Source organism: Cellulomonas humilata (genome assembly GCF_013359775.1).
GTDB classification, from domain to species: Bacteria; Actinomycetota; Actinomycetes; order Actinomycetales; family Cellulomonadaceae; genus Cellulomonas; species Cellulomonas humilata.
In genome coordinates, this window is sequence record NZ_JABMCI010000063.1 from 171415 (window position 1) to 226881 (window position 55467).

The 55467-nt window shown below is 72.2% G+C and carries 59 protein-coding genes and 1 pseudogene (2 of these 60 cut by a window edge); 35 read left to right on the plus strand and 25 right to left on the minus strand.

Going from position 1 to position 55467, the window contains the following annotated elements:
- The 3 genes and pseudogenes from HP550_RS10755 to HP550_RS22725 form a co-directional block, all read left to right on the plus strand.
- Window positions 1-1700 carry the 3' portion of a glycoside hydrolase family 6 protein gene (locus tag HP550_RS10755; RefSeq protein ID WP_175347672.1) on the plus strand. Its footprint begins 901 nt before the window's first position, so the window shows 1700 of its 2601 coding nt (coding positions 902-2601); the start codon falls outside the window, past its left edge; the stop codon is at window positions 1698-1700.
- Between the two features lie 243 nt (window positions 1701-1943).
- Window positions 1944-3296, plus strand: a pseudogene (locus HP550_RS22720) (cellulase family glycosylhydrolase); the annotation flags it as partial.
- Window positions 3297-3399: 103 nt separating this feature from the next.
- Window positions 3400-3996: a cellulose binding domain-containing protein gene (locus tag HP550_RS22725; RefSeq protein ID WP_175347751.1), complete on the plus strand. Its 597-nt coding sequence runs from the start codon at window positions 3400-3402 to the stop codon at window positions 3994-3996.
- Window positions 3997-4038: 42 nt separating this feature from the next.
- On the opposite strand, the gene HP550_RS10765 is transcribed toward HP550_RS22725, so the two are convergent.
- Window positions 4039-5094 carry a threonine aldolase family protein gene (locus tag HP550_RS10765; protein WP_175347673.1) on the minus strand — a complete coding sequence of 352 codons (1056 nt, stop codon included), beginning with the start codon at window positions 5092-5094 and terminating at the stop codon, window positions 4039-4041.
- A gap of 76 nt (window positions 5095-5170) precedes the next feature.
- Between HP550_RS10765 and HP550_RS10770 the strand changes: the two genes are divergently transcribed.
- Window positions 5171-5659, plus strand: a complete 489-nt coding sequence (locus HP550_RS10770; protein WP_175347674.1) for a DUF6328 family protein — start codon at window positions 5171-5173, stop codon at window positions 5657-5659.
- 7 nt (window positions 5660-5666) lie between these two features.
- Here HP550_RS10770 and HP550_RS10775 read toward each other — a convergent pair whose 3' ends face one another.
- The 4 genes from HP550_RS10775 to ku all read right to left on the minus strand — a co-directional run bounded on the left by HP550_RS10775 (window position 5667) and on the right by ku (window position 8494).
- Window positions 5667-6071, minus strand: a complete 405-nt coding sequence (locus tag HP550_RS10775; protein ID WP_175347675.1) for a Fur family transcriptional regulator — start codon at window positions 6069-6071, stop codon at window positions 5667-5669.
- 93 nt (window positions 6072-6164) lie between these two features.
- Complete coding sequence (locus HP550_RS22305) at window positions 6165-6446, minus strand: HU family DNA-binding protein (RefSeq protein ID WP_175347676.1); 282 nt, start codon at window positions 6444-6446, stop codon at window positions 6165-6167.
- 144 nt (window positions 6447-6590) lie between these two features.
- The gene (locus HP550_RS10785) at window positions 6591-7631 is read right to left on the minus strand and encodes a PHP domain-containing protein (RefSeq protein ID WP_175347677.1); all 1041 of its coding nucleotides are present in this window, start codon (window positions 7629-7631) and stop codon (window positions 6591-6593) included.
- A complete protein-coding gene (gene ku / locus HP550_RS10790; protein ID WP_175347678.1) occupies window positions 7628-8494 on the minus strand; it encodes a non-homologous end joining protein Ku in 867 nt (288 codons plus the stop codon). The genes HP550_RS10785 and ku overlap by 4 nt, the downstream gene beginning before the upstream one ends.
- 90 nt (window positions 8495-8584) lie before the next feature.
- On the opposite strand from ku, the gene HP550_RS10795 reads away from it, so the two are divergent.
- From HP550_RS10795 to HP550_RS23050, 4 genes are all read left to right on the plus strand, one after another.
- Entirely contained in the window at window positions 8585-9505 is a 921-nt protein-coding gene (locus tag HP550_RS10795; RefSeq protein WP_210767975.1) for an ATP-dependent DNA ligase, read from the plus strand.
- Window positions 9502-10380, plus strand: coding sequence for a non-homologous end-joining DNA ligase (ligD, locus tag HP550_RS10800; RefSeq protein WP_175347680.1), 879 nt, complete (start codon window positions 9502-9504; stop codon window positions 10378-10380). Before HP550_RS10795 ends, ligD begins: the two co-directional genes overlap by 4 nt.
- A gap of 88 nt (window positions 10381-10468) precedes the next feature.
- Window positions 10469-11029 carry a Dps family protein gene (locus HP550_RS10805; protein ID WP_175347681.1) on the plus strand — a complete coding sequence of 187 codons (561 nt, stop codon included), beginning with the start codon at window positions 10469-10471 and terminating at the stop codon, window positions 11027-11029.
- On the plus strand, window positions 11026-12213 hold the full coding sequence (locus HP550_RS23050) for an App1 family protein phosphatidate phosphatase (protein ID WP_343048115.1): 1188 nt from the start codon (window positions 11026-11028) through the stop codon (window positions 12211-12213). The genes HP550_RS10805 and HP550_RS23050 overlap by 4 nt, the downstream gene beginning before the upstream one ends.
- Before the next feature lie 32 nt (window positions 12214-12245).
- Here the strand turns inward: HP550_RS23050 and HP550_RS10815 are convergent, their stop codons facing one another.
- A complete protein-coding gene (locus tag HP550_RS10815) occupies window positions 12246-12452 on the minus strand; it encodes a hypothetical protein (protein ID WP_175347682.1) in 207 nt (68 codons plus the stop codon).
- Between the two features lie 209 nt (window positions 12453-12661).
- Here HP550_RS10815 and HP550_RS10820 point away from each other — a divergent pair, with 209 nt between their 5' ends.
- The 3 genes from HP550_RS10820 (at window position 12662) to HP550_RS10830 (ending at window position 17351) form a co-directional block, all read left to right on the plus strand.
- Window positions 12662-15412, plus strand: a complete 2751-nt coding sequence (locus HP550_RS10820) for a cellulose-binding domain-containing protein (protein WP_175347683.1) — start codon at window positions 12662-12664, stop codon at window positions 15410-15412.
- A gap of 158 nt (window positions 15413-15570) precedes the next feature.
- Complete coding sequence (mqo, locus tag HP550_RS10825) at window positions 15571-17064, plus strand: malate dehydrogenase (quinone) (protein ID WP_425484444.1); 1494 nt, start codon at window positions 15571-15573, stop codon at window positions 17062-17064.
- A 56-nt stretch (window positions 17065-17120) separates the two neighbouring features.
- Window positions 17121-17351, plus strand: coding sequence for a hypothetical protein (locus tag HP550_RS10830; RefSeq protein ID WP_235522455.1), 231 nt, complete (start codon window positions 17121-17123; stop codon window positions 17349-17351).
- On the opposite strand, the gene HP550_RS10835 is transcribed toward HP550_RS10830, so the two are convergent.
- The 3 genes from HP550_RS10835 to HP550_RS10845 are packed head-to-tail and all read right to left on the minus strand — an operon-like array spanning window position 17348 to window position 18794.
- Window positions 17348-17704: a DUF2277 domain-containing protein gene (locus tag HP550_RS10835; protein WP_175347685.1), complete on the minus strand. Its 357-nt coding sequence runs from the start codon at window positions 17702-17704 to the stop codon at window positions 17348-17350. The two genes, HP550_RS10830 and HP550_RS10835, sit on opposite strands and share 4 nt — an antisense overlap.
- Window positions 17705-17715: 11 nt before the next feature.
- A complete protein-coding gene (locus tag HP550_RS10840) occupies window positions 17716-18321 on the minus strand; it encodes a methylated-DNA--[protein]-cysteine S-methyltransferase (RefSeq protein ID WP_175347686.1) in 606 nt (201 codons plus the stop codon).
- On the minus strand, window positions 18318-18794 hold the full coding sequence (locus HP550_RS10845; RefSeq protein ID WP_343048116.1) for an RNA polymerase sigma factor: 477 nt from the start codon (window positions 18792-18794) through the stop codon (window positions 18318-18320). Before HP550_RS10845 ends, HP550_RS10840 begins: the two co-directional genes overlap by 4 nt.
- A gap of 62 nt (window positions 18795-18856) precedes the next feature.
- On the opposite strand from HP550_RS10845, the gene HP550_RS10850 reads away from it, so the two are divergent.
- The 7 genes from HP550_RS10850 to HP550_RS10880 all read left to right on the plus strand — a co-directional run bounded on the left by HP550_RS10850 (window position 18857) and on the right by HP550_RS10880 (window position 26941).
- A complete protein-coding gene (locus tag HP550_RS10850; RefSeq protein ID WP_175347688.1) occupies window positions 18857-19837 on the plus strand; it encodes a pirin family protein in 981 nt (326 codons plus the stop codon).
- Window positions 19834-20319 (plus strand): YbaK/EbsC family protein, encoded by a 486-nt coding sequence (locus tag HP550_RS10855; protein ID WP_425484440.1) that lies wholly within the window; start codon window positions 19834-19836, stop codon window positions 20317-20319. The genes HP550_RS10850 and HP550_RS10855 overlap by 4 nt, the downstream gene beginning before the upstream one ends.
- Before the next feature lie 46 nt (window positions 20320-20365).
- Window positions 20366-22039, plus strand: a complete 1674-nt coding sequence (locus HP550_RS10860; protein WP_175347689.1) for an FAD-dependent oxidoreductase — start codon at window positions 20366-20368, stop codon at window positions 22037-22039.
- On the plus strand, window positions 22036-23535 hold the full coding sequence (locus HP550_RS10865) for an ATP-binding protein (RefSeq protein WP_343048117.1): 1500 nt from the start codon (window positions 22036-22038) through the stop codon (window positions 23533-23535). The genes HP550_RS10860 and HP550_RS10865 overlap by 4 nt, the downstream gene beginning before the upstream one ends.
- Window positions 23532-23876 carry a UBP-type zinc finger domain-containing protein gene (locus HP550_RS10870; protein ID WP_175347690.1) on the plus strand — a complete coding sequence of 115 codons (345 nt, stop codon included), beginning with the start codon at window positions 23532-23534 and terminating at the stop codon, window positions 23874-23876. Before HP550_RS10865 ends, HP550_RS10870 begins: the two co-directional genes overlap by 4 nt.
- A gap of 143 nt (window positions 23877-24019) precedes the next feature.
- The gene (locus HP550_RS10875; protein WP_175347691.1) at window positions 24020-25030 is read left to right on the plus strand and encodes an ANTAR domain-containing protein; all 1011 of its coding nucleotides are present in this window, start codon (window positions 24020-24022) and stop codon (window positions 25028-25030) included.
- Window positions 25031-25042: 12 nt separating this feature from the next.
- Window positions 25043-26941, plus strand: a complete 1899-nt coding sequence (locus HP550_RS10880; protein ID WP_175347692.1) for a SpoIIE family protein phosphatase — start codon at window positions 25043-25045, stop codon at window positions 26939-26941.
- A 9-nt stretch (window positions 26942-26950) separates the two neighbouring features.
- Here HP550_RS10880 and HP550_RS10885 read toward each other — a convergent pair whose 3' ends face one another.
- Together HP550_RS10885 and HP550_RS10890 are read right to left on the minus strand one after the other, a co-directional pair.
- Entirely contained in the window at window positions 26951-27691 is a 741-nt protein-coding gene (locus HP550_RS10885) for an anti-sigma factor family protein (protein ID WP_175347693.1), read from the minus strand.
- Window positions 27688-28194: a sigma-70 family RNA polymerase sigma factor gene (locus HP550_RS10890; protein WP_343048118.1), complete on the minus strand. Its 507-nt coding sequence runs from the start codon at window positions 28192-28194 to the stop codon at window positions 27688-27690. The genes HP550_RS10885 and HP550_RS10890 overlap by 4 nt, the downstream gene beginning before the upstream one ends.
- A gap of 153 nt (window positions 28195-28347) precedes the next feature.
- Here HP550_RS10890 and HP550_RS10895 point away from each other — a divergent pair, with 153 nt between their 5' ends.
- Window positions 28348-28857, plus strand: coding sequence for a COG4315 family predicted lipoprotein (locus HP550_RS10895; RefSeq protein WP_343048119.1), 510 nt, complete (start codon window positions 28348-28350; stop codon window positions 28855-28857).
- 91 nt (window positions 28858-28948) lie between these two features.
- Here the strand turns inward: HP550_RS10895 and HP550_RS10900 are convergent, their stop codons facing one another.
- Complete coding sequence (locus HP550_RS10900) at window positions 28949-29347, minus strand: VOC family protein (RefSeq protein ID WP_175347694.1); 399 nt, start codon at window positions 29345-29347, stop codon at window positions 28949-28951.
- Between the two features lie 168 nt (window positions 29348-29515).
- Between HP550_RS10900 and HP550_RS10905 the strand changes: the two genes are divergently transcribed.
- Window positions 29516-30082 (plus strand): DUF6529 family protein, encoded by a 567-nt coding sequence (locus HP550_RS10905; protein WP_343048120.1) that lies wholly within the window; start codon window positions 29516-29518, stop codon window positions 30080-30082.
- Window position 30083: 1 nt separating this feature from the next.
- Complete coding sequence (locus HP550_RS10910) at window positions 30084-30539, plus strand: Rieske (2Fe-2S) protein (protein ID WP_175347695.1); 456 nt, start codon at window positions 30084-30086, stop codon at window positions 30537-30539.
- A 114-nt stretch (window positions 30540-30653) separates the two neighbouring features.
- On the opposite strand, the gene HP550_RS10915 is transcribed toward HP550_RS10910, so the two are convergent.
- Both HP550_RS10915 and HP550_RS10920 read right to left on the minus strand, forming a co-directional pair.
- Window positions 30654-30863, minus strand: a complete 210-nt coding sequence (locus HP550_RS10915; protein ID WP_175347696.1) for a dodecin family protein — start codon at window positions 30861-30863, stop codon at window positions 30654-30656.
- Window positions 30864-30964: 101 nt separating this feature from the next.
- On the minus strand, window positions 30965-31948 hold the full coding sequence (locus tag HP550_RS10920; protein WP_175347697.1) for an endonuclease/exonuclease/phosphatase family protein: 984 nt from the start codon (window positions 31946-31948) through the stop codon (window positions 30965-30967).
- A 128-nt stretch (window positions 31949-32076) separates the two neighbouring features.
- On the opposite strand from HP550_RS10920, the gene HP550_RS10925 reads away from it, so the two are divergent.
- Window positions 32077-32553, plus strand: a complete 477-nt coding sequence (locus HP550_RS10925) for a PPOX class F420-dependent oxidoreductase (protein WP_175347698.1) — start codon at window positions 32077-32079, stop codon at window positions 32551-32553.
- A gap of 7 nt (window positions 32554-32560) precedes the next feature.
- Here HP550_RS10925 and HP550_RS10930 read toward each other — a convergent pair whose 3' ends face one another.
- From HP550_RS10930 to HP550_RS10960, 7 genes are all read right to left on the minus strand, one after another.
- The gene (locus HP550_RS10930; RefSeq protein WP_175347699.1) at window positions 32561-33301 is read right to left on the minus strand and encodes a glycosyltransferase; all 741 of its coding nucleotides are present in this window, start codon (window positions 33299-33301) and stop codon (window positions 32561-32563) included.
- Complete coding sequence (locus tag HP550_RS10935; RefSeq protein WP_343048121.1) at window positions 33298-33807, minus strand: DUF2238 domain-containing protein; 510 nt, start codon at window positions 33805-33807, stop codon at window positions 33298-33300. Before HP550_RS10935 ends, HP550_RS10930 begins: the two co-directional genes overlap by 4 nt.
- Window positions 33808-33884: 77 nt before the next feature.
- Entirely contained in the window at window positions 33885-35081 is a 1197-nt protein-coding gene (locus HP550_RS10940; protein WP_175347701.1) for a zinc-dependent alcohol dehydrogenase, read from the minus strand.
- Between the two features lie 37 nt (window positions 35082-35118).
- Complete coding sequence (locus HP550_RS10945) at window positions 35119-35346, minus strand: CDGSH iron-sulfur domain-containing protein (protein ID WP_175347702.1); 228 nt, start codon at window positions 35344-35346, stop codon at window positions 35119-35121.
- On the minus strand, window positions 35343-36314 hold the full coding sequence (locus HP550_RS10950) for an iron-containing redox enzyme family protein (RefSeq protein ID WP_343048122.1): 972 nt from the start codon (window positions 36312-36314) through the stop codon (window positions 35343-35345). Before HP550_RS10950 ends, HP550_RS10945 begins: the two co-directional genes overlap by 4 nt.
- 237 nt (window positions 36315-36551) lie before the next feature.
- Entirely contained in the window at window positions 36552-36992 is a 441-nt protein-coding gene (locus tag HP550_RS10955) for an Hsp20/alpha crystallin family protein (RefSeq protein WP_175347704.1), read from the minus strand.
- Between the two features lie 157 nt (window positions 36993-37149).
- On the minus strand, window positions 37150-37671 hold the full coding sequence (locus HP550_RS10960; RefSeq protein ID WP_175347705.1) for a hypothetical protein: 522 nt from the start codon (window positions 37669-37671) through the stop codon (window positions 37150-37152).
- Between the two features lie 374 nt (window positions 37672-38045).
- Here HP550_RS10960 and HP550_RS10965 point away from each other — a divergent pair, with 374 nt between their 5' ends.
- From HP550_RS10965 to HP550_RS10985, 5 genes are all read left to right on the plus strand, one after another.
- Window positions 38046-38696 carry a hypothetical protein gene (locus HP550_RS10965; RefSeq protein ID WP_175347706.1) on the plus strand — a complete coding sequence of 217 codons (651 nt, stop codon included), beginning with the start codon at window positions 38046-38048 and terminating at the stop codon, window positions 38694-38696.
- Entirely contained in the window at window positions 38693-39103 is a 411-nt protein-coding gene (locus HP550_RS10970; protein WP_175347707.1) for a phage holin family protein, read from the plus strand. The genes HP550_RS10965 and HP550_RS10970 overlap by 4 nt, the downstream gene beginning before the upstream one ends.
- On the plus strand, window positions 39100-39705 hold the full coding sequence (locus HP550_RS10975) for a DUF3618 domain-containing protein (protein WP_175347708.1): 606 nt from the start codon (window positions 39100-39102) through the stop codon (window positions 39703-39705). The genes HP550_RS10970 and HP550_RS10975 overlap by 4 nt, the downstream gene beginning before the upstream one ends.
- Window positions 39706-39782: 77 nt before the next feature.
- Window positions 39783-40865, plus strand: a complete 1083-nt coding sequence (locus tag HP550_RS10980) for a YihY/virulence factor BrkB family protein (RefSeq protein ID WP_175347709.1) — start codon at window positions 39783-39785, stop codon at window positions 40863-40865.
- Window positions 40866-40878: 13 nt separating this feature from the next.
- Window positions 40879-41859, plus strand: coding sequence for a manganese catalase family protein (locus HP550_RS10985; protein WP_175347710.1), 981 nt, complete (start codon window positions 40879-40881; stop codon window positions 41857-41859).
- Window positions 41860-41926: 67 nt separating this feature from the next.
- Here HP550_RS10985 and HP550_RS10990 read toward each other — a convergent pair whose 3' ends face one another.
- Complete coding sequence (locus HP550_RS10990) at window positions 41927-42424, minus strand: flavodoxin domain-containing protein (RefSeq protein ID WP_175347711.1); 498 nt, start codon at window positions 42422-42424, stop codon at window positions 41927-41929.
- Between the two features lie 236 nt (window positions 42425-42660).
- Between HP550_RS10990 and HP550_RS10995 the strand changes: the two genes are divergently transcribed.
- A complete protein-coding gene (locus HP550_RS10995) occupies window positions 42661-43170 on the plus strand; it encodes a pyridoxamine 5'-phosphate oxidase family protein (protein WP_175347712.1) in 510 nt (169 codons plus the stop codon).
- Between the two features lie 42 nt (window positions 43171-43212).
- Here HP550_RS10995 and HP550_RS11000 read toward each other — a convergent pair whose 3' ends face one another.
- Both HP550_RS11000 and HP550_RS11005 read right to left on the minus strand, forming a co-directional pair.
- Complete coding sequence (locus HP550_RS11000) at window positions 43213-44613, minus strand: hypothetical protein (RefSeq protein WP_175347713.1); 1401 nt, start codon at window positions 44611-44613, stop codon at window positions 43213-43215.
- 191 nt (window positions 44614-44804) lie between these two features.
- Entirely contained in the window at window positions 44805-45314 is a 510-nt protein-coding gene (locus HP550_RS11005; protein ID WP_175347714.1) for a hypothetical protein, read from the minus strand.
- A gap of 130 nt (window positions 45315-45444) precedes the next feature.
- Here HP550_RS11005 and HP550_RS11010 point away from each other — a divergent pair, with 130 nt between their 5' ends.
- From HP550_RS11010 to HP550_RS11035, 6 genes are all read left to right on the plus strand, one after another.
- Window positions 45445-45873: a MarR family transcriptional regulator gene (locus HP550_RS11010; RefSeq protein WP_175347715.1), complete on the plus strand. Its 429-nt coding sequence runs from the start codon at window positions 45445-45447 to the stop codon at window positions 45871-45873.
- Window positions 45870-46856, plus strand: a complete 987-nt coding sequence (locus tag HP550_RS11015) for a zinc-binding dehydrogenase (RefSeq protein WP_343048126.1) — start codon at window positions 45870-45872, stop codon at window positions 46854-46856. The genes HP550_RS11010 and HP550_RS11015 overlap by 4 nt, the downstream gene beginning before the upstream one ends.
- 184 nt (window positions 46857-47040) lie before the next feature.
- The gene (locus HP550_RS11020) at window positions 47041-50226 is read left to right on the plus strand and encodes an NAD(P)-binding protein (RefSeq protein WP_175347716.1); all 3186 of its coding nucleotides are present in this window, start codon (window positions 47041-47043) and stop codon (window positions 50224-50226) included.
- 5 nt (window positions 50227-50231) lie between these two features.
- Entirely contained in the window at window positions 50232-51260 is a 1029-nt protein-coding gene (locus HP550_RS11025) for an ABC transporter substrate-binding protein (protein WP_175347717.1), read from the plus strand.
- On the plus strand, window positions 51238-52017 hold the full coding sequence (locus HP550_RS11030; RefSeq protein ID WP_175347718.1) for an ABC transporter permease: 780 nt from the start codon (window positions 51238-51240) through the stop codon (window positions 52015-52017). The genes HP550_RS11025 and HP550_RS11030 overlap by 23 nt, the downstream gene beginning before the upstream one ends.
- Complete coding sequence (locus HP550_RS11035) at window positions 52014-52595, plus strand: ATP-binding cassette domain-containing protein (protein WP_175347719.1); 582 nt, start codon at window positions 52014-52016, stop codon at window positions 52593-52595. The genes HP550_RS11030 and HP550_RS11035 overlap by 4 nt, the downstream gene beginning before the upstream one ends.
- 12 nt (window positions 52596-52607) lie before the next feature.
- On the opposite strand, the gene HP550_RS11040 is transcribed toward HP550_RS11035, so the two are convergent.
- Window positions 52608-53036 carry an SRPBCC family protein gene (locus tag HP550_RS11040; RefSeq protein WP_175347720.1) on the minus strand — a complete coding sequence of 143 codons (429 nt, stop codon included), beginning with the start codon at window positions 53034-53036 and terminating at the stop codon, window positions 52608-52610.
- Window positions 53037-53150: 114 nt separating this feature from the next.
- Here HP550_RS11040 and HP550_RS11045 point away from each other — a divergent pair, with 114 nt between their 5' ends.
- A protein-coding gene (locus HP550_RS11045; RefSeq protein WP_175347721.1) for a hypothetical protein crosses the window boundary here: on the plus strand, window positions 53151-55467 show its 5' portion. Its footprint extends 23 nt past the window's final position; only the first 2317 of its 2340 coding nucleotides appear in the window; its start codon is at window positions 53151-53153; its stop codon lies beyond the right edge, outside the window.

Consider the following 55467-nt stretch of genomic DNA (forward strand, 5'->3'; position numbering starts at 1 on the left):
ACTTCGACGAGGCCGACTTCACGGCGCACATGCACCGCCTGCTCGTCGCGGCCGGCTTCCCGTCGTCGCTCGGCATGCTCGTCGACACGTCCCGCAACGGCTGGGGCGGCCCGGCCCGTCCGACCGCGGTGTCGACCAGCACGAACCACAACACCTACGTCAACGAGTCGCGCGTGGACAAGCGCGTCCACCGTGGCGCCTGGTGCAACCCGCTCGGTGCGGGCATCGGCGAGCTGCCGCAGGCCACGCCGTCCGGCTACACCAGCTCCCACCTCGACGCCTTCGTGTGGATCAAGCCCCCGGGTGAGTCCGACGGCGCGTCGTCCGACATCCCGAACGACCAGGGCAAGCGGTTCGACCGCATGTGCGACCCGACCTTCGTGTCGCCCAAGCTGTCCAACCAGCTGACCGGCGCCACGCCGAACGCGCCGCTGGCCGGCCAGTGGTTCGAGGACCAGTTCAAGACCCTCGTCGCCAACGCCTACCCGGTCCTCGCGGGGGGCACGACTCCCCCGGTCGACACGACGGCGCCCTCGGTGCCCGCCGGTCTGACCGCGGGCACCCCGACGTCCACGACGGTCCCGCTGTCCTGGACCGCGTCGACCGACAACGTGGCCGTCACCGGCTACAACGTGTACCGCGGCACCACGCTGGTGGGCACCTCCACCTCGACGAGCTACACCGTGACCGGCCTGACGGCTGCCACCGCGTACTCGTTCACGGTCCGCGCCAAGGACGCCGCCGGGAACCTGTCGGCAGCCTCCACGGCCGTCACCGTCACCACGGCGACCGGCACGGTCACCGACACGACGGCGCCCTCGGTGCCGACGGGTCTGACCGCCGGGACGACGACGACCACGACGGTCCCGCTGTCCTGGAACGCGTCGACGGACAACACCGGCGGCACCGGCGTCGCCGGCTACGAGGTCTACCGCGGCACCACGCTCGTGGCGACCACCACCTCGACGAGCTACACCGTGACCGGCCTCTCGCCCGCCACCGCGTACTCGTTCACGGTCAGGGCCAAGGACCTGGCGGGCAACGTCTCGGTCGCCTCCTCGGCCGTCTCGGCGACCACCCAGACCGGCACGGTCACGGACACGACGGCGCCCTCGGTGCCGACGGGCCTGACGGCCGGCACGACCACCACGACGTCGGTCCCGCTGTCCTGGACCGCGTCCACCGACAACGTGGCCGTCACCGGCTACGACGTCTACCGCGGCACCACGCTGGTGACCACGACCACCTCGACGAGCTACACCGTGACCGGCCTCTCGCCCGCCACCGCGTACTCGTTCACGGTCCGCGCCAAGGACGCCGCCGGCAACATCTCGACAGCCTCCGCGGCGGTCACGGCCACCACGCAGTCGGGGACGTCCACCGGTGCGTGCTCGGTCAAGTACACGGCCAGCAGCTGGAACACGGGCTTCACCGCCTCGGTGAAGGTCACCAACACCGGCACCGCGGCCCTGTCCAGCTGGACCCTCGGCTTCTCGTTCGCCAACGGCCAGACGGTCACCCAGGGCTGGAGTGCCGACTGGTCGCAGTCCGGCACGGCCGTCTCCGCGAAGAACGCCGCGTGGAACGGCACCCTGGCCGCCGGTCAGAGCGTGGACATCGGGTTCAACGGCTCGCACACGGGCACGAACAACGCGCCCACCGCCTTCACGATCAACGGTGCTGCCTGCACCAACGCGTGACCTAGCGGAACGACGAGCGGGGGTCCTCCAGCCGGAGGGCCCCCGCTCGCCCGTTCCGGACCCACCACCTCGAGGAGAACCGTGTCTTCCACCCACCGTCTGCGCGTGCTCGCGACGAGCGTCGCCGCCACGGCCGCCCTGACCGCCCCGCTCGTCCTCGGAGCCGTTCCCGCCCAGGCAGCCGCCGGCGACGACTGGCTGCACGTGTCGGGCAACAAGATCGTCGACGAGGCCGGCAAGGAGGTGTGGCTGACGGGCACCAACTGGTTCGGGTTCAACGCGAGCGAGCGCGTCTTCCACGGCCTCTGGTCCGCGAACATCACCACGCTCACCAAGGGCATGGCCGACCGCGGCATCAACACGGTCCGCGTCCCCATCTCCACGCAGCTGCTGCTGGAGTGGAGGGCGGGGACGTTCCTGAAGCCGAACGTGAACACCTACGCCAACCCGGAGCTCGAGGGCCTGAACAGCCTCCAGATCTTCGACTACTGGCTGACCCTGTGCGAGAGGTACGGCATCAAGGTCTTCCTCGACGTGCACAGCGCCGAGGCGGACAACGCGGGCCACGTCTACCCGGTGTGGTGGAAGGGGGCGATCACCACCGACGACGTGTACGCCGGGTGGGAGTGGGTGGCCGAGCGGTACAAGAACAACGACACGATCATCGGCGCGGACGTGAAGAACGAGCCGCACGGTGCCCAGGGCGCCACCGAGCGCGCCAAGTGGGACGGCTCGACCGACAAGGACAACTTCAAGCACTTCGCGCAGACCGCGGGGCGCAAGATCCTGGCGATCAACCCGCACTGGCTGATCTTCGTCGAGGGCATCGAGGTGTACCCGAAGCCGGGCGTGCCGTGGACCTCGACCGGGCTCACGGACTACTACGGCACGTGGTGGGGCGGGAACCTGCGTGGCGTCAAGGACTTCCCGATCGACCTGGGCGCGAACCAGGACCAGCTCGTGTACTCGCCGCACGACTACGGACCGCTCGTGTTCGACCAGCCGTGGTTCCAGGGCACGTGGGACCGGACCACCCTCGAGCGCGACGTGTGGGACCCGAACTGGCTCTACCTGCACAAGCAGAACGTCTCCCCCCTGCTCATCGGCGAGTGGGGCGGGTTCCTGGACGGCGGTCGGAACGAGAAGTGGATGAACGCCATCCGCGACCTCATCGTCGACCGCCGGCTGAGCCACACGTTCTGGGTGCTCAACCCGAACTCCGGGGACACGGGCGGGCTGCTGAACTACGACTGGACCACCTGGGACGAGGCCAAGTACGCGCTGCTCAAGCCCTCGCTGTGGCAGGACGGCGGCAAGTTCGTCAGCCTCGACCACACCGTCAGGCTGGGCGGGGCGGGCAGCACGACGGGCAAGTCGCTCTCCGAGGTCGGCGGGCAGCCCGGTGACACGACGGCCCCGACGGTGCCGACGAACCTCGCTGCCGGGACGCCCTCGACCACGACCGTACCCTTGACCTGGTCGCCCTCGACCGACGCCGGCTCCGGGGTTGCCGGGTACGAGGTGTACCGCGGCACCACCCTCGTGGGGACCCCCACGACGAGCGCCCTCACGGTGACCGGGCTGGCGGCGGACACGCCGTACTCGTTCACCGTGCGGGCCAAGGACGTGGCCGGGAACGTGTCGGCCTCGTCGGTCGCCGTGACGGCGCGGACGGCCGTGGGCGGCAGCCACCGACACGGTGGCACCCACCGCCCCGACGGGCCTCGAAGCCGGCACCGGCACCACCACCACGATCCCGCTGCGCTGGACGGCCTCCACCGACAACGTGGCGGTGACCGGCTACGACGTCTACCGGGCGGGCACGCTGGTGGGCAGCAGCACGACCCCGAGCTGGACCGCGACCGGCCTGTCCCCCGCGACCTCCTACGTGTTCACGGTCGTGGCGAAGGACGCGGCCGGCAACCGTTCGGTGGCGTCCACCGCGCTGACGGCGTACACCGCGCCCGACGTGGCCACCGGCTCGTGCGCCGTCACCTACGCGGCGAACAGCTGGAGCTCCGGGTTCACCGGCTCGATCCGGATCACGAACACCGGGACGACCGCCCTGTCGGGGTGGACGCTCGGGTTCGCGTTCGCCGGCGGCCAGACCGTGACGCAGGGCTGGAGCGCGACGTTCAGCCAGACCGGGCCGACGGTCACGGCGACGGGGCTGGCGTGGAACTCGACGCTCGCGCCCGGGGCGAGCACCGAGATCGGGTTCAACGGCTCGCACACCGGCACCAACACCGCTCCGACCGCGTTCACCGTGAACGGCGCGGCCTGCGCGGTGCGATGACGTCGTGAGGCGCGGGGGTCCTGGCGTGCGGACCCCCGCGTCTCAGGAGACGGCGTCCTTGACCGCGGTGACCAGCTCGTCCACGTCGGCCTCGGTGGTGTCGAACGCGCACATCAGCCGGACCTCGCCGGTCTCGACGATCCAGTCGTAGAACCGCCACCGGCGGCGCAGCACGTCGGCGACCCCGGCGGGGAAGATCACGAAGATGCCGTTCGCCTGCGTGGGCCGGGTCACCTGCACCCCCGGGAGGTGCTCGATGCCCGCGCGCAGCCGGGTCGCCATGGCGTTCGCGTGCCGCGCCGAGCGCAGCCACAGGTCGCCCTCGAACAGGGCCACCAGCTGCGCGGAGGCGAACCGCATCTTGGACGCCAGCTGCATGTCCATCTTGCGCAGGTAGGTGAGCCCGCCGTCCGCAGCGGGGTCGAGCACGACGACGGCCTCGCCGAAGAGCAGCCCGTTCTTGGTGCCACCGAGCGACAGGATGTCCACCCCGGCGTCGGTGGTGAACGCGCGGAGCGGGACGTCGAGGGTGGCGGCGGCGTTGGAGATCCGGGCCCCGTCGAGGTGCAGCCGCATGCCGTGCTCGTGGGCCTGGTCCGCCAGCGCGCGCACCTCGTCGGGCGTGTAGACGGTGCCCAGCTCGGTGGCCTGCGTGATCGACACGACACCCGGCTGGGCGCGGTGCTCGTCGCCGAACCCCCACGCCTGCGTCGCCACGAGCTCCGGCGTCAGCTTCCCGTCCGGGGTGGGCACCGTGAGCAGCTTGATCCCGCCCATCCGCTCGGGAGCCCCGTTCTCGTCTGTGTGGATGTGCGCGGTCTCGGCGCACACCACGGCACCCCAGCGCGGGAGCACCGACTGGAGCGACAGGACGTTGGCGCCCGTGCCGTTGAACACCGGGAACGCGGTCGCCTGGTCGCCGAAGTGCTGGGCGACGACCTCCTGGAGCCGGGACGTGTACACGTCCTCGCCGTACGCGGTCTGGTGGCCACCGTTGGCCGCCGCGATCGCGGCGAGCACCTTCGGGTGCACCCCCGCGTAGTTGTCGGAGGCGAAGTCGCGGCGGTCGGCGTCATGCAGTCGGGTCACGAGGTCCATCTTCCCCGACGTGGGGCCTGCACCTGCGCACGGCGGGCCGGTACGGGATGATCCGACCAGACCACGAGGAGGACAGGTGCACGAGGACGACGCAGTCCCGGACGACGGCCGCCGGGAGACCCACAACGAGCGCGCGGACCGCAACTGGGACGAGCTCATGCAGGAGCTCCGGGTCACGCAGACGGGCACGCAGATCCTCACGGGCTTCCTGCTGACGATCCCGTTCCAGCAGAGGTTCGCGGACCTGGACGCCTACCAGGAGGACCTGTACCTGGTGCTCGTCGCGATGGCCGTCCTGGCGACCACCCTCATCACGGCCCCGGCGAGCCTGCACCGGGTGCTGTTCCGTCAGCGCCTCAAGCCGGAGCTCGTCTCGGCGGGGAACCGGCTCGCGCGGGCGGGGCTCGTGGTCCTGGCCCTCGTCATGGCGGGCAGCGCGATGCTGGTGTTCGACGTCGTGCTCACCAGGGCCGCCGGTCTGACGGTCGGGATTGTGTCGATCGCCGTCATCACGGCCGTGTGGTGGGTGTTCCCGAAGCTGCTCGCCCGGGGCACCCAGGAATGACCACGGTTCAGGCCGTCGCGGCTGCCCGGCAGCTCGCGCACGTACCGACGAGCTCGATGATGTGGTCCACGTCGTCGAAGCCGTGCGCCGCACCCACCTGGGCCGCCCAGGCCTCGGCCTGACCGGCGTCGATCTCGACGGTGCGGCCGCACGAGCGGCACACCAGGTGGTGGTGGTGGCTGCGCTGCGCGCACCGGCGGTAGACGGACTCCCCGTCCTCGGTGCGCAGCACGTCGACGTCGCCGTGCTCGGACAGGCTCTGCACCGCCCGGTACACGGTGGCCAGGCCGACGCTCGATCCCCGGGCCCGGAGCATCTCGTGCAGCTGCTGGGCGCTGCGGAACTCGTCGAGGTCCTCCAGGAGGTCGAGGATCTCGGCGCGCTGGCGCGTCTGCCGCGGCACGACCACCATCAGGACGACCCCCTCTTGCTGAGACTGGTTCCCACCATAACGCGACCGGGCCCCCGATCCCGAAGGATCGAGGGCCCGGTCGAGGTGCTGGGGTCAGCCCTGGACGGCGCGCTTGAGGGCGCTGCCGGCCGTGAGCTTCACGCGGTAGCCCGCGGGGATCTCGAGCTTCTCACCCGTCTGGGGGTTGATGCCGGTGCGGGCACCGCGCTCGGCGCGGGCGACGGCCAGGAAGCCGGGGATCGTGACGGCCTCGCCGTTGCTGAGGTTCTCCACGAGAACCTCCTGGAAGGCCTTGAGGGCCTTGTCCGCGTCGGTGTTGGACAGGCCGGTCTTGGCCGCGACGGCCTGGACGAGCTCGGTGCGGTTCACGCTCACTGGATGTGCTCCTCTGTGTTCACTCGGACATGCAGGCCCACTTCCGGGCCATCCCCCGGGCGCACGGCAAGACCGCGGCAACCGGGGACGATCGGCTGACACTAACCCGGGACAGGCATGTTTCCGTGCATCGGGCGTGTCGTGTCACCTGTGGGTACGCGCCAGGAGCCCCTCGACCGGCAGCGTCGTGATCACCCGGGCGGGGTCCAGGTCGTGCTCGGCGGCGCGCGCGCAGCCCGCCATGAGCCAGTCCAGCTGGCCGGGTGCGTGGGCGTCCGTGTCGATGGAGAAGTCGCAGCCGGCGTCGATCGCTATCGCGAGGAGCTCGTGCGGAGGGTCGAGCCGGTCGGGCCGGCAGTTGATCTCGACCGCCACCCCGTGCTCCGCGCAGGCGTCGAACACGGCTCGCGCGTCGAACTCGCTCTGCGGTCGGCTCTTGCCCTTGATCTGGCGGCCCGTGCAGTGGCCGAGGACGTCGGTGCGCGGGTTGCTCACGGCCGCGACCATCCGCCGCGTCATGGGTCCGGACTCCATCCGGAGCTTCGAGTGCACCGACGCGACGACGACGTCGAGCTGGTCCAGCAGGTCCGGGTCCTGGTCGAGGCCGCCGTCGTCGAGGATGTCGACCTCGATCCCGGTCAGGACGCGGAACGGGCCCACCGCGCGGTTCAGCGCGGCCACCTGGTCGAGCTGCGCGCGCAGCCGTGACGCAGACAGCCCGTTGGCCACCGTGAGCCGGGGCGAGTGGTCGGTGATGGCGAGGTACTCGTGGCCCAGCTCGAGGGCGGCCAGGACCATCTCCTGGATCGGCGTCGCCCCGTCCGACGCCTCGGTGTGCGCGTGCAGGTCTCCGCGCAGCGCCTCCCGCAGCGCGAGCGCGCTCGGGTCGGCGTCGGCCGCGCGGGCCGCCGCGTACTCGGCCTCGAGAGTGTCCAGGTACTCCACCCGCTGATCGCGCAGCACGTGCGCGACGACGTCGGCCGTCCGGGCGCCGACCGACGGCAGGTCCGCCAGCGAGCCCGACGCACCGAGCGCTGCCAGGCGGTCGGGCGCCTGCCTCTCGACGCTGACGGCTGCCTTGCGGAAGGCCTCGCTCCGGTACGGGCTCGCCTGGGCGCGCTCCAGCAGGAACGCGATCCGTCTCAGCGCGGCGACGGCATCGGCCTGCCGGTCCGCCGCGCTCACGACGCCTTGGCCTTGGCCTTCTTCGCCTTGGCCTTCGGCTTCTCGTCGTCCTTCGCCGGCTCCTCACCCCGGGCGCCGCGCGCCTTCTCGACGCTGCGCTGGAGCGCCGCCAGCAGGTCGACGACGTCGCCGCCGCCGTCGGCAGCGGCCTCCTCACCGGCCGGGAGCGGCACCGCGCGGGTGCTGCCCGACGACACCTTGGCCTCGATCAGCTGCTCGAGCGCACCCGCGTAGCGGTCCTCGTACTGCGACGGGTCGAAGTCCGCCGCGAGCGACTCGACCAGCGACGCGGCCATGGCCAGCTCCTGCGGCCGCACAGACACGTCGTCCTCGAGGATCGGGAAGTCGGCCGCACGGACCTCGTCGGGCCACAGGAGCGTCTGCATGACGATCACGTTGTCGCGCACGCGCAGGATCGCCATCGACTCGCGCTGGCGCAGCGCCACCTTCACCACCGCGACCCGGTCGGCCTGCTCGAGCGCGCCTCGCAGCAACGCGTACGGCTTGGCTGCGGTCTTCTCCGGCTCCAGGTAGTACGTCTTCTGGAGCAGGATCGGGTCCACCTGGTCCACCGGCACGAACTCCAGCACCTCGATCTCGCGCTCGGTGGACAGCGGCAGGGACTTGAAGTCCTCGTCGGTCAGGACGACCAGCTCGCCGTCGTCGGTCTCGTAGCCCTTGGCGATGTCCGACATCTCCACGGGCTCGTTGTCGATGCTGCAGAACTTGCGGTACCGGATCCGGCCGCCGTCCTCCTTGTGCACCTGGTGCAGCGTCACCTCGTGCTCGCCCGTCGCCGAGTACAGACGCACCGGGACGTTGACCAGCCCGAACGCGACGGCACCCTTCCAGATCGCTCGCATGGCCGTGTCCTCCGTCGATGGCAGCAGGGCGTGTGGATGTCGACCGCGCCTCGCGCGACCTCCTATGGGCAGGATGGACCCGTGGAGCCCATGCTCGCCACCCCTGCGACCGGTCCGGCGGAGCTTCCGCGCGGGCCGGAGTGGGCGTTCGAGGTGAAGTGGGACGGCGTGCGCGCGCTGGCGGACACGACCTCCGGCCGGCTGCGGATGTGGAGCCGCAACGAGCGGGAGATCACCCCGGCCTATCCCGAGCTGGCGGGGCTCGGCGCGGTGCCGGACGCGATCCTCGACGGCGAGATCGTCCTGATGGCCGACGGGATCCCCTCGTTCACCGCCCTCGCGGAGCGGATGCACGTCCGAGAGCCTCGCCGCGCGGAGGCGCTCGCGGCCCAGCGGCCGGTGACGTTCCTGGTGTTCGACGTGCTGCGGCTGGACGGCGTCGACCTCACCGGCCGGACCTACGACGACCGCCGGGAGGCGCTGGCCGGGCTCGCGCTCCCCCACCAGGTCCAGCTCTCCCCCGTGTACCCCGACGGCGACGAGCTCTGGGAGGTCACCAAGGGGCTCGGCCTGGAGGGCGTCGTCGCCAAGCGCCGGTCGTCCACCTACGTGCCCGGCCGGCGCTCCCACGACTGGGTGAAGGCCCCGCACCGACGCACCCGCGCGGCCCTGGTCGGCGGCTGGCGCGAGGAGACCAACGGTTCCGGCCGGATGGGTGCGGTCCTGTTCGGCGCGCGCGACACCGACGGCGCCCTGCGGTACCTCGGCCGGGCGGGCAGCGGACTGACGGGCAAGCGGGCGACGGAGCTGCAGAAGCTCCTGGTGCCGCGAGCCGACTCACCCTTCGACGACGAGGTGCCTCCGATCGACGCGCGCGGCACCCGGTGGTGCGAGCCGACGGTGGTCGTCGACACCCTGTACCTCGCGCGGAACCCCACCGGTCGGCTGCGGCAGCCGGTCGTGCGGGCCGTGCGGACCGACACCGACGCCGACCCGTGGGAGCAGCCATGACACCCGAACGGCAGATGGTCGACGTCGAGGGCCGCCAGGTGCGCGTCAGCCACCTGGAGAAGGTCATGTACCCGTCCACGGGGATGACCAAGGCCGAGGTGATGAACTACCTGGTCCAGGTGGCGCCGGCGATCCTGCCGCAGCTGAAGGACCGACCGGTGACCCGGATCCGCTGGCCCGGGGGTGTCGGAGGCGAGAAGTTCTTCGAGAAGAACACCCCGCGCGGCGCGCCCGACTGGGTCCGCCGGCAGACGCTGCGCGCTGCGCCCGGCGCCGAGGACGAGGGGGCGGAGCTGGAGCTGCCGTTCCTCGACGACCTGGCCGGGCTCGTGTGGGCGGCCAACCAGGGCGCGCTCGAGCTGCACACGCCGCAGTGGCGCGTGGGCCCGCGCGGGAAGATCCACAAGCCCGACCGTCTCGTGGTGGACCTCGACCCCGGCGCTCCCGCGGGGCTGGCGGAGTGCGCCGTCGTGGCCCACCTCGTGGCGGACCGGCTGCGCGAGGACGGGCTCGGGACCACGGTGCCCGTGACCTCCGGCAGCAAGGGCATGCAGCTGTACGCGCCGCTGCCCGGCACGCAGACCGTGCTCGAGGTCCGGCAGTACGCGCGCGACATCGCCTACGAGATCGCGGCGGCGCACTCCGACCTGGTCGTGGCGGTCATGAAGAAGGACATCCGCGGCGGCAAGGTGCTCATCGACTGGTCGCAGAACCACCCCGCGAAGACCACGATCACCCCGTACTCGCTGCGCGGTCGCAACGTCCCGCACGTCGCGGCACCCCGGTGGTGGGACGAGATCGGTCCGGGGCTCCAGCAGCTCACGCCGGACGAGGTCGCCGGACGGCTGGCCGACCTCGGTGACCCCTTCGCCTGACCGGTTCGGATGGCGGCACCCGCCCACCTTTGACACGGTGGAGGCAGTCGGGCAGAAACCCCGCGCCATCGAACGAAGGAAGGCCCCCATGGTCCTGCCGAAGTACACCGTCCCGTCCCTGACGCTCCAGGAAGGTGCCGACGTCGCTGCGGTCCTCCAGACGCGTCTGGACGCACTGAACGACCTGGCGCTGACGCTCAAGCACATCCACTGGAACGTCGTCGGGCCCCACTTCATCGCGGTGCACGAGATGCTCGACCCTCAGGTCGACGCCGTGCGGCTGATGGTCGACGCCATCGCCGAGCGGATCGCCACCCTCGGGGTCGCGCCGGTGGGCACGCCGGGCGAGCTGGTGAAGAACCGGACGTGGGAGGACTACTCGATCGGGCGCGACAGCGCGATCGCCCACCTCGGCGCCCTGGACGTCGTGTACGTCGGGGTCATCGAGGACCACCGGAAGGCCGCCAAGGACGTCGAGGAGATCGACGACGTCACCAACGACCTGCTCGTCGGTCACCTGCACGAGCTGGAGCTCTTCCACTGGTTCGTCCGGGCGCACCTCGAGTCCGCGGGCGGGGTCCTGACGACCGGCAACGCGCAGAGCGAGAAGACCGCCGCACGGAAGGCGTCCGCCAAGGACACCGCGTGAGCGCATCCCCCAGCGCCCGGCCCGTCGCCGAGTCCGGCGGCGGGCCGGTGCTTCGTACCGCCCGGCCCGGCGGCCCTTCCGGCGCGTCGACCAACCCGGCGTCGTCCGTACCGCGCACACACCTCGCCGCACGGCTCGAGAACGGGTTCGACCGGGCCGTGGCACACCAGCTGCGCGGGCGGGGATGGACCGTCCGGATCGAGCCCTACGCCGGCTACGGCGCCACCGGATGGGTCCGCGTCCTGTCCCGGACGCTCCTGGCCGCCCCCCACGTCCGCGACGAGGACCTGCCCGGCGCGGGCGGGAGCGCGCAGGCGGGCACCCGGTCGGCCACGGCGCTGCGGGGCTGGCGCAGCTTCGCCACGGCCCAGGTCTCCGGTGCCGAGCTCGAGGTGCAGGTGGGCGACCGTACGCACCGGGTGGTCACCGACCGCGGCGGGTACGTCGACACCATCCTGGAGTCCGACCTGGCGCCCGGCTGGCACGACATCCGTCTCACGACCAGCGACGGGACCACCGCGACCGCCCCCGTGCACGTGATCGGGCCGGACGTGCGGGTGGGGATCGTCAGCGACATCGACGACACCGTGATGGTGACGCGTCTGCCGCGTCCGTTCGTCGCCGCCTGGAACGTGTTCATGCGGCACGAGAACGCCCGCGAGGCCGTCCCGGGGATGGCGCGGCTGTACGCGGAGCTGCAGTCGGGCCACGGCGAGACCCCGGTGGTCTACCTCTCCACCGGCGCGTGGAACGCCGCACCGACCCTCGCCCGCTTCCTGCGGCGGCACCGCTACCCGGCGGGCCCGCTCCTGCTCACCGACTGGGGCCCCACCAACAGCGGCTGGTTCCGCAGCGGTCCCGCGCACAAGGTCGCCCAGCTGCGGCGGCTCTTCGACGAGCTGCCGGACGTCCAGTGGGTGCTGGTGGGCGACGACGGCCAGCGGGACCCGCAGATCTACGCCGGGGCCGCCCAGCACTTCCCGGAGCGGGTCCGGGCGATCCTCATCCGGCAGCTGACGTTCGGGGAGCACGTCCTCGCGCACGGGGTGCCGGTGCCGACGACGGATCAGGTCAAGGCCGAGCAGGACGCCGCCCGGCGCCCCGACGGCATCCCGGTGATCCAGGGCGAGGACGGCAGGGCGCTGCTGCGCGGCGTCCGCGAACGCGGGGTCGACCTCTCGTAGTCGATCTCTCGTAGTCGACCGCTCGTAGAGGCCTAGAGACGCTCGGGGTCGTCCCACTCGTCGCTGCTGGCGATGGCCTCGTCGTCCGCCTCGAGCTCGACCGCGTGCAGCGACCGCGGGGCGTTGTCGGGGTTGCCGCCGGAGCGTGCATCGGCGGCGTCGAGCTCGGCCTGAGCACGTGCGGGGTCGGCGAGGTGCTCGGCGGACGGGTCGGACGTCAGGTCGCGGTCGCGGCTCATGGTCTGGTTCTACCGCTCGGCGTCCGCCGCCGCACCCGCGGACCAGCCCGTGGTCGACACCGTCCCGCGGGCGGACTAAACGATTCACGCTCTGCTGCACGCTCGAAGCGCTTCGATACGGTCGCGGCGATCGTCGCTCGGCGTCGATCGCAGGGACCCCGGCACCGCCGCCGGGCGTGCCTCACCGCCATCACGAAGGAGTGCAGCGGATGTCCGCCCCCTCGCTCGTCGCCCGCACACCAGCCCGGCTGGCCGCCCTCGCCGCCGCCGGCGCCCTGGTCGCCAGCGCGCTCGTCGCCGTCTCCACCCAGGAGACCGCCCACGCCGCCGTCTCCCCCTACACCTGGGGGAACGTCGAGATCGTCGGTGGGGGCTTCGTGCCCGGCATCATCTACAACCAGTCCGAGAAGGGCCTCGTCTACGCGCGGACCGACATCGGCGGCGCGTACCGCCTCGACCAGACCACCAAGCGGTGGATCCCCCTGCTCGACCACGTGGGCTGGGACGACTGGAGCCACAACGGCGTCCTGTCGCTGGCCACGGACCCGGTGAACCCGAACAAGGTGTTCGCCGCGGTCGGCACGTACACGAACAGCTGGGACCCCAACAACGGCGCCATCCTGCGGTCGTCGGACCGTGGCGTCACCTGGGCCAAGACGACCCTGCCGTTCAAGGTCGGCGGCAACATGCCCGGCCGCGGCATGGGCGAGCGGCTCCAGGTGGACCCCAACGACGACCGCGTCCTGTACTTCGGCACCGAGGGCGGCAACGGCCTGTGGCGGAGCACCGACTCGGGCGTGACCTGGGGCAAGGTCTCCAGCTTCACCAACGTGGGCAACTACGCGCAGGACCCCAGCGACCCCAACGGGTACCTGACCACCAACCAGGGCGTCGTGTGGGTGACCTTCGACCCCACGAGCGGGACCAAGGGCTCGCCCACCAGGACGATCTACGTCGGCGTGGCCGACAAGGAGAACACCGTCTACAGGTCCACGGACGCCGGCGCCACGTGGTCGCGGATCGCCGGGCAGCCCACGGGCTACATCGCGCACAAGGGGGTGTTCGACTCCGTCGGCAAGCAGCTCTACATCGCGACGAGCGACGCCGGCGGCCCCTACGACGGCGGCCACGGCGACCTCTGGCGGCTCGACGCGGCCACCGGTGTGTGGACCCAGATCAGCCCCGTGCCGTCCTCGAGCACGGACAACTACTTCGGGTACTCGGGTCTGACGATCGACCGGAAGGACCCGGACACGATCATGGCGGTCACGCAGATCTCGTGGTTCCCGGACATCCAGGTGTTCAGGTCCACCGACCGCGGCGCCACCTGGTCCCGGATCTGGGACTGGAACGGCTACCCCGACCGCACCCTGCGGTACACCCTCGACATCTCCGGGGCCGGATGGCTCACATTCGGCAAGCAGGCCGCGCCGCCGGAGCCGAGCCCGAAGCTCGGCTGGATGACCGAGTCGTTCGAGATCGACCCCTTCGACTCCAACTCGTTCCTCTACGGCACGGGCGCCACCATCTACGGCGGCTCCAACCTGACCGCGTGGGACACCGGCGGCAAGGTGGCCGTCTCCGTCAAGGCGCAGGGCCTCGAGGAGACCGCCGTGCTCGACCTGGCGGCCCCTCCGGGAGCGACGCAGCTGGTCTCCGGCCTCGGGGACATCGGCGGCTTCGTGCACACCGACATCACCAAGGTGCCGTCCGCCTACTCCGCCACCGCCCCCTTCATGGGCTCGGTCAACGGCACCGACTTCGCCGAGAAGACGCCGGCCACCATGGTCCGCGTCGGCTCCGGCGACGCCGGCAGCTCCCACATCAGCGTGTCCACCTCTGGCGGCAGCTCCTGGTGGGCGGGTCAGGAGCCCGGCGGTGTGACGGGTGGCGGCAACGTCGCCATGGGCGCCGACGGCAGCCGGATCGTCTGGAGCGCCGACGGCGCCGGCGTGCACACGTCGTCGACGCTCGGCTCGAGCTGGACGAAGTCGACGGGCCCCGCCACCGGCGCCCGCGTCGAGTCCGACCGGGTCAACCCGTCGAAGTTCTACGCGTTCTCCGGCGGGACGTTCTGGACCTCCACCGACGGCGGCGTCACGTTCACCGCCTCCGCGGCGACGGGGCTACCGACCGCGGGGAACGTGCGGTTCGCCGCGGTCCCCGGACGCGAGGGTGACGTCTGGCTCACCGGAGGGACGACGACGGGCACCTACGGGATGTGGCACTCGACCAACTCGGGCGCGACGTTCACCAAGATCGCCGCGGTCGACCAGGGCGACGCCATCGGGTTCGGCAAGGCCGCTCCCGGAGCCTCCTACCCGGCCATCTACACGTCGTCCAAGATCAGCGGGGTCCGCGGGATCTTCCGCTCGATCGACGCCGGCGCCACCTGGGTCCGGATCAACGACGACCAGCACCAGTGGGGCTGGACGGGCTCGGTCGTGATCGGTGACCCGGACGTCTACGGGCGGGTCTATGTGGGCACCAACGGCCGCGGCATCATCGTCGGCAGCCTGACGGGCACGGACCCGACCACCACCCCGACCCCGACGCCCACGCCCACGGCGACCTCCACACCCACACCCACACCGACGCCCACCCCGACCCCGACGGCAACGCCGACGCCGACCGTCCAGCCCGGTGTGTGCACGGTGAGGTACACGACCAACGACTGGAACACCGGCTTCACCGCGTCGGTGAGGATCACCAACGGCAGCAGCGCGGCGATCACCGGCTGGATGCTCGCGTTCACGTTCCCCGCGGGTCAGCAGATCACCAACCTCTGGTCGGGCGCCTACACGCAGACCGGGTCGACCGTGACGGTGACCAACGCCCCCTGGAACGGGTCGATCCCGGCCGGTGGCAGCGTGGAGCTGGGGTTCAACGGGTCCCACACCGGGACCAACACCAAGCCGGCTGCGTTCGCGGTGAACGGCACCACCTGCGCGAACGGATGAGCTGCGGGGTGGGGCGGCGCGTGACACGGACCCGCCGCCCCACCCCGCACCCTGGCCTGGCCCGCCGCACCGACCCCGCGGCGGGCCAGGCCTTCGGTCCCTTGACGTAAGCAAGATCACACGTTGCCGGACGGAAGGTATCTCGACGTCAACATACGATCGCAGATGTGCCAGAACGCGAAGAGACCATCGACGTCGTCCTCGTCGGGGGCGGGATCATGAGCGCCACGCTCGCCGCCCTGATCACCACCCTCGAGCCCACGTGGACCGTCGAGATCCACGAGCGTCGGGCGGGTCTCGCCGAGGAGAGCTCGAACGCCTGGAACAACGCAGGCACGGGTCACGCCGCACTCTGCGAGCTCAACTACACGCCCGAGCGCGCCGACGGCACGGTCGACATCAGCAAGGCCGTGACCATCAACGAGCAGTTCGAGCTGTCCCGCGAGCTGTGGCACCACCTGGCCACCCACGACCGCCTGCCCGGCGGCGAGGGCTTCCTGTCCAGCACCCCCCACATGACGTTCGTGCGCGGTGCCGACAACGCCGACTACCTGCGACGCCGCTACGAGACGCTGCGGCAGCACCCCCTCTTCTCCGACCTCGAGTTCAGCACCGACCCGGCTCAGATCGCCCGGTGGGCCCCGCTGCTCGTGGACGACCGCGACCCCGCCGAGCCCGTCGCGGCCACCCGCGCCGCGGCCGGAACGGACGTCGACTTCGGACGACTGACCCGCGCCATGATCGGCGACGCGATCTCCCGCGGCGCGCAGGTGCACCTCGAGAGCGAGATCACCCGGCTCCGCCGGAGGCGCGACGGGCGCTGGTCGCTGCGCGTGGCCGACCGCCGCTGGAACGGGCACGTCCGCAGCCGCAAGGTCAGCGCGCGCTTCGTCTTCATCGGCGCCGGTGGCGGTGCCCTGGGCCTGCTCCAGAGCTCGGGAATCCCGGAGGCCAAGGGCTTCGGCGGCTTCCCGATCAGCGGCCAGTTCCTCAAGACCACCAACCCCGAGATCGTCGCCCGGCACCAGGCCAAGGTCTACGGGAAGGCGGAGATCGGCGCTCCCCCGATGTCCGTCCCGCACCTCGACACCCGCGTCGTCGACGGCGGCACCGCGCTGCTGTTCGGGCCGTACGCCGGCTGGAGCATGAAGTTCCTCAAGGGCGGCTCGTGGACGGACCTGATCCGGTCGATCCGGCCGGGGAACCTGATCCCCATGCTCTCCGTGGGCCTGCGGAACCTCGACCTGCTCAAGTACCTCATCGGTGAGGTCACCGCCACGGACACCAGCCGCCTGCGCACGCTGCGCGCGTTCATGCCGTCCGCGCACCCACGCGACTGGGAGCTCGTCACCGCGGGGCAGCGCGTCCAGGTGATCAAGAAGGACAAGGCCAAGGGCGGGGTGCTCGAGTTCGGCACCGAGCTGGTCACGTCCGCGGACGGCTCGATCGCGGGCCTGCTGGGTGCATCGCCCGGTGCGTCCACGGCGGTCGCGACGATGCTCGACCTGCTGGAGCGGTGCTTCCCGGAGCGCATCGACGCGTGGCAGCCGACGCTGCGCGCGATGATGCCGAGCCTGGGCGGAGCCGAGTGGGACGAGTCGTTCGAGCTGGAGCACCTCGCGGACGACGAGCAGGTGGGGTCCGAGCGCTGACCGTGATGCGCGAGGATGGGGCTGTGACCGACCCCGTCGAAGCCGTCAGCGCGGAGATGCGCCACGCCAAGGTCCGCGCCGCCACCGACCACACCACGGTCGGGCAGGTGATCACCACGGACGACGGGCGCGTCACCATCGCGTGCGCGTGCGGCATGGAGCTGACCAACGGCCCCACGTGGTCGCTCGACGAGCACATCCGCCTGCACCGCGCCGAGGCCCGCTTCCTGGCGCTCGCCGCGGTCGCCCCGCAGGGCATCCCGCGACTGGTGCGCTGGCCGCTCTAGACCCTCGCGTGGACGTGCTCGTCCGCGTCGTCGTCCTCGTGCTCGTGCTCGTGGGGCAGCCCGAGCTCGTGCGCCCGCTCGTGGGCCTCCCGCGCGGCGATCCGCGCCTGCACGTCGGCCCGGCGCAGCGGCGGGACGGTGGTCGGCGGCTGGCGGCGCTGCGGCAGCTCGGCGAGCAGGCGGGCGGTGATCGCGGCGACCTCCCGGACGGCGGCCTCGAACGGCTCGCGCGTGGCGTCGCTGAGCGACTGGACCCCCGTCACCTTGCGGACGTACTGCCGCGCGGCGGCCTCGATCTCCTCCGAGGTGGCGGGTGGCTCGAGCCCTCGGAGCGTGGTGATGTTCCGGCACATGCTGATCGAGATTACGCCGCCACCCCGACACGCGTCTCGAGGTCGAGGAGCGTCAGCTTGGCCGCCGCACCGCCCGCGTACTGCCCGGGCGAGCCGTCGGAGCGCACCACGCGGTGGCACGGGAGCACCACGGGCAGCGGGTTGAGGGCGCACGCGGTGCCGACCGCCCGCACCGCCCGCGGGCTCCCCGCCAGGCCGGCCATCTCCGCGTAGCTCGCGGTGTGCCCGTACGCGATGTCGGGCAGGTGCAGGACGACGTCACGCCGGAAGCCACGCGGCAGCTGCAGGTCCAGCGGCAGGTCGAAGGTCGTGCGCCGACCGGCGAAGTACTCGTCGAGCTGCCGTGCCACGTCGTCCAGCTGCCTCGGCGCCTCGAGCACGCGGGGGCTCACCGCGGAGGCGAGCGCGGCGAGCACCGCGTCGTGGTCCTGGACCGCGAACGCCACGCGCACGAGCCCAGCCGGCGTCCGCGCCAGGAGCAGCCGGCCGACCGGGGTCTCGACGGTGCGGTAGGCGACGTCCAGCAGGCCGTCCGCGGCGGCGCGCGCCGCGAGCTCCCCGTGCAGACGTGTCAGGGTGTCCGCGTCCACGGACGGGAACAGGTCGTCGTCGGTCATCGCTCCTCCTGGTCGATCGCGGGGTAGGTGCGTCGCAGGGTCGCGACGCCGTCGGCGGCGGCTCGCCGGGCGGCCGCGGCGGTCCCCCCGACGAGTGCCGCGACGTCGTCGTAGGGCAGGCCGCCGAGGTGGTGGTAAGCCAGGACGGTCCGCTGCTTCGTCGGCAGGGCAGCCACGGCCGACCAGAGGTCGAGGTCCCGGCCGGCCACCTCGACCGGCCGGTCGGGTACCTCGGCCACCGGAAGCGCGTGCCGCGATGCCCGGCGCACCACGTCGATCGCCTTGCGGTGCGCGATCGTGACGAGCCACGCCTCGACGTTGGCGTCGGCAGGCAGGTCGGGATAGGCCCGCAGTGCGGCGAGGAAGGTCTCCGACCAGGCGTCGTCGGCGTCGACGGGACCGACCACCGCGCGGCACACGCGCAGGACGGTGGCACCGTGCACGCTCACCACGCGGTCGAAAGGTTCCTTCACGCTCACAGTGTGCAGACGTGCCAGGACCCCCGCGTGTGAGGTTCGACTTTTACAGTGGGCCCATGACGAACCTCGAGGTGCGGCCGGTGCCCGAGCTTTGCGACCTGGTGCCGTCCCACGGGCCGGTGGTCGAGCTCCTCGAGGCGCGGGACGTCCCCCTCGGCGGAGTCCGGGCCATGCGCGTCCGGCGGACGCTCCCCCAGCGGGCGCTCCCCATGGTCGGGGCCTGGTGCTTCCTCGACGAGTTCGGGCCGCAGAACGTCGACATGAGGGTGCTCCCGCACCCGCACACCGGCCTCCAGACCGTCACCTGGCCGGTGGCGGGCCAGATCCTGCACCGGGACAGCGTGGGCTCGGAGGTCGTCGTCCGGCCCGGGCAGCTCAACCTGATGACGGCCGGGCGGGGCGTCTCACACTCCGAGTTCTCGCTGGGCGAGCAGCCGCTGCTGCACGCGGTCCAGCTGTGGGTGGCGCTGCCCGACGGGCTCGCCGACGGCGCGGCCGGGTTCGAGCAGGTCAGCGACCTTCCCGTCTGGGAGGTCCCCCGGGCGCGGGCGACGGTGTTCGTCGGCCAGCTCGACGGCACGCGGTCGTCGGCTCACGTCCACACGCCGCTGCTCGGGGCCGAGCTCGCGCTGGATCCTGGCGCCGACGTCGAGGTGCCCCTGGTCCCCGGGTTCGAGCACGCCGTGCTCCTGCTCGACGGCACCGTTGAGGTGGCCGGGACGCCGCACACCAGCAGCGGCCTGCTCTACCTCGGCGACGGACGGGAGTCCGTGCGGGTCCGATCCCACGACGGCGCACGTCTCCTGCTGCTGGGCGGCGCACCCTTCGCGCACGACCTCGTGATGTGGTGGAACTTCGTCGGCCGCACGCACGCGGACATCGCCCAGGCGCGCGCCGACTGGGAGTCCGCCGACCGCGGCGCGCGCTTCGGGGTGGTCGCCGGTCACGACGGTGCGCGCATCCCCGCGCCCGAGCTGCCCAACATTCGTCTTCAGCCCCGCCGCCGTCTCCCCCGCACCCCGAAGGAGCACCCGTGACCGACCTGTCCCACCTGCCGACCCGGTCCCGCCTGGTGGCCAACGCGCTCGCCGACGCCGGGGTGGTCGGCAGCGTCGTCGCGCTGCCCGACTCCGCCCGCACCGCCGCCGAGGCCGCGGCAGCGCTGGGGATCGAGGTCGGTGCGATCGCCAACAGCCTGGTCTTCTGGGCCGACGAGCGACCGCTGCTGGTGCTGACCAGCGGGCGGCACCGCGTGGACACCGCAGCGCTGGCCCGGCAGCTGAACCGCTCGCACGTCGGCCGCGCGACGCCCGAGCAGGTGCGGGCGGCCACCGGCCAGGCGATCGGCGGCGTCGCGCCGCTCGGTCACCCGCAGCGGATCGAGACGGTCGTGGACGTGGCGCTGGCGGAGTATCCCCAGGTCTGGGCGGCCGGCGGGACGCCGCACACGGTGTTCCCCACGACGTTCGACGAGCTGGTCCGGATCACCGGCGGCGCCGCACTGGTGGTGGGCGACTGACCGGCCGACCGCACCGCAGCACACTGGGCACGACGAAGGGAACCGCGTGGAAGCCACCTCGACCCGCAAGCCGGCGCTCCTGACCGTGGACGACGACCCGGCGGTCAGCCGCTCCGTGGCTCGTGACCTGCGGCGGCGCTACGGCGACGCGTACCGCGTGGTGCGCGCCGACTCCGGCCCGCTCGCGCTGGACGCCCTGCGCGATCTCAAGCTCCGCGGAGACCAGGTGGCCGTGCTGCTCGCCGACCACCGGATGCCGGAGATGACGGGCATCGAGTTCCTCGAGCAGGCGATGGACATCTACCCCCAGGCGCGCCGCGTGCTGCTGACCGCCTACGCGGACACCGACGTCGCGATCGACGCCGTCAACGTGGTGGACCTGGACCACTACCTCCTCAAGCCCTGGGACCCGCCGGAGGAGAAGTTCTACCCGGTGATCGACGCGCAGCTCGAGGCGTGGAACGCGAACCCGCCGAGGAGCGTCGCCGAGACGAAGGTGGTCGGGCACCGCTGGTCGGCGCGCTCGTCGGAGGTCCGCGAGTTCCTCGCCCGCAACCAGGTGCCCTACCGCTGGTACTCCTCGGACTCCCCTGAGGGGAAGCGGCTGCTGGACGTGGCGGGCGCCGACGAGAGTGCGCTGCCGGTCCTGGTGACCACGGAGGGCACGGTCCTGGTCTGTCCGACCGACGGCGAGATCGCGGCGCAGGTCGGCCTCGCGGTGAGCCCCGCGGAACGCTTCTACGACCTCGTCGTCATCGGCGGCGGCCCCGCCGGCCTCAGCGCGGCGCTGTACGGGGCGTCGGAAGGACTGCGGACCGCGCTCGTCGAGCGGAGCGCGACCGGCGGCCAGGCCGGCCAGAGCTCGCGCATCGAGAACTACCTCGGGTTCCCCGACGGCGTGTCCGGGGCGCAGCTGACGGACCGCGCACGCCGGCAGGCGCTGAAGTTCGGCGCGGAGATCGTGATGACCCGGGACGCGATCGGGCTCGAGGTCAAGGGCGCGGCCCGGTCGGTGCGGTTCGACGACGGCACCTCGGTGGAGGCCCACACGGTGATCGTGGCGAGCGGGGTGGCCTACCGCGAGCTCGACGGACCCGGCATCGGCGCCCTGACCGGCCGAGGCGTCTACTACGGGTCCGCCCTCACCGAGGCGACGGCCTGCGAGAACCAGGACATCTACGTGGTCGGCGGCGCCAACTCGGCGGGTCAGGCGGCCATGTACCTGTCCCGGCACGCCCGCTCGGTGACGCTCGTCGTCCGGTCGGCGTCGCTCTCGCTGTCCATGTCCTCCTACCTGGTCGAGCAGGTCGAGGCGAACGAGCGGATCCGGGTGCGGACGCAGAGCGAGGTCGTCGAGGCCGTCGGGGACGACCACCTCGAGCAGATCGTGCTCCGGGACACGGTGACCGGGCACAAGGAATCTGTGCACACCGGTTGGTTGTTCGTGTTCATCGGGGCCGCTCCCCTGACCACGTGGCTCGACGGCACCGTCACCCGGGACGAGCACGGCTTCGTGTGCGCAGGCCACGATCTGCTGGTCGAGGGCAAGGTGCCGTCCTCGTGGCCGCTGGACCGACCCCCGTACCACCTGGAGACCAGCGTCCCCGGGGTCTTCGCGGCCGGCGACGTGCGCGCCGAGTCCGCCAAGCGTGTGGCGTCCGCCGTGGGCGAGGGCGCCATGGCCGTGATGCTCGTCCACCGTTACCTGGAGCAGCTGTGACCACCACGCAACCGACCACTGCACCGATCGCCCCGATCACTCGCACGCAGCTGGCGTGCGACATCGACGAGCTGCGCACCCTCTTCCTGTTCGAGCACCTCAGCGACGAGCAGCTGCTGTGGCTGTGCTCGCACGGGCACGTGGAGCTCATCGACCCGGGCGTGCTGTACCGCGAGGGCGATCCGGCGACGGACTTCTACGTGCTGCTCGAGGGCTCGCTGGCCATGTACCGCCGCGTGGGGGTCGACGACGTCGAGATCGCCCGGACGAGCCAGGTGGGCGTCTACGCGGGCGCGTGGGCGGCATACCTGGGTGAGCGGGTGCCCCAGACCTACTCGCAGACGCTCCGTGTGCTCGAGCCGTCCCGATACTACGTGCTCGCCGCCGCCGACTTCGCCTCGTTCATGGACGACTGGTTCCCCATGGCGGTCCACCTGCTCGAGGGCCTCTTCTTCGGCCAGCAGAGCTCTCAGGCGGCCACCGGCCAGCGCGAGCGGCTGCTGGCGCTGGGCTCGTTGTCGGCAGGTCTCACGCACGAGCTGAACAACCCCGCGGCCGCTGCGACGCGGGCGACGGCGACCCTGCGCGAGCGCGTCGCGGGGATGCGGCACAAGCTCGCGATGCTCGCGTCCGGGATCTACGACCGGGAGCAGCTCGAGCAGATCATCCACCTCCAGGAGAAGGCCGTGAAGGCGCTGGCCCGCCAGCGCGCGTCGGAGGTCGTCCCGACGGCCCTGGAGGTGTCCGACCTCGAGGACGCCCTGGGCGAGTGGTTCGACGACCACGACATCGCCGGGGGCTGGGACCTCGCCCCGAACTTCGTGGCGGCGGGGCTGGGCACCGAGTGGCTCGACGGCGTCGCCTCCTGGGTGGGTCCCGAGGTGCTCGAGGGTGCCGTGCGGTGGCTCTCGTACACGCTCGAGACCGAGTCGCTGATGAACGAGGTCGAGGACGCCACCGGGCGGATCTCCGCGCTCGTCGGCGCGGCGAAGCAGTACTCCCAGATCGGTCGGGCGCCCGACCAGACGGCGGACGTGCACGAGCTGCTGGACAGCACGGTGATCATGCTCGAGCGGCAGCTGGGCGACGGCATCACCGTCGTCAAGGACTACGACCGCACCCTGCCGCCCATCCACGTGTTCGCGGCCGAGCTCAACCAGGTGTGGACGAACCTCATCGACAACGCCGCGCAAGCGATGGACGGTCCGACGGGCAGGAAGGGCACGCTGACCCTGACCACGCGCCGCGTCGACGACTGGCTCGAGGTGGAGGTCGCGGACACCGGACCGGGCATCCCCGACGGCGTCGTCGACCGGATCTTCGAGCCCTTCTTCACCACCAAGCCGGTGGGCTCCGGGACGGGTCTCGGGCTCGACATCTCCTGGCGGATCGTGGTGGGCAAGCACCACGGCGACCTGTCGGTCACCTCCGAGCCGGGCGACACCCGCTTCCGCGTGCGGCTCCCCTACACCTCGACGGAAGGACCCACCCCGTGACCGAGACGACGATCGACCCGACCGTCCCCCCGAGCGGGACCGGCTGCGTCGAGTGCGACGCCACCGACGGCTGGTGGTTCCACCTGCGCCGCTGCGCCACGTGCGGTCACGTGGGCTGCTGCGACACCTCGCCGTCCCAGCACGCGACGGCGCACTTCCGGGAGACGGGTCATCCCGTGATGCGCACCTTCGAGCCCGGCGAGGACTGGTTCTGGTCCTACCCGACGGACGACTACACGGACGGCCCCGCGCTCGCCGCGCCCGAGCACCGTCCGCTGGAGCAGACCGTGCCGGGCCCGGCGGGCCGCGTCCCCGACGACTGGCGGCGGCGCCTGCACTGACCTGCTCGACGGGCTGCGTCGCGGATCCTGGCATACGCTGCGGGACGCTGGCGGACCTCCGTGTCCGGCCCGCGCAGCGGGTTCAGCAAGGAGCCCACGTCCACAGCTCCCGCCCCGACCGCCGGGGCTCTGCGGAGGACCTCGTGCCCACTACCCACACCACCCCAGCGCAGGTCGGTCGGTTCAGCTACACAGCGCCCACCGGGCGGTGGACGTGGTCCGACGGGATGTTCCGCATCCACGGGATGTCCCCGGGTGACGTGGTGCCGACGCTCGCGCTCATGTCGCGGCACATCCACCAGGAAGACCGCGGTCGCGTTCTGGACGCCCTCGGCCAGTGTGGCGTCGACGGTGCACCGTTCGGCTGCCAGTACCGCCTGCTCGACCTCGGCGGTGCCGAGCGGTCCGTCACCCTGACCGGGGCCGGCGACACGGGCGAGGGCGACCTGCGGACCGTCACGGGCTTCCTGGTGGACGTCACCGCGTCCCAGCGGGACGTGGTGGCGCACCGCGTGAACGAGGAGCTCACGCAGGCGCTGCGTTCGCACGCGGTGATCGACCAGGCCAAGGGTGCCTTCATGCTCGGCTACGGCATCGACGGGGACGCGGCGTTCGAGCTGCTGCGCTGGGGCTCGCAGCAACGCAACGTCCGTCTGCTCACCCTGGCGGAGCGCATCGTCGCGGCGGTCGAGGTGGGCGGTGGGCTCGGCTCGGACACCCGACAGCGGCTCGACGACTTCTTCTTCGCCAGCCTCGCCGAGAGCGCGCCCGAACCCGCGCAGCTGCGTCCGAGCCCGAGCCTCGAGGTCACGTTCGACACCGCCGGGGACGTCCCCCGGGTCGTCGTCGGGGGCCCGGTCGACCTGGCGACTGCCCACCAGCTGACCGCTGCGGTCACGCAGCTGATGATCGCGGCCCGGGGGGCCGGCGCCATGGTCGTCGACCTGCGGGCCGTGACGCACCTCGGGTCCATCGGTGTCTCGGCTCTGACCGCCGCCCACCGGCGAAGTGCGTCCGCAGGTGTGAGGATGCGTATCGTGCTCTCCCCCGGGACCAGCCTCGGTCTGGCCGGAGCGCACGGTCTGGACGTGATCAGCGCACCCGCCGAGGACGGCGCTGCGCCGGAGCACCGCCGGGTGACCGCGACGAGCTGAGGAGAAGAGCCGATGGCGCCCGACGGATACGTCGACAAGGACGCCGTGCTCTCCTCCTTCGACGCCTCGCCCGGCGTCCAGCTGGTGGTCCGCGCCCCGGACCTGCGCATCGTCGCGGCGAACCGGGGGGCCCGCGAGGCGTTCCAGCGCGGCTCCCTGCTCGACGTCAGCCTGCGCGACCTGCGCGACCCGGGACTCCAGGCGGTCGTCGCGGCGCTCATCGAGGCGGTGCACGACGGGGAGCCGTTCCGCGACGAGCAGGTCCCGGTGGTGGCCGACTGGTCCGACCCGGCGTCGGGAATCTGGCTCGACCTGACGGTGACGCCCTGGCGTGACGAGCACGGCACCGTGCAGGGCGCCGTCGCCGCGGGGATCGACATCACCACGGCCGTCCGCGCCGCGACCCTCGAGAGCACGGGCGCAGCGACCGCCGACCGTCGCCTTGCGCGGGCCCGCGAGGTCGTGCTGCGGCTCCAGGGCGCGTTGCTGCCCTCCACGGTCCCCCTCCTCCCCCGGGTCGACGTCGCGGCGTCGTACCTGGTGGCTGGGCTGGAGCAGGCGGCCGGCGGCGACTGGTTCGACTCGGCGACGCTCCCCGACGGGCGGGTGTCCCTGACGGTCGGTGACGTGGTGGGGCACGGCGTCGAGGCGTCCGCGATCATGAGCCAGCTCCGGGCGGTGCTCGCCGCACGGCTGCTCGAGGGTGCCGGGATCCTGAGCGCTCTGCAGGCCGTCGAGGCGTACGCGGGTCGCGTCTCGGGTGCCTTCGCGGCCACCCTGTGCGTCGCGCTGCTGGACCCGCACACCGGCGACCTCGAGTACTCCACCCGCGGCCACCCCGCGCCCCTGGTGGTCGGTCCCGAGGGCGCGCGCCTGCTGCCGACCACCGGGGACGGTCCGCTCGGGTCGCGCACCGAGGGCCGGGTCGCCACCGCGAACCTGCGGGACGGCGAAGCGATCATCCTGTTCACCGACGGGCTCGTCGAGAACACCCACAGACCGCTGCTCGACGGGCTCACCGTGCTCGAGCGCACTGCGTTCGACGCCTACCTCGACCCCGCGGGCGGTGACTCGGTGGCCAGTCGCATCTGCCAGGTGGTGCCCCGGGTCCTGACCGACGACGGCTTCACCGACGACGTCACCGTGCTCGCCGCGCACCGCCGGCGGGCCCCGGAGCCGCTCGACCTGAGCATGGAGGCAGATCCCCGCCGGCTGGCGCAGGTGCGTGCCGCGGTCGACGCCTGGGGCCTCGGCGTAGGACTCGGGTCGCGCGACCGCGCCGGTCTGGTGCTGGGCGTGAGCGAGGTGATGGCCAACGCCGTCGAGCACGCCTACCGAGGCTCGTCGTCGACGGGCACGGTGGAGCTGCACGCGACCATCCGGGACGACGCGGTGATCGAGGTCGTCGTGCGGGACCACGGGGTGTGGCGGGAGCCCGACCGTGACCCGGGCGAGCGCGGGCGCGGGTTCAGCATGATGGCGTCCGCCGGTCTCCAGGTGGACGTCGTTACCGGTGACGACGGCACCACGGTGACCCTCGAGCTCCCGGCTCGTCGGCCGGCGCCCGTGGACCAGGCCGACGCCGTCGCGGACACGGCCCGGCTGTCTGCCGAACCCCTCGTGATCGACTCCGACCCGCACGTGGCGCACGTCGTGCACGTCCGTGGGGCGGTCGACCACCGGGCGGCAGCGGCGCAGGTCGAGGCCGAGATCCTGCGGCGGTCGCGCAACGGACTCGTGCCGGTGACCGTCGACCTGGGGGGCGTCGTCCACCTGGGCAGTGCCGGGGTGCGTGTCCTCGAGTCGCTGCTCCAGACGACCGACCACCTCCAGGTGGTCGCACCACCGGGGACGCCGGCGGCGCAGACGCTCGACGTGGCGGGCACGCCGTTCCGCCCGACCCTGCCCTGACGCCCCGCGTCAGGTCTGCGCGGCCGCCACGGGCGCGTCGGTGCCCTGCACGCGGATCTCGACGCGCTCGATCGTGCCCGTGGGGATGCTCGACGACGCCCCGAGCCCGCGCGCTCCGGTGCTCCGCGCCCGCCAGGTAGCCACCACGGTGCGCGCGCCGTCCTCGTCCACGAGCACCAGCTCGTAGGTCACGTCCGAGCCGTACGGCCCGGGGTCGGCGGGGTACCGGCACTCCCAGTCGATGCGGGTGCCCCAGCCCTTCTCCTGGAGCGTGAGGTCCGCGGACACGGCCACGGTCCCGACGGGCTCCAGCTCCAGGGCGGTGACCTGGCCGGACGACGTCGGTGACGGCGACGACGACGCGACCGGTGCCCCGGTGCCCACCGGCCGGCCGAGCAGCACGCCGGCGATCCCGCCGAGCAGCAGCAGCGCGGCCGCGGCACCGACCAGCGCGGCGGTGCGGCGCCGACGGCCGCGGTGCGCCGCCCGCGCGAGCGTGGCCAGCTCGACGACGTCGGCATCCGGGGGGACGCCCAGGGCGGCGGCCTCGTCGGCCGGGACCATCCGGAGCAGCCCCGGGAGGCCCGCCAGGTCGGCGACCGCCGACCGGCACGCGTCGCAGGTGCGCAGGTGGTCCTCGAAGACGCGCCGGTCCTCCGGGTCGAGGGACCCGAGGACGTACGCGGCGTCCCAGTCGCGGAACGGGTCCTCGCCCGGGCCGTACCGCTCGTCGGCGTCCCGGCCGGTCATGCGGTCACTCCCCTCTCCTGGAGCGCGAGCCGGAGCGCGCGCAGCGCGTAGTGCAGCCGGGACTTGACCGTGCCCTCGGGGATCTCGTGCTCGGTCGCCAGCTCCGCCACGGAACGACCCCGGTAGTACGCGCCGACGACGACAGCACGGTGCTCGGGCGTCAGCTGCTCCAGCGCGTCCGCCACCAGCCAGCTGTCGAGCACGGCCTGCGACCCGTCGGGCTGGATCGAGTCCGGCGTCTGGTCGGTCGTGCGCTCCCGCACGTGCCGCGCGCTCCGGCGGTCGTCGATGACGAGGTTGCGCACCACCGTGTAGAGCCACGCGCGCGTCGCGTCCTGCTCGCGGGCCAGCACCTCGGGGTGCTTCCACGCCCGCACCATCGCCTCCTGGACGACGTCCTGCGCGAGCGCGTGGTCGCCGGTGAGCCGCACGACGTAGTGCTGGAGGGGGCGTGCGTAGGCCTCGTGGAGCGCGCGCATGAGCGCGTCGGGTTCCTCGGCCACCACGCCTCCCTCCCCGCCGTCGTTGCGTCCTACCCCGACAACGATGCACCCGGTCCCGAGGTTCACCGAGCGGTGAACCTGCGCGCGGTCGGTCTCGTGGTCCCAGGTAGCAGGTCCCGGGGGCGGGGCCGGCACCGACCAGAGGAGATCACCGTGCGAAGGACGATCCTGTTCTCGATCACCGCGCTCGTGGCTGCGGCCACCCTGACCGCCTGCGGAGGCTCCGACGACGACACGCCGGCGGCCGCGGACGACACCCCCAGCGCCGAGGAGACCATGGCCGAGGAGACCCCCGCCGCTGACGCGGGATCGACCGACCTCGCGACGGCCGAGACGTCGCTGGGCACCGTCGTCGTCGACGGCGACGGCATGACCGCGTACTACTTCCTCAAGGACACCAAGGACTCCGGGGCCAGCGCGTGCTCGGGCGACTGCGCGACCGCGTGGCCCGCCATCACCACGGAGTCCGACACCCCGACGGTCACGGGCGTGACCGGTGAGGTCGGCACGATCACCGGGACCGACGGCGCCAAGCAGATCACCATCGACGGTCGGCCCATCTACACGTTCGCGCAGGACACCGCGCCGGGCGACGTCCTGGGTCAGGGTGTCAACGAGGTCTGGTACGTGATCGCGCCGGACGGCTCCGAGATCGACGACTGACGAGGGCCGGCGAGGGCTCCGAGGGCTGGCGACGACACAGACAGCGGGCGGCGGTCGTCGCGGCCGCCGCCCGGTGCCCCGCCGCGGCCCCTCAGCCCGCGGCGCTCCGCGGGTCCGTCTCGACGTTGAGGACGTTCCCGTCGGGGTCGGCGAACCAGGCGGCCCGCATGGTGCCGTCCGACAGCACCCCGTCGGTCCACGTGGCCTCGCCCGGCAGGTCGAAGGTCTGGAACTCCACCCCGGCGGCACGCAGCGAGGCCACCTCGGCGTCGAACGCGTCGCCCGAGAGCTGGAACGAGATCGCGGTGGCCTTGTTCGTCCTGGCGTACGCGGACGTGTACACCAGGAACCCGCCGTTGGACGTGCGGTAGACGACGCCGTCCGGCACGTCTCCCTCGCTGGTGAAGCCCAGCGTGCCCTCGTAGAACGCGCGGGCCCGGTCCATGTCGGTGACGGCGAGCACGGGTATGGCGGCGTGGTCGGCGAGCATTGGTCCTCCCGTGCGGGCCCACCGTCCGTCGGCGGGCCGACACCCCGACGCTAGGACCGTGGCGGACATGCGTCCAGGGGGCCTGCACATCCGTGCAGAACCTCACCCGCTCGGTCGGGCCGGCCCGGGGGCTACCGCTCGGCACCCTCAGGGCACCACCATCGACAGGTGAGCACCGAGGCGTCCGCCGGCGGCCTGCCGGCGCAGTGGGGTCTGGCCGCGCTGGGCGCGGTCGGGCTGGCCGTCGCCGCCGCGCTCGCCGGCTACGCCCAGGTGCATCCCGGTGACGGCGCCGCCCTCACCACGCTCGGGTTCAGCGGCATGCTCCAGATGAAGTCGTGGCTCACCACGGCGGCCACGGTGCTGGTCGTGGTGCAGCTCGTGTCCGCCCTGGCGATGTGGGGCCGCCTGCCCGGCGTGCGCGACGCTCCCCGCTGGGTGACTCCGCTGCACCGCTGGTCGGGCACCGTCGCGTTCCTGCTCACCCTGCCCGTGGTCTTCCACTGCGTGTGGTCGCTCGGGTTCGAGGACGAGCCCGCACGGGTGCTCGTGCACTCGCTGGCGGGATGCGCGTTCTACGGCGTGTTCGCCGCCAAGATGCTCGCGCTGCGGCTGCGTCGCCTGCCCTCGGCCACCGTCCCGGTCCTGGGCGGCCTGCTGGCCGTCGTCCTCGTCGTCGTCTGGTTCAGCTCGGCGCTCTGGTTCTTCGGCCAGTCCGGGTACGCGAGCTACTGACATGGGCGCACCGGAGGTCGGTCGGCGGGCGGTGCTCGAGGGCACGGGTGTCGCTCTCGCGGCCGGCGTCGTGGGCTACGTGGGGTTCGCGACGCTGGGCCCGGCTCCTGGCGCCGACGACGACGCGGGGTACGAACCCGACGACGGGACCTCGCAGGACGACGGTGACTCGCACCGCCTGGCGGCGCTCGACGACATCCCGGACGGCGGCGGCATCGTGATCGCCGACGAGAAGCTCGTCCTGACGCGCGACGGCGACACGGTCCGGTGCTTCTCGGCCGTGTGCACCCACCAGGGCTGCCTCGTCGGCGGGGTGCGGGACGGCGAGATCCGGTGCCCGTGCCACGGCAGCGCCTTCGACGCCGCGACGGGCGCGGTGGTGCAGGGACCGGCCACCGAACCGCTCGAGGCCGAGGAGATCGAGGTCACCGACCAGGGCGAGGTGCTGCGCGCATGAGGTCGTTCTGGGCGCGCCTGCCCACGCTCGTGTGGATCGCGGGCGCTGCGCTCACCGTGGGCGCACTGCTCGCCGCCCTGCGGGGCTGACCTCCGTCGGTGCCCCGGGATCCCCTCAGTCGTCCAGGACGAACGTGACCTCGAGGACCACCTGGTAGGCGGTGATCTTCCCGTCCGAGACCTCGACCTTCTGGTCCTTGACCCAGGCGCCCTGCACGTTGCGCAGCGTGGTCGACGCCCGCTCGATGCCACCGCGGACGGCGTCCTCGAAGCTCGTGTCGGAACGGGCACTGATGTGCGTGATGCTGGCGACGGTCGTGGACATGGGGTCTCCTCGTCGAGTCCGTGTGCGGACTCCCAGCCTTCACCCGCCCGACCAGCACCGCAACGGCAGCGCGGTGCCGGCCGAGCCGACGGGCGTGGCGCCTAGACGAACTGGAACGTGCCGACCACCGGCGCGTGGTCAGACTCGGGGAACTTGAGGTCGACCGCGAACGCCGCCGACTCGTCGTGCAGGAGCTCGTTGTGGATCTCCGAGCCGCGGTAGTGCGCCAGCAGGTTCCGGGTGATCAGCATGTGGTCGAGCATCTCGCCGTGCCCCTGGTGGTACAGGGTGAAGCGTGCGGACTCGGGCACGGTCTGCTCGATCGGGACCAGCACGCGCGAGACGAGGGCGGGGTTGCCGGTGTTCTCCACGTCGCCCCGGACGGCCGTGACGGAGACCTCGTCGGGCGCGGCGTTGAAGTCGCCGGCGACGACGATCTGGGCGTCCGGGTCGTCGTCGAGGATCCGGTCGATCAGGCGGCGGGTCTCGAGGGCCTGGGCCATCCGCTTCATCGAGGACAGGAAGCTGCCCTCCGCCCACCCGTCGGCGGTGCGCCAGGTGAAGGCGTTGACGCGCTGCCCGGGGATGTCCGTGGGGATCTTGGACTTCCAGTGCACGTTGATGACGTGCAGGGTCGAGCCGTCGGGCAGGGTGATCTCCACGTGCAGGATCGGCCGCTCGATGCCGATCTCCACCGCCGCGGCATCGGGCGGGATCGCGCTGAGCCGCCGGTACTCCACGGGGGCGACGAGGTCGTTGCGCAGCTGCTCCACGCGCGTGACGGGCAGGTGCGTGACGACGACCAGGTTGCGTTGGTCGTAGACGGGGCCCCCCTGCACCCGCGTGCTCGTCATGGGCGCCCCCTGCAACGGTGTCTCCCGGAGCAGCTCGGCCAGCGCCAGCAGCGCGCGCGGCTGGCCGGGACGCTCTTGCCCGTGGACCTCCTGGAAGCACGCCACGTCGGCGCGCAGCCGCAGGATCTGGGGACGCATCAGGGCGATCCGCTCAGGCAGCGTCGGGAGCTCACCTGGCGCGGTCTCGTCCAGGTTCTCCAGGTTGAACGTCGCGATCCGCAGCTCGACCATCGCAGCCCCCCGGCGAGTGCGCAGCGCAGCCGGTGCCACGCCGCACCACTGCCAGGATGCTCTCGTCTCGGCCGCAGCGGAAGCCCTTCCACGGGCGACGGTCCGCCGGGGCTCCTAGCGTGGGGGGCATGCCCCGGACCGTCGCCACCACCCGCACCGTCGACCTGACCCAGCTCCTCGACTTCGTCCGCGACCGGCACAGCTTCGTGCTCGTCACCACGCGCGCCGACGGACGACCCCAGGTCTCCCCGGTCACCGGTGGCGTCGACGACCGGGGCCGCCTCGTGATCTCCACGTATCCCGGCAGGGCGAAGGCCGTCAACGCCGAGCGGGAGCCGGCGGTGAGCGTCTGCGTCCTGTCCGACGACTTCGGCGGCGCCTGGGTGCAGGTGGACGGCGACGCCGAGGTGCTGCACATGCCGGAGGCCGAGGACGCGCTCGTCGACTACTACCGGTGCATCGCCGGCGAGCATCCCGACTGGGGCGAGTACCGCGCCGCGATGCGTGTGCAGGGCAAGTCCCTGATCCGGATCACTCCCACCCGCTGGGGGCCGGTCGCCACGGGCGGCTTCCCTGCGGACGTCGCCGCCCGACTGGACGGGTGAGCGCGGATCACCGCGCGAGGCGGGTCCGCCAGCGGTACCAGGGGGGCGCCACCTGCCAGTTGAGCCGCAGCGTCCGCCAGGCCCGGTCGAACCGCCGCACCCGCTGCGCGTGGCCCCGCAACGATCGGGCGGACACGCCCACCCGCAGCGCGGGGTCGAAGCGGATCCGTCGTCCGGGTCCGAGCGCGAAGGCGAGGTCGAGGTCGTCGTGCACCTCCGGGTCGTCCCGGCTGACCAGCGTGCGGACCGCGAGCCAGGTCGACCGGCGGATCGCCATCGACGACCCCCACAGCGTGGTGTGGCCGAGCGCGAGGTGCGCCAGCAGGTAGTAGGAGCCGAGGTAGGCACCGCTGACCGGTCGGCGCACCCAGGACGGCAGGTCGAAGAACTCGCCCGAGCCGGTCACGGCGTCCAGGTCCGGGTGCTCCGCCATGCACGTCGCGATCCGCTCGACCCAGTCCGGGTCGGGACGCGAGTCGGCGTCGAGCCGAGCGATCACGTCGCCGTCGACGTCGTCGTACCCGGTGGCCGCTGCCGAGGGGATGCCGATCCGGAGCTCCGAGACGACGCGAGCCCCCCACGCCACCGCCACCGCGGCGGTCTCGTCCGTCGAGCCGTTGTCCACCACGAGGACCTCCCGGGGCGCGACCGTCTGGCGGGCCAGGAGCGCGAGGCACTCAGCCAGGGCGATCGCGTCGTCGCGCGCGGGGATGACCACGGAGACCGTCGGGAGCACACGTCGGGTCACGACCGCCTCGCCAGCACGACGGCCGCGACGACGCTGCCCACGAGCCCGGCGGCGAGGTCGCCGATCGTGTCCGCATAGCCGACGTAGATGCGCGGGTCCAGGAACGTGTGCCCCGCCCACTCGCCAACTTCCCACAGCACTGCCGCCGTGGCACCGAGCCCGGTCACCAGGACGATCCGGTCCGGCGCAGCCGCGGGTTCGGCGACCACCCGCCAGCGCACCAGCGCGAGAAGTGCCATCACCGCGACGAGGCCCGTGGCGACCGCGTGGACCGCGAGGTCGAGCCAGTCCACCGCGGCGTACCACTCCAGCTGCGCGGACCACGCGGCGAACAGGAGCGTCGAGCAGTACGCGACGTCCAGCCCGGCCGGCGCGCCGATCGCACGTGGGACCAGCGTCCCCCCGAGGACGAGGAGGAACAGCGCGCACGCGACGAGCCCTGCGCGCCAGGTGCCGACGACGACGCTCGCCACCGCCAGCGCCCGGACCACGTCACCGGCGACCACCAGCGATGCTGCTCGTCCTGCGCGCGCCCCGGACACGGGATGCCGTCGTCCACCGTCCGCGATCCCCACGTGAGCGCTCAGGCCGCGGTCGGGTCGAGCACGACCTTGATGCACCCGTCGGCCTTCTTCTGGAACATCTCGTAGGCCTCCGGGGCCGTCTCGAGCGACACCCGGTGGGTCCGCAGATCGAGGACGCCCAGGGGGTCCGCGGCGTCCGACACGAGGGGCAGCAGGTCGTCGATCCAGCGCTTGACGTTCGCCTGCCCCATCCGCAGCGTGAGTCCCTTGTCGAACAGCTGCATCATCGAGATCGGGTCCGCCGCTCCGCCGTAGACGCCGACGATCGAGACCGTGCCGCCGCGCCGGACCACGTCGAACGCGGTCTGCAGGGCGGCCAGCCGGTCGACGCCGGCCTTCTCGATCATGGTTGCCGCCAACCGGTCCGGCAGGATCCCGGCCAGACGCTGCGCCCCCGCGGCGACCGGCGACCCGTGCGCCTCCATGCCGACGGCGTCGATCGCGGAGTCGACCCCCCGTCCGCCGGTCAGCGCACGGACCGCGTCGGTGACGTCGTCGACCTCGCTGACGTCCAGGACGTCGATCCCGTGCCGCTTGGCCATCTGCAGCCGCTCGGGGACGAGGTCGAGGCCGATCACGCGGGTGGCCCCGCGGTGAGCCGCGATGCGTGCAGCCATCTGCCCGATCGGACCGAGCCCCACGACGGCGACCGTGCCTCCGGCGGGGACGGCGGCGTACTCGACCGCCTGCCATGCCGTGGGCAGCACGTCCGACAAGAACAGGTACCTCTCGTCGGGACTGCCGTCGTCGGGGACCACGACGGGCCCGAACTGCGCCTGCGGCACCCGCAGGTACTCCGCCTGCCCGCCCGGGACCTGCCCGTAGAGCTTGCTGAACCCGAACAGCGACGCGCCCGTTCCCTGCGAGCGGACCTGCGTGGTCTCGCACTGCGCGAACAGCCCCCGGGAACACATCCAGCACGTGCCGCAGGAGATGTTGAACGGGACCACCACCCGGTCCCCCGGTCGGAGCGGGCCGGCGCCCGAGCCGACCTCCTCCACCACGCCCATCGCCTCGTGGCCGAGCACGTCGCCGGCGTCGAGGTACATGCCGAGGACGGCGTACAGGTGCAGGTCGGAACCGCAGATCGCGGTCGACGTGACACGGACGATCGCGTCGGTGGGCTCGATGATGCGGGGGTCCGGCACGGTCTCCACGCTCACCTTCTCGCGGCCTTGCCAGGTCAGTGCGCGCATGTCAGTTCCTCGGTCTTCTGCTGAGGGATGGTGTCGGTCAGGGTGCGGTGAAACCGATGGCCTTGTGCGTGCCGTCGCAGTAGGGCTTGATCGCGGACGCGCCGCAGCGGCAGAGCGCGACGGTCGAGCGTCGGCGAGGGATCGCCCGGCCGCTGTCGTCCACGAGGGTCACGTCGCCCCGGACGAGGATCGGTCCGTCCGGGCACGCCACGATCGACGGCGTCCGGACGGGCCGGCGGTCGCTCGGGCGGTCGTCGGTGGTCATGCGGTCCGCAGCGAGGAGACGCCGGCGCCCCAGGCGGACAGCAGGTGCTCGCCCACGACCTCGTCCAGGTAGAGGCAGGTCGCCGCACCGAACAGGACGTCGTGCAGCAGCTCCGGCTCCTGCTGGACCAGCGCCCCTGCCAGGTCGCGCCCGGCGATCTGCTCGTGCACGGCGTCCGCCTCGACGTGCTCGTCGAAGTACTCGGTCGTGTCCTGGCCGAACCCGTGGCGGCGGAACCCGTCGCCGTAGAGCCGGTTGGGCAGGGAGGACGTCATCTCGAAGGCGGCGAGGTGCCCCGCGGTCGCTCCGCGCCAGCGGCGGTGCAGCCCGAACAGGGACATCACGTTCACGCCGGCCAGGGTGACCGCGGGGATCTGCTCGATGTAGGCGCCGTACTCCGCGTCCAGGGCCGCGCCCCGCATGGTCCGCGCGAACAGCTCGCAGTGCATCCGCTCGGGGTCGCCGCCGCCGTACTCGTCGGCCTGGATCTCCACCAGCGCGGCCTTCGGGCGTCCGACGAGTCGCGGGATCGCCCACGTGTGGGGGTCCGCCTCCTTCAGCTGGTAGACCGACCGCTGCACCAGGAGCTCGCGGACCTGCTCCAGGGTCGCGCGCTTGGCCACGTACCGCGCCACGCTGGGCCCGGGGGTCGGCGCGGTCAGCGCGAACAGCGCTTCGGCGACCGCCGCGCGCGCGGGTGCGACGCCCTCGGGGACCGCCACGCGGTCGGACAGGTGCTGCTCGAGCGCGAGCTCGATGAGGCGCCGCGCAGCCAGGAGGTCCGGCGACCACTCCCAGTCGTCGTCGACGCCCTCGAAGCCCCGGTAGAAGAGCTCGTACATGACGTAGAGCGTCAGCTGGACGTCGTCGTCGGCCAGGAGGTCGACGGAGTGCTCCAGCGCACGCCTGGTCAGCGGCGCCAGGTCGCCGACCTCGCCGCCGACGGGTGAGCTCAGGACCTCGGTCACGGCACGACTGAGCGGCCCCCGCGGGCTGGGTAGTTTCACGAGTGGTCCTTGTCGACGCGAGCGTCCCTCCACCCGGACCCTGGAGCGGAAGACGCCTACGACCAGCCTCACACGTGCTGCCGCTGCCGCAACCGGACGCAGCGGCTGGCGGCGGGGGCGCGGGGCCCGGCTCGCCCGCACAGGGCGTGCCACCTCCCGTCGGTGCTCTCGCGGCCGCAGCGCCCCCGCCGCGACCCGTCAGGCTCCCGCGTCGCTCCCCGACGTGATCCGGGCGGCATCGCCGGCGTGCTGCACCTCGATGCGCCGCGGCTTGGCCTCCTCCGCCACGGGGATGCTCAGGGTGAGCACGCCGTCCGAGTACGTGGCCGAGATCGCGTCGAGCGAGAGGCCGCGTCCCACGGTGAGCTGCCGCGCGTAGGTGCCGACCGGGCGTTCCTTGGCCAGCCACTGCACGTCCTGCTCCGCCCGCGCCGTGCGCTGGGCGCGGATCGTCAGCGTGCGGTCCTCGACGTTCACGTCGATGGTGCCGGGGTCGGCCCCGGGCAGGTCCACGTGCAGCACGTAGTGGTCGCCCGACCGGTACAGGTCCATGGGCATCGTCGCCGACGCCCGCTCCGCCGTCAGGGCCTGGGCGAACAACCGGTCGAACTCCTGGAACGGGTCGAATCGCGTAGCCATGACCCCACCTCCTCTGCGTCGAGGGCGCCGGACCGTCCGGGCCCAGGGTGTCGTCCGACCCCGTGGCCGGACTGGCTACAGCAGAAGGAATAGCACTCGCACCCCGAGAGTGCCAGCGAGGGGACAGTGGTGTTCGCGCGCGGCGAACGGACTCTCGTCAGGCGTCGCGCACGTCGTGCACGCCGGCCGCGACACGGTCGCGCGCCACCGTGGCGAGCCGCTCCAGCAGCTCGATCTGCACGAGCCCACGGCGGTCCAGCTCCTCGAACCGTCCGCGCTCCAGGCCCAGCGCGTCGCTCCAGGACGCGAGCGAGTCCCAGAGGCCCCGCTTGGCGTTGACGCCGCCTCGGAGCAGCTCGAGCTCGAGCAGGGCAGACAGCGGCGAGGCCGAGGTGAGCCGCCCGTTGGTCTTCAGTCGTCCGACGCGCTCGCCTGCGGCCGCGCCCACGGACTTCCACCGGCTCAGCCGCACCCCGAGACCCTCCGCAAGATCGAGCAGCACCGTGCGCTCCCGCTCCAGCTCCTCGGCGAACCCGCCGATCGGACCGCCGAGCGGTGTCTCGCCGTACGTCCGGGCCATCCGTCGTGACCTCGCGATCGCACCCGTCGCGCCGGCGACGTGGTCGCTGAGGTAGATCCTCAGCAGCCTGTGGTCGATGTCGACGCGTGGCGGTGCCATCGGTCCTCCTCGGGGTAGCGCCCTGGGCGGCGATGGACGTCGACGGTATCGGCCGGAGCGTGACGCGCAACCGGGAGCCGAGACGGATGACTCGGGTGGCGAGCGCGGCACGGCGGGCTTAGCGTCCGAGGAGCCGGATCGACATCGGCACCCCGTCACCCGGGACAAGCAGCGTCTCCGGGGCATGGCACGGGCCGTGGGCACAGGAGCGCAGGCCCGCGCACACGCTGCATCGCGGTCTGCCGCGATCGGCCTGACCCATGCAGACGGTCGCGCGGCAGAAATCTGCGCCCCCTCACCCCCGCTCGGATCGGTTGCGCCCGGCCACGTCGCCGGGCACGCCGCCGTCCGACGACTCGAGACGAGACCGCACCATGACTGACGACTACACCAGCAGCTATCCCCTCCCCGAGAACGGGAGCACCGCGGACACCGCCAAGGAGCAGGCCAGCACGCTCAAGGCGAAGGCCGCCGACGCCGGCGGGCACCTGCTCGACGACGCGAAGGGTGAGGCCGCGGCCGTCACCCAAGAGGCCCGGCGCCAGCTGGGCGACCTGTGGTCCCAGGCGCGCACCGAGGTGACCGGACAGGCCTCCACCCAGCAGTCCCGCCTCGCCGGAGGACTGACGTCGGTCGGCGGGCAGCTGTCGCAGATGGCGTCCGCCCCGGCCGAGCAGAACCTGGCCACCGACCTGGTGCGCGAGGTGGGCGACAAGGTGGACTCGCTCGGGCGCTGGCTCGAGAGCCACGGCCCCGACGAGGTGCTGGATGAGGTCCGCAGCTTCGCCCGTCGCCGTCCAGGCACGTTCCTGCTCGTCGCCGCCGGCGCGGGCGTCGTCCTGGGCCGACTCACCCGCGGACTCAAGGATGCCCCGCCCGCCGCACCGACCCCGGCGCCGGTGCGCACGTCCGTGACCGAGCCCCTGCCCGTCACGGCGTACTCGGACCCCGTCGAGGAGCGTCCCCGCTTCACCGACGAGCTCGCGACGCCCGTGCCGAGCACGACCGCGTGGGACCAGCGATGACCGACCCGATCGGCGCTCCCCCGCGCCAGTCCGTCGGCGACCTGCTCGGCGACGTCACGCGCGACCTCTCGACCCTCCTGCACCAGGAGGTCGAGCTGGCCAAGGCGGAGATCCGCCAGTCCGCGAAGGCGGCGACCAAGGGCGGCTCGATGTTCGCGGGCGCCGCTGTGGCCGGCCACTTCGTCCTGCTGTTCCTGTCGGTCGCCCTGTGGTGGGCCCTCGGCGACGCGATGGACTCCTGGGCGTGGTCCGCCGTGATCGTCGCGGTCCTGTGGGCGATCGTCGCCGCCGTCCTGGCCGCACGCGGTCGCGCCGAGACCAAGCGCGTCGCCGGTCTGCCGCAGACCGCCGACACCGTCAAGAAGATCCCGAACGCCCTGCAAGGTCACGAGGAGAAGAACGCATGAGCACCGACCCGGATCAGATCCGCGAGGACATCGAGCGCACCCGTGCCGAGCTCAGCTCGGACGTGGACGCCCTGACCGACAAGGTCAGCCCCACCCAGGTCGCCCAGCGACAGGCCGACAAGGTCCGCTCCGCGGTCTCGGACGTCAAGGACCGCGTCATGGGCGGCGTCTCCAGCGGCGCCGACTCGGCGGGCCACGCGGCCTCCCACGTCGGCGACGCCGCGTCCCAGCTGCCGCACGCCGCCAAGGACAAGGCCCGCGGCAACCCGCTCGCCGCCGGGCTGGTCGCGTTCGGCGCGGGCTGGCTGATCTCGTCCCTGCTGCCCAGCACGCGCCAGGAGCAGCAGCTGGCGCAGTCCGCCAAGGAGCAGGCGGCGCCGTTGGTGCAGGAGGCCAAGGACGCCGCGCAGGGCATCGCGGACACCCTGCGCGAGCCTGCGCAGGAGGCCGCAGCCGCGGTCAAGGACCGCGCCACCGAGGCCGGTTCGACGCTGCGCGACGAGGGCAGGTCAGCCGTGGACGACCTGCGCACGGAGGCCACCGACGCGGCGGACGCCGTGAAGGGCGCCCACGCCGCCGACGACACCCCGCGCGGCTACTAGGGACCCGCGCGACGGGGTACAGCGTGGTACCCCGTCGCGCGCACCCGGCCCGTCAGCACCCATCGGAGGCCATGGCGATGACCACGCACGACACCACCAGCACGACGAGCACCGAGAAGGCCGCGGCACCCGCGCCGGAGGACCAGCGCAAGCCCGACTCTCCCGGCGACATCACGAAGCGCTCCTGGCTCTACGTGCTGCGCAAGACCCTGCGCGAGTTCGGCAAGGACCAGTGCACCGACCTTGCCGCGGCACTCACGTACTACGCCGTCCTCGCGATCGCCCCGGCCCTGCTGGCCGTCATCTCGATCCTCGGCCTCGTCGGGGACCCGCAGACGATGGTCGCGGACGTGCTGAAGATCGCCGGGGACGTGGGGGTGAGCTCCGTCGACGACACCCTGAAGCCGATCCTCACGCAGCTCACCGAGGCACCGGCCGCCGGGTTCGCGCTCGTCCTCGGGCTCGTGCTGGCCCTCTGGTCGGCCTCCGGGTACGTCGCCGCGCTCAGCCGGGGCATGAACCGTGTGTACGAGATCGACGAGGGCCGGCCGATCTGGAAGCTCCGCCCCACTCTCCTGCTCGTCACGGTGATCCTCGTGGTCATCGCCGTGGTGATCGTGACGGCGGTCGTGCTCTCCGGCGACGTGGCCCGGTCGGTGGGGTCCGCCATCGGGTTGAGCGGCGTCACGGTCACCGTCTGGAACGTCGTGAAGTGGCCGGTCATCGTGGCGCTGGTGGTCGTGGCGATCGCGATCCTCTACTACGCGACGCCGAACGTGCGGCAGCCGAAGTTCCGCTGGATCAGCCTCGGCGCGATCGTCGCGCTCGTCGTGTGGGTGCTCGCGTCGCTGGGGTTCGGGTTCTACGTGGCGAGCTTCGGCAGCTACGACAAGACGTACGGCTCCCTGGCGGGCGTGATCGTGTTCCTGCTCTGGCTCTGGATCACCAACCTGGCCCTGCTCTTCGGGGCCGAGCTGGACGCGGAGATCGAGCGCGGTCGGCAGCTCCAGGGCGGCATCGAGGCCGAGAAGACCATCCAGCTCCCGCCGCGCGACACCCGTGCGAGCGAGAAGAAGCAGGCCAAGCAGGAGGAGGACGTGCGGCTCGGTCGCGCTCTGCGCCAGTCGCGCGGCGCCGACACCCAGGACGACGACGCCTGACGAGGGGAACGCCATGTACCTGCACGTGCAGCGACTCATCAACGACATCGAGGCCGACGAGCCGGACCCGGCAGCCGCCAACGCGCTCCAGGAGGGGCTCGGGGGTCAGTTCGGCGAGATGCGGACGATGATGCAGTACCTGTTCCAGAGCATCAACTTCCGTGGCCCGAAGGGGAAGCCGTACCGCGACCTGCTCCAGGGGATCGGCACGGAGGAGATCAGTCACGTCGAGCTCATCGGCACCACCATCGCGCGCCTCCTCGACGGCTCCCCGCGGTACAACGGCAAGAAGTCGGACCCGCTGGACAAGCCCGGCGCCGGCGGTGCCACGCCCCTGGAGTCGGCGCTGGACCAGGGCAACATCCACCACTACCTGGTGGCGGCCCAGGGCGCGCTGCCCGTGGACTCCGCGGGCAACCCCTGGTCCGGCTCGTACGTCTACAACTCCGGCAACCTCGTGCTCGACCTGCTCTACAACCTGATGCTCGAGTCGACGGGCCGCCTGCAGAAGTGCCGGATCTACGAGATGACCGCGAACAAGACGGCCCGGTCGACCATCTCCTACCTGATCGTGCGCGACCAGGCCCACGAGAACGCCTACGCCCGCGCCCTGGAGACCCTCGGTGTGAACTGGGCGTCGGTCCTGCCGATCCCCAAGACCAACGCGGAGAAGTTCCCCGAGGTCAAGAAGCTGGTCGACCTCGGCCTCCAGAGCAAGCAGTACACGTTCGACCTGACCGCGTCCTCGGAGGCGGGCAAGATCTTCCAGGGGATGTCCCCGTCGAAGGACGGCACCGAGCTGGACGCCACGGAGCAGGCCCCGGGTGGCGTCCCGTCAGTGATCGCCGAGGAGCGGTACGAGGAGTTCTCGCCCGGCCTCGACACCGACCTGCTCGCACTCATCCAGGCCACCGCGGACCTGGAGATGGCGGAGATGCAGCCGCCTCTCTACGCCCCGGTCCCGGCGACCACAGCCTCGAAGCGGGCCGGCTGAGCGCGGCTGCGAGCCGATGCCGGCACCACGGTGCCGGCATCGGCGAGGTGCGGACCGGTTCTCCGGTTCAGCGCAGCGTTGCGCTGAGCTCGCCGTCGACCTCGTCGACCCAGCGGGCGACGTGCTCAGTGTCCCGCCAGTCACCCGACATGGTCTTGGCCATCGCGCTCGCGGGGAAGCCCGCGGCGTCGGGCTCCAGTCGCCCGCCGAACGTCTGGACCCCCCGGGCCCCGATCCGTGCAGCCGCGTCCTTGACGTGCGCCACGGGTGCGAGCGTTCCCTCCTGCGCCGTCCCGTCGAGCGGTCCCGTCGCGACGAGCCACACCGGCAGCGCGGACAGTCGGTCGGCCTGGCGCTTGACGAGCCTGCGCGCGTCCTTGTGCCAGCGCCCCGCGTAGAGGGCTCCCGCGACGATGACCGCGTCGACGTCGCCGAGGTCCGCGACCTCGGCGGCCGGGCGCACGATCGTGTCGTACCCGTGCTCACGCAGGTCGTCACCGATCAGCTCCGCCAGACCTTGGGTGCCGCCCCTGGACGTCCCGTAGGCCACCAGTACCTGTGTCATGTTGTCCTCCGTCCGACGACGCCCCCGCGCACGTGGCGGGCACACCCCGATCGTCGATCCAGCGCCCCACCCGAGGCAGGGCCGGAAGTCCCTTGCCCCTCGTGGGCAGCCCCTCCGCCGGGGACCTTCTGCCCTACCGGCCCGCGCACGCCGGCGACACCCTGGACGGACGACGGCACGCGAGCACCCCGCGGCGAGAACGCCGCACGCGCGGGCCGCGTGAAGGGACGAGGACGATGAACGAGAACGGGTCGGCGCGCCGACCGACCACCGAGGACGTCTGGCAGGCGATCGAGCACGCGTCGTTCGCCGTGCTGAGCCACCTCACACCGTCGGGCGAGCCGCGGTCCAGCGGGGTCGTCTACGTGGCGACGGATGGCCGGATGTACGTCGCCGTGGCCCCCGACAGCTGGAAGGCGCGTCACCTCGCGGCCGACGGACGCCTCGCCGTCACCGTGACCGTCCGTCGAGGCGGGCTGCTGTCCCTCGTCTTCCCCATCCCGCCCGCCACGGTGAGCTTCCACGCGACGGCGGTCGTGCACCCCGCCGGGGCCATGCCGGACTCACCGAAGAAGCTCACCTCGCTCGTCCCGCCCGAGCGCCGCGCCGAGTGCCGCATCATCGAGATCGAGCCCGTGGGGCAGTTCCTCACCTACGGCGTCGGCGTCTCCCTCAACGACCTGCGCAGCCCCACGGCGGCTCGCGCCCGGGTGCCCGTCGCGGCGATGCACGGGGCGTCGTCGTAGGGCGACGCCGTCGGAACCTCCGCCGACGAGAGGCATCGGGTCTCACGGATCGCGCTCGCCGCGCAGGACGGAGATCAGCGGCCGCTGGATCGGAGCGGGCAGGACCTCGACGTAACGGATCCTGGCGTCCTCGGTCAGCCGGTAGAAGCCGATCCGCGCCTCGAACGCCATCGCCCTGAGGGCCGCAAGGAGCGCCGGCGAGGGAGCCGTTCGCGGCGTGCCGAGCAGCTCGTTCGCCAGCTCGTCCAGGCATGCGCCGACGAACCGGTCCACCGCGTGGAACTGGTCGATCGATCCCGTGTTGATCATGGCGACCGTGCACGCCCGGGTGCGGACGTTGTCGAGGTGGCGATCGACGAAGACCAGGGTGGCGGCGTTCAGCGCGAGCCGACCCCGCTCGACCGGGGTGAGCCGGCCGTACGTCGTCGTGATGCCGGCCGGGTCGCCCCGGACCAGCGAGTCGTAGAACCAGGTGATCCGCGGGCTGTTGTCCGGGTTGAGCTCGGCGGTGTACGCCGGCACCGAAGGTGCCCCGAGGGCCCTCCGGACTCGCTGCCGGGCCGGCTCGCTCAGCGGCTGGAGGAGCGTCTCCACCATGCTCGCGGCGGCCGCTTCCGTGCGCTCCGCCACCGGGAGCCGGATGATCACCAGGATCGCGTCGTCCACCTTCGAGGCGTCGGTCCCCGCTGCGGTCAGCAGCCCGAACAGCTGGTCCAGCCGCGGGCTGCTGGTGAGGTTGAACCCGTCTGGCCGCGTGTGCCTGTCGACCTGGCCCCGGAACGTCGCGTTGGTCCAGTACGCGGCCTGGAGGTCCCGGTAGGCGTTGGTGGCCGGCGCCGGGTTGGCGGCGCTGGCGCCCACCAGCAGGGTGCGGATGTCCCCCGCCCGGCGGTCGGGGGTGAGACCTCCGAACCGCTGGTCGTACGGGTCGACGAAGTAGGCACGGAACTCGTCCTTGTAACGGTCGAAGCTCCCGCTGTCGGTGCTGGTGCCGGGGTGCTCGCCGTACGAGGCGACGAGCGTGTGACTGGTCTCGTGGACCAGGGTGCTGGCCAGCGTGCGCGCCGGGTACTCGGTGCCGTCGGAGGAGTGGCCGCGGATCAGGGCGACGCCGCCTTGTATCGTCCCGCCGACGTCGGGTTCGAACACGCGGGTCCCCGCCGGCATCGGCGACCCCGCGGTCCACGCGGGCTGGGTGACACCGGTGAAGAAGTACTCCCGGGTTCCCGTGGTGCCGAGCTGGGTGGCCATCGCGGCCGAGTCGGATCGCCGCGTCATCGGGGTCCAGGTCAGGCGGGGCGACGGGCCCGTGTAGAGCTGGGCGGTGTTGCGGACGGTCGCGTTGGTGCTGCGCAGCATCTCCTGGAGCTGGGCGCTCATCCGGTTCTGCGTGCTGACGGCGTCGGCGATCGCGGCGGCGACCGCCGGAGCGGGCGCGACCACCGGGGCAGCCTGGCGCTGGAGGACCGGTGGCGGTCCCTGAGCCTGCGTGGTCAACCACGCCCTGGTCGCCGAGTTGCCCGCCTCCCGCTGCATCGTCCAGACCGGGTCGAACCGTCCTGCTGGCGACCTCCTGGGTTCCGGGCTGCGCAACCGCCGACCGGGGGTGTCGTCGGGTCGCCGGTGCGCGTCCTTCATGGCAGGCGGGCGAGGTCGAGGATCTGATCCAGGCGGGCTCGCCACTCGGCCTCCGCGGCACGCTCGAGCCGGAAGCCCAGGCGGACGACGTGGTCCCCGCGCTGCCAGAACCGGAATCGCGCCTGCTGGCCCTGCAGCTGGGTGTCGCGCACCGGGTGCTGATGGCCGTCGACGGTCGTGGTGAACGTGCGCACCGCCCGCGGGAGCGACAGGAACTCCAGGTGCCGCTCACCGTCGCTCTGACCGGGCTCGTCCCGGACCTCCTCGACGGTGGTGTCGGACAGACTCCGCTCGAGGTCGAGCAGGGTGGTCGGCGTGAGCAGGCTCGCGTCGCCGTCGACGACGGTCAGGACCGCGACACCCGGCTGCGGGACCCAGTACCACGCGGCGCCGTCGACGGCCCCGGGATCCGCCGACAGAGCGGCCCCTTCGGGCAGGGCGAGCTCCAGCGGGCCGAGGACGGTCGGCAGCTGCTGGATCACCACGTGCGGGTCAGCGCCCGGCATGGCACCCAGCATGCGGGTAGGGGGCATCCCTGACGAGAGCCTTTCGGGCACGCCTTCGTCCCGATCGGGGCCACCCGCCGACGAGTGCATTACTCGGAATATAGTTTCCTCACCCCGAGTTGGAGCTCCTGTGGACTTCTTCGACTCTCTGGTGCGGTACGAGACCTTCCTGTGGAACGAGCTGGACGACCGGCTCCAGGCCGGCGGTGGGCCGTCGTTGGGGACGTTGTCGGCGTTGCGGGTCGTGCGCCGGCACGCGGGTTCGTGCCGGGTGCAGGAGATCCGGTCCGAGCTCGGGATCACCGTCGGCGCGGCGAGCAAGCTGGTGGACCGGCTCGAGCGCGACGGCCTCGCGGTGCGCACCGCACACCCGACCGACCGCCGCTCCTCGCTGGTGACGCTGACCTCGGCCGGAGACACCGCGCACGACGAGGGTGTGCGCTTGATCGAGGCCGCTCTCGCGGACCACGTCGACGGCGTGGACCTCGCGGAGGTGAGCTCCACGCTCGTCCTGCTGCTGGCGAGGCTGACCAAGCCCGTCGCGGCGGTGGCCTCGTGAGCGCCCCGGCCACCATGCGCGCGGTCGTCGTCGACAGCCCGGGCGGCCCGGAGGTGCTCACCGTCCGGGACGTGCCGGTGCCCCGGGCGCAGCCGGGCCAGGTGCTCGTGCGGGTGCACGCGTTCGGGCTGAACCGCTCCGAGCTGCACTTCCGGCGCGGCCAGGCCTCCTTCGGGTCCTACCCGCGCATCCCCGGGATCGAGGCCGCCGGGGTCGTCCAGGACGCGCCCGGTGGCGAGCTGGCTCCGGGCACGCAGGTCGTCACCCTGATGGGTGGGATGGGCCGCACGATCGACGGCGGCTACGCCCAGTACGTGCTGGTCCCCGCGGCCCAGGTGATCCCGTTCACCAGCGACCTGCCCTGGGACGTCCTCGGTGCGATCCCGGAGATGCTGCAGACCGCCTACGGCACGCTCGCCGTCGGCGTCCGACCCACGGCCGGGCAGAGCCTGCTGGTGCGGGGCGGCACCTCCTCGATCGGCCTGACCCTGGCGGTGCTCGGCAAGATGCAGGGCCTGACCGTGCTGTCCACCACCCGCTCCCCTGCTCGCACGGCTCTGCTGGACAGCGTCGGGGTCGACCACGTCCTGATCGACGACGGCACCATCGCCCCGGCCGTGCGCGAGCCGTACCCCGACGGGGTCGACGGCGCCGTCGAGCTCGTCGGCGTGAACGTCATGCGCGACACCCTGCGCGCCGTGCGCAGCGGAGGCACCGTGTGCTTCACCGGCATGCTCTCCGACCAGTGGACGATCCCGCAGTTCTACCCGATGGACTGGCTCCCCAACGGCGTGCGCCTCACCGCCTACTCCGGTGAAGCAGCAGACCTGCCCGCGCCCGTCCTGCAGGACTTCCTCGACGCCGTCGCCGACGGTCGCGCACGCGTCCCGGTCGGGAAGGTGTACACCCTCGACGAGATCACCCAAGCCCACACCGACATGGAAGCCGGGACCACCGGCGGCAAGGGCGTGGTCGTCCTGTAATCGCTCGACGCGTCGCCGACTCACCCGCTCCCGAGGCCCCCCACCTGGGCAGAAGGTCCCGGGGTAGCCCTGCGGGGCGGACCTAGTGTCCGCCCTGTATCCATCGTCGAGGACGACCGATGGAGTCGTGCCAGCGTCGGCACCCGGCCCTCGTTGCACCGAGTCACACCTGTGGAGGTCTGGCGTGCGCGAGGTGTCCGACGGCGACCGGTTCACCGTCACGGTAGACAGTCGTGAGATCGAGGTCCTCGACGGGCTGACGATCCTCCAGGCCCTGGCCAACGAGGGGATCGACGTCCCCTCCCTCTGCCACGACATCCGGCTCAAGCGGTCGAACGGCAGCTGCGGCCTGTGCGTCGTCGAGCTCGGAGGGCCGGCCTCGCGGGACGTGAAGGCGTGCCGCACCCCCGTCACCCCCGGCATGGTGATCACCACGCAGTCGCCGCGCCTCGAGGCCTACCGCAAGGTGCGGCTCGAGCAGCTGCTCTGCGACCACAACGCCGACTGCGTGGCACCGTGCGTCGTCGCCTGTCCGGGCAACGTCGACATCCAGACCTATCTGCGCCACGTGGCGGACGGCAACTACGAGGCCGCCATCCGCGTGATCCGGGACCGGAACCCGTTCCCGTCGGTGTGCGGCCGTGTGTGCCCCCACCCGTGCGAGGCGGAGTGCCGGCGCAACCTCACCGACGAGCCGGTCGCCATCAACGCCGTCAAGCGGTTCGCCTCCGACTGGGACATGGGCCGTGAGACGCCGTGGATCCCGCGCGTCGCGGAGCCGACGGGCAAGCGGATCGCCGTCGTCGGCGCCGGACCCTCCGGCCTGTCGGCCGCCTACTACAGCGCGCTCGCGGGCCACGCCGTGACCGTCTACGAGAAGCAGGACCACGCCGGAGGCATGACGCGGTACGGGATCCCCGAGTACCGCCTGCCCAAGACCACGCTCGACGACGAGATCGGCATCATCCAGGCCATGGGTGTCCAGATCGTCACGGGCCACGCGCTCGGCACGCATCTGCGGCTGGAGGACCTGCGACGCGACTTCGACTCGGTCTACCTGGCGATCGGCTCCTGGCGCGCGTCGCCGCTGCGGGTCGACGGCGAGACCCTCGACGGCGTCTGGCTCGGCATCCACTACCTGGAGCAGGTCACCAAGGGGGTCGAGGTCCCGCTCGGCGACGACGTCGTGGTCCTCGGCGGCGGCAACACCGCGATCGACTGCGCCCGCACCGCCCTGCGGCAGGGAGCCCGGAACGTCCGGATCGTCTACCGGCGCACCCGCGAGGAGATGCCGGCCGAGCCGTTCGAGGTCGAGGAGGCGCTGCTCGAGGGCGTCGAGATGGTCACCCTCACCGCGCCGACGAGGATCAGCGCCGGCGAGGAGGGCTTGCGGCTGCACTGCCTGACCATGGAGCTCGGCGAGCCCGACCGCTCCGGTCGTCGTCGGCCCGTCGCCGTCGAGGGCAGCGACTTCGTCATCGAGGCCGACGCGATCATCGGCGCCATCGGTCAGAGCACCGACACGGGCTTCCTGTTCAACGACCTCCCCGTGCGGCTCAACGAGTGGGGGGACGTCGACATCGACGGCCACACCATGCAGACGAGCGAACCGAAGATCTTCTCCGGCGGCGACTGCGTGACCGGCCCGGCGACCGTGATCCAGGCCGTGGCGGCGGGCAGGCGTGCGGCGAACGCGATGGACGAGTTCGTCACCCGCGGCTCCGTGCGCCCCAGCCAGGAGGACTACACGTGCAGCCGCGGGTCTCTCGAGGACCTGCCTCGCGCGGAGTTCGAGGACCTCCCCCGGCTCGCCCGCGCCACCATGTCCGCGCTCGTCCCCACGCAGCGGACCGCCAGCTTCGTCGAGGTCGAGCAGGGCTTGACCGAGGAGCAGGCGAGGGCCGAGGCCGGCCGGTGCCTGAGCTGCGGCTGCGGCACGCAGAACGCCTGCTCGCTGCGCCAGGAGGCCAGCGCCCACGACGTCGTGTTCGCGACCCCGTTGCACGTGCGCCCTTACGTCCCGCTGACCCAGGACCACCCCTTCATCGTCCGCGACGACAACAAGTGCATCTCGTGCGGGCTGTGCGTCGCGGCCTGCGCCGAGATCGAGGGCCCGGGCGTGCTGGCGTTCCAGTTCCACGAGGGTCGCCTGACCGTGGGCACCCACAACGGACAGCCCCTCGGACTGACGGACTGCGTCTCGTGCGGGCAGTGCGTGCGGGCCTGCCCGTGCGGCGCGCTGGACTACGTGCGCGAGCGGGGTGACGTGTTCACGGCCATCAACGACCCGGCGAAGGTCGTCGTCGGGTTCGTCGCCCCGGCGGTCCGGACCGTCGTCGCCGAGCACTTCGGCCTGCCGTTCGACGAGGCCTCCGCCTTCATCGCCGGTGTGATGCGCAGGATCGGCTTCGACAAGGTCTTCGACTTCACCTTCGCCGCCGACCTCACGATCATGGAGGAGACCACCGAGTTCCTGGGCCGGGTCTCCTCCGGTGGCGTGATGCCGCACTTCACCTCGTGCTGCCCCGGCTGGGTCAACCTCGTCGAGCGCCGGTACCCCGCACTGATCCCCCACCTGTCGAGCTGCAAGTCCCCGCAGCAGATGATGGGCGCGACGGTGAAGAACCACTTCGCCCAGCAGTCCGGCGTCAGCCTCGACGAGCTCTATGTGGTGTCGATCGTCCCGTGCCTGGCCAAGAAGTACGAGGCTGCCCGCCCGGAGTTCGCCCCTGAGGGTGTGCGCGACGTCGACGCCGTGCTCACGACCACCGAGTTCCTCGAGATGATCGAGATGCTGCGCCTCGAGCCGGCCGACATCACGCCCGCGGAGTTCGACGAGCCGTACCGGCGGGTCACGGGCGCCGGCATCCTGTTCGGCGCCTCCGGTGGCGTGGCGGAGGCCACGCTGCGGATGGCCGTCGAGAAGCTCACGGGCGAGCCGCTCCTCGACAAGCTCGACTTCGAGGAGGTCCGCGGCTTCGAGGGCATCAAGGAGACGACCGTGACCGGCGGCGGCGTGACCGTGCGCGTCGCGGTGGTCTCCGGGCTGAACAACATCGAGCCCCTCGCCCGCCGCATCGCCGCCGGCGAGGACGTGGGCTACGACCTCATCGAGGTCATGGCGTGCCCGGGTGGCTGCATCAACGGTGCCGGGCACCCGGTCCCCGGCAAGGTCGGTCAGATGGCGGCCCGGCAGAAGGTGCTGGTCAACATCGACCGCACCTCGTACCTGCGCAAGTCCCACGAGAACCCGGACGTGCTGCGGCTGTACGACGAGTTCTACGGGGAACCCAACTCCGAGACCGCCCACCACCTGCTGCACACCAGCTACGCCCCGTTCCGGGACGCGGCAGTCCCGACCGAGAGGTGATCCGGATGAAGCGCGTCGCAGGCCTCGCCGCCGCGGCGCTGTGCGCGAGCGGCCTCCTCGTCGGGTGCGCCGGCACCACGCCCGCGGCTGCGCCCACCACCGCTGCAACCACTGCTCCCACCGCAGCGCCGACGACCGTCCGCATCGCGTCGCTCAAGGGCCCCACGACGATGGGCCTGGTCCAGCTGATGAGCGAGGCGGAGGCCGGCGAGGGCTCCGGCGCCTACCGCGTGACGATGTACGGCTCGCCCGACGAGGTCGTCCCGCTGGTCGTGCGGGGCGAGGTCGATGTCGCCCTGCTCCCGTCGAATCTCGCCGCCGTCCTGTACAACAAGACGCTGGACGACGCCGACGCCCAGATCCAGGTCGCCGCGATCTCCACCCTCGGGGTCCTGGACATCCTCGAGGCCGGCGACACGGTGCACAGCATCGCCGACCTGGCCGGAAAGACCGTCTACGCCTCCGGCAAGGGCGCGTCGCCGCAGTACGTGCTCGAGCACCTGCTGACCAGCAACGGTCTGGACCCGGCGACCGACCTCACGATCGAGTACCGGAGCGAGCACACCGAGATCGCCGCCCTGCTCGCCACGACGCCGGGCGCGATCGCCCTGCTGCCCCAGCCCTTCGCGACGGTCGTCACGACGCAGAACCCGACCATCCGCAGCGCGCTCGACCTCACGGTCGAGTGGGCCAAGGTCAGCCCGGACTCCGAGCTGGTCACCGGCGTGGTGGTGGTCCGGACCGCCTTCGTCGCGCAGCACCCGGACGCCGTCGAGGACTTCCTGACCGACTACGAGGCGTCCACGCGGTTCACCAACGAGCACCGCGCCGAGGCGGCCGCCCTGATCGCTGAGGCCGGCATCGTCCCGGCGGCACCGATCGCCGAGGCCGCCATCCCCTCGTCCCACATCACCTTCGTCGACGGCACCGATCTCAGGACCCTGCTCGGCGGCTACCTCCAGGTGCTCTTCGACGCCGACCCGGCCTCAGTCGGCGGGAGCGTCCCCGGGGATGACTTCTATCTCCGCCGCTGAGGGCACGGCGACGCTCGCCCGGGGGGCGGTGCGCCCCCTCGCGGTCGTCGCGTTCTGGGTCGTCGTCTGGCAGGTGTCCGCGCTGGTCGTCGGCCACGAGGTCCTGCTGGCGTCGCCGGCCAAGGTCGTCGCCCGGCTCGGCGAGCTGAGTCTGACGGCGGACTTCTGGGCCACCGTCTGGACCTCGTTCGCCCGCATCGCCGGAGGCTTCGTGGCGGCGTCGGTGCTCGGCGTGCTCGGCGCGGCGCTCGCGGCCACGTCCCGGGTGGTCGACGCCCTGGTCACCCCGGCGCTCGCCGCGGTCCGCAGCACCCCCGTGGTGAGCTTCATCATCCTGGTGCTGATCTGGGTGAGCAGCGACCAGCTCGCGCTGGTCATCAGCTTCCTCATGGTGCTGCCCATCATCTACACCAACGTCCTGGAGGGCATCCGGCACCGCGACCGCGCACTCCTGGAGGTCGCCGACGTGTTCGGGGTACCGAGGCTGCGGCGGCTGCCCGCCGTGGACCTCCCCGCCGTCCTGCCGTTCTTCACCGCCGCCTGCCGCACCGGGGTCGGCCTGGCCTGGAAGAGCGGCATCGCCGCCGAGGTCATCGGCCTCGCCGAGGGCAGCATCGGCGAGCGACTCTACGAGGCGAAGATCCTGCTCAGCAGTGCCGACCTGTTCGCGTGGACCGCCGTGATCATCGCCGTGAGCTTCGGTGTCGAGAAGCTCCTGGTGACCGTGCTGCGGCGCACCGAGAGGCGCCTCGCGTGATCGCGCTCCGCGGCATCAGTCACTCGTTCGGCGCCGACGTGGTGCTCGACACGGTCGACCTCGACCTGGACCAGGGCCGCGTCACCGTGCTGACGGGCCCCAACGGGTGCGGCAAGACGACGCTCTCCCGCTTCCTGCTCGGCCTGGCCGTCCCCGACGCAGGTGAGGTCCGGGGACTGGAAGGCCGACGCCGCGCAGCCGTCTTCCAGGAGAACCGGCTGTGCGAGCAGCTCTCCGCCGTCGGCAACGTCCGCCTGGTGCTGCACCGCTCCGTCCCGTCCAGCGCGGTCGCTGCCGAGCTGCGCCGCGCCGGCCTGACCGACACCTGCCTCACCAAGCCGGTGCGCGACCTGTCCGGCGGGCAGCGGCGCCGGGTCGCCATCGTCCGGGCGGTCATGGCCGAGGCCGACCTCCTCGTCCTGGACGAGCCGTTCACGGGCCTCGACACCCTGGGCAAGGTCCAGGTGATGACCTGGGTCCGCGAGCGATGTGCCGGCCGGACGACGCTCCTGATCACCCACGACCTCGCCGAGGCCCGCTGGTTCGGTGCCCGGGTCGTCACGCTGGCGCGGGCCTGACCTCGCCTCGTCCTACGTCGTCGCGCTCTCTGCGGCCTGCTTGATCGCAGCGGCCTCCGTCTCGACGTACCGCCTGGTCAGCGACCGCGTCATCAGCCAGCCGGCCCCGGACATCGGACCCGACACGGTCAGAGCAAGGGTCAGCCGGCTCCCGTCGGGGTGCGGCGCGACCACGTGCGAGGCGGTGACGGTGACTCCGGGCGAGCGCGACTCCCAGGTGTACGACGACCCGTCCACCATCTCGGTCACGGTCCACACCGCTTCTGGCAGCCGTGGCTGCTGCAACCGCGTGCGGGACCCGACGGCCAGCGGCCCGTCGTCCAGACGCTCCACGGAGTCCACGGTCGGGATCCGCTCGGGCCAGCGCTCGACGTCGACGACCACCGCCCACACACGTTCTGGCGTGGCCGCGATGATGGCGGTGTGCTCCAGGCCGGGCATGCGCCGAGTCTAGTAAGGGCACCTGAGGCACTGACTGCCACCGCCGCCGCAGCAGGCCCGCCTCGATCGCGTGACCCCCTTGTCAGCGGCAGGGGCACGCGATTACCTGGGAAGGTGGTCCAGACTCCCCTGCGACTCGCCGCGGCTCATGCCGCTGAGTGGCGGGTCGACGCGGAGGACGAGCTCCGCGACGCAGTCCGAGCCTGCGTCTCGTCGGGCGACCCCGCGCAGGCGAGCGATGCGTGGGCGACCGTCGGCGACTACCTGTTCGACCGCGCCCGCCGGGGTGAGGCGTCCCTCGCCTACGCAGAAGCCTGGGTGCGGGCAGGCACGGACGCCGATCTGCTCGAGCGTGCCCTGCGTGGGCTCGTGTACACGCTCACGTCGCCCGACGACGCGGTCGCTCAGCTGGCGTCCCTCGCCGTGCTGGATCGCCACGGCCGTCGAGGCGAGCTGCCCGATCCGGCGGAGCACCTGCGCGGGGTGCGGATGTGGCCGTGGCAACGCCTGAGGGTGGCTCGTGCTCTCGGCAGCGATGCCGGGGCGCGAGCCGAGGTCGAGCGGTCGTTGCGGCCATGGCGGGGGCGTCTCCCGGCATTCGCGACCGACTTCGTGTCCGGGCGACTGCGGTTCGATGCGCCGGACCAGGTGTTCGAGTGTCTTCGCGAGCCGGCCCGTGCGAAGTCGTACCTGATGCGCGGTGCGGAGGGAGCGGTCGAGCGCGCGAACTCGCTCCTGCGCCGACGGATCGCGCTGCTCACGCTCCCGGTCATCCTCGTCTGCGTCGCCGTGACGGCACTCTCGGCGTGGCCGCACACCACCGCGGGCTGGGCGCTCGTGGTGGTCGTCGGCGCTGGGTACCTCGCGGCCGGCGCGTACGCGGTCCTGCTCCTCGCACGCCTCGCGCGCGGGGCCCGTCTCGAGCTGGAGCAGCTGACGTTCGTGGACGGCCTCACGAGCCCTACCCACGACCAGGCCTGTGCCATCCTGGCCGGCTTCGCCGAACGGCGTCGGCCGTTCGGGCTGCTGCTCAGGAGCTTCGGAACAGAGGCGAGCGAGCGGCTGGTTCCCCGGATCGAGGACGCCCGGACCGATCGCGCTCGCTGGGCGGAGGCGATGGTCGCCGCCGGAGCGCCGATGCAGTCCGCGCACGCCTACACCGGTGACGCGCCGCACTCCCTGACCCAGCTCCACGGCAGCTCGGCGCTCGAGCGCTGGCTCGCGGAGCCCACCGATCCGGCCGTCCCGTTCGTCACGGTCACCAATCCGGCCGCCCTCCGGGCGCAAGCCGTGCTCCCCCGCCTCGACGTCGCCTACGACGAGTGGGAGACCGCGGTCCTCCTGCTCATCTCTGCGGCCCGCGTGATCATCGTCGAAGCCGGCGAAGCCACCCCCGGAGTGCTCACCGAGCTGCAGTTCCTGGCGAGCCGTGGACGCGAGCCCGACACGGTGGTCGTGATCGGCACACCGCGGGAGGACCACTCCTGGGTGTTCGGCGCGCGCGGCGGGGACGAGCCGCTACCCTCGCCCGGCCAGCTCGCCGCAGACGATCCGGCCCTCGCGTCCTTCGCCCACATTCTCACCGAGGACGAGGTCCTGACGATCGGCTCTCCCGACGCCCTGGTCGCCGCAGTCCTCGACGTCAACGGCTCGCAGCGGGAGGCGGGGCTCGGCGTGGGCCTCCAGGCCGCGGTCCGGATGCTCGATGACGGCGACCTCGACGGTGCCCGCGACGGCTTGCTGCACCTCGTGACGCTCGCGCAACGGCAGCAGGAGCATGCCGTCGAGGCCGAGGCGAGCTTCCGGCTGGGCCTGGCGTACAACCGGCTCGGTGACGACGAGGGCGCGGTGCGATGGCTGAGGACGGCGTCGGACCTGGCGGCGCAGCATGGCCCGGCAGAGGTCGAGGGGCTCGCCGCCGCCAACCTCGGATCGTTGCTGATGCGGTCGGCCGCCCCGCAGGACCGTGACGAGGCGCTCCTGCGTCTCACGAGGGCCGTGTCCCTCCAGCGCACCCTGGACTCGACCTACGACCTGGCGTGGAGCCTGCGCAAGCTCGCCAGGCTGGTCGAGGGCGAGGAACACCTGCGGCTGGCCCGAGAGCGAGTGCACGTGGTCGACCTGCTACCCGACATCCACGATCGGTTCGACGCTCGCACGGATCTGGTCCTCGCTCTCGACGACGCCGCCCGCGCCGCGGACGACCCGACCAGCCTCCTCGCGACGGCCACCGAGGCTCTCGACGAGATGGGTCGGCTGGTCGACGACGGCGCCGACCAGGAGCAGCTGCTGGTCCTGCCCGTCCTGGAGGTGCGTATCCATGAGGCCGCGGGCCGGACCGAGCGCGCACTCGATGCCGCGCGACTCGCGCTCGTCCGCGCCGACGAGGCGGGTCACGAGGCGGTGCGTGCCGAGATGCAGGCAGCCGTGG

Bases quoted from the DNA above. Each gene is read 5' to 3' on its own strand.
- ku (WP_175347678.1), bottom strand. From the start codon at position 8,494: ATGCGAGCGATCTGGAAGGGTGCCGTCGCGTTCGGGCTGGTCAACGTC.
- HP550_RS10795 (WP_210767975.1), top strand. From the start codon at position 8,585: ATGCTCGCCACCCCTGCGACCGGTCCGGCGGAGCTTCCGCGCGGGCCG.
- HP550_RS10910 (WP_175347695.1), top strand. From the start codon at position 30,084: ATGGGCGCACCGGAGGTCGGTCGGCGGGCGGTGCTCGAGGGCACGGGT.
- HP550_RS10915 (WP_175347696.1), bottom strand. From the start codon at position 30,863: ATGTCCACGACCGTCGCCAGCATCACGCACATCAGTGCCCGTTCCGAC.
- HP550_RS10765 (WP_175347673.1), bottom strand. From the start codon at position 5,094: ATGGACCTCGTGACCCGACTGCATGACGCCGACCGCCGCGACTTCGCC.
- HP550_RS10835 (WP_175347685.1), bottom strand. From the start codon at position 17,704: ATGTGCCGGAACATCACCACGCTCCGAGGGCTCGAGCCACCCGCCACC.
- HP550_RS11030 (WP_175347718.1), top strand. From the start codon at position 51,238: ATGACTTCTATCTCCGCCGCTGAGGGCACGGCGACGCTCGCCCGGGGG.
- HP550_RS10970 (WP_175347707.1), top strand. From the start codon at position 38,693: ATGACCGACCCGATCGGCGCTCCCCCGCGCCAGTCCGTCGGCGACCTG.
- ligD (WP_175347680.1), top strand. From the start codon at position 9,502: ATGACACCCGAACGGCAGATGGTCGACGTCGAGGGCCGCCAGGTGCGC.
- HP550_RS11040 (WP_175347720.1), bottom strand. From the start codon at position 53,036: ATGCCCGGCCTGGAGCACACCGCCATCATCGCGGCCACGCCAGAACGT.
- HP550_RS10830 (WP_235522455.1), top strand. From the start codon at position 17,121: ATGCGCCACGCCAAGGTCCGCGCCGCCACCGACCACACCACGGTCGGG.
- HP550_RS10815 (WP_175347682.1), bottom strand. From the start codon at position 12,452: ATGAGCCGCGACCGCGACCTGACGTCCGACCCGTCCGCCGAGCACCTC.
- HP550_RS10820 (WP_175347683.1), top strand. From the start codon at position 12,662: ATGTCCGCCCCCTCGCTCGTCGCCCGCACACCAGCCCGGCTGGCCGCC.
- HP550_RS10995 (WP_175347712.1), top strand. From the start codon at position 42,661: ATGAACGAGAACGGGTCGGCGCGCCGACCGACCACCGAGGACGTCTGG.
- HP550_RS10805 (WP_175347681.1), top strand. From the start codon at position 10,469: ATGGTCCTGCCGAAGTACACCGTCCCGTCCCTGACGCTCCAGGAAGGT.
- HP550_RS10940 (WP_175347701.1), bottom strand. From the start codon at position 35,081: ATGCGCGCACTGACCTGGCAAGGCCGCGAGAAGGTGAGCGTGGAGACC.
- HP550_RS10985 (WP_175347710.1), top strand. From the start codon at position 40,879: ATGTACCTGCACGTGCAGCGACTCATCAACGACATCGAGGCCGACGAG.
- HP550_RS10900 (WP_175347694.1), bottom strand. From the start codon at position 29,347: ATGCTCGCCGACCACGCCGCCATACCCGTGCTCGCCGTCACCGACATG.
- HP550_RS10965 (WP_175347706.1), top strand. From the start codon at position 38,046: ATGACTGACGACTACACCAGCAGCTATCCCCTCCCCGAGAACGGGAGC.
- HP550_RS10925 (WP_175347698.1), top strand. From the start codon at position 32,077: ATGCCCCGGACCGTCGCCACCACCCGCACCGTCGACCTGACCCAGCTC.
- HP550_RS10880 (WP_175347692.1), top strand. From the start codon at position 25,043: ATGGCGCCCGACGGATACGTCGACAAGGACGCCGTGCTCTCCTCCTTC.
- HP550_RS10775 (WP_175347675.1), bottom strand. From the start codon at position 6,071: ATGGTGGTCGTGCCGCGGCAGACGCGCCAGCGCGCCGAGATCCTCGAC.
- HP550_RS11005 (WP_175347714.1), bottom strand. From the start codon at position 45,314: ATGCCGGGCGCTGACCCGCACGTGGTGATCCAGCAGCTGCCGACCGTC.
- HP550_RS10990 (WP_175347711.1), bottom strand. From the start codon at position 42,424: ATGACACAGGTACTGGTGGCCTACGGGACGTCCAGGGGCGGCACCCAA.
- HP550_RS10885 (WP_175347693.1), bottom strand. From the start codon at position 27,691: ATGACCGGCCGGGACGCCGACGAGCGGTACGGCCCGGGCGAGGACCCG.
- HP550_RS11025 (WP_175347717.1), top strand. From the start codon at position 50,232: ATGAAGCGCGTCGCAGGCCTCGCCGCCGCGGCGCTGTGCGCGAGCGGC.
- HP550_RS10840 (WP_175347686.1), bottom strand. From the start codon at position 18,321: ATGACCGACGACGACCTGTTCCCGTCCGTGGACGCGGACACCCTGACA.
- HP550_RS10960 (WP_175347705.1), bottom strand. From the start codon at position 37,671: ATGGCACCGCCACGCGTCGACATCGACCACAGGCTGCTGAGGATCTAC.
- HP550_RS10975 (WP_175347708.1), top strand. From the start codon at position 39,100: ATGAGCACCGACCCGGATCAGATCCGCGAGGACATCGAGCGCACCCGT.
- HP550_RS10850 (WP_175347688.1), top strand. From the start codon at position 18,857: ATGACGAACCTCGAGGTGCGGCCGGTGCCCGAGCTTTGCGACCTGGTG.
- HP550_RS10945 (WP_175347702.1), bottom strand. From the start codon at position 35,346: ATGACCACCGACGACCGCCCGAGCGACCGCCGGCCCGTCCGGACGCCG.
- HP550_RS10920 (WP_175347697.1), bottom strand. From the start codon at position 31,948: ATGGTCGAGCTGCGGATCGCGACGTTCAACCTGGAGAACCTGGACGAG.
- HP550_RS10980 (WP_175347709.1), top strand. From the start codon at position 39,783: ATGACCACGCACGACACCACCAGCACGACGAGCACCGAGAAGGCCGCG.
- HP550_RS10955 (WP_175347704.1), bottom strand. From the start codon at position 36,992: ATGGCTACGCGATTCGACCCGTTCCAGGAGTTCGACCGGTTGTTCGCC.